This is a genomic window from Mesotoga sp. Brook.08.YT.4.2.5.2. (assembly GCF_003351125.1).
Classification (GTDB): Bacteria; Thermotogota; Thermotogae; order Petrotogales; family Kosmotogaceae; genus Mesotoga.
Window position 1 is genome coordinate 1 of the sequence record NZ_JPGZ01000053.1, and the last position, 57,671, is coordinate 57,671.

Below are 57,671 nucleotides of genomic sequence, written 5' to 3' on the forward strand. Positions count from 1 at the left end.
AGATTAAGTGATAAACTCAAGATAATAGAACCATTCTCTTACGAATGGGGAAAGGTGGCGATAGTATGGCAGAAGCAAAGAAATTTGACTGGATTTCTCTTCTTGTAGGTTTCGTTCTTGTTATTGGTGGAGTTTTCTCTTTGAGTCATCCTCTGTCGACATTCTTAACCCTTGCAATTATGCTTGGTATAGTAGTTCTTGTAAGAGGGATCATGTTGATAGTTGCATTCTTTAAGTTGGAGGACAGAACCGGTGCAAAGGTGTTTTTTGCCTTGATACTCGGGATATTGTTGGCTATTACCGGAATCATATTCCTTTTTAGGCCTCTCTTTGCAGCGAATGTATTTGCTTTTATTATTGCTATATGGTTTATAGTTGATGCTATCAACAATCTTATAAACGCCGATAGGCTAAAACCTGCTGGAAAGGGAATTTACTTTTTAAGTATAGCATTAAACGTGTTCGTTCTAATTGGCGGTGTAATTCTTGTCCTGCATCCTTTAATTGCAGGTCTTTCTGTTGCGATAATGATCGGAATTACTCTGCTGGTTTTCGGTACGAACCACATAGTGTTGGCATTTATCGGTAAGGAGTCAGAAAAATAGAGTCTGTATTTATTCTTTTTGTTCGTCCATATAAGTAGTCTATAAAGCTAGACGGGAGTGGGTTGCAAACCCCGTTTTGATTCTTATTTATCTGTTACTGTCTACAATCCTATTTCTGAGAAAAGTATGGGTATATACTGATTACGTTTGGCTCTGGAAATGTCTGAACAGTTCGCTTATCGGAAGAGCTTGTTTGTTTTGGGATTCATTTCGTAGCCTTCAATTCAACCGTCAAAGTAGGTAAACGAGTGAGAAAACTGACATTAGTTATTGTTGTGTTGGTTTTCCGTTTCGTTAGGATGTACTGAATTCCTTCTTTCGCTTGAAAAGGGCAATGGACTGGTTATTTCAGGCAGAAGCATGGAGTTTTCGCATGCACTTGATTCTAAAGTTGTTTTTTTCAACAGAGGCGACAGTTTCAGCAGTCATATGCCGGACGGCTCTGAAGCGATATCCTGGGAAAGCAAATATGGATTTGTGGGTTTGAATGCCTTTGGCCTTTTGACAGCTATCGCAGATGGAATGAATGAGAAGGGTTTGTCTTTGAGTGCCCTTTGGTTGCCTGGAACTGAGTACGAAGAGGTTGTCCCCTCTTCGGATCCTTCGAAGGTAATAGAGTTGTTCGATCTTCCTGCGTGGATTCTTCTAAATTTCGACAATCTTGATTCTTTGAAGAGAGCTCTCAGCGAGTTAACCATATGGGGAGAAGTGAATGAATTGCTCCAGGAAGTACCTCCTCTTCATTTGTCTTTATATGATAGCTCCGGTGGAAGTATGGGTTGTTGAATTCATTAATGGTGAGGTGAGTATTTACGAAAATCTAAATGGAGTTCTGACAAATTCTGCTGAACTTCTGTGGCACCTGTCTAATTTGAGGAATTATGTGAATCTAAGCCCTTATATGAAAGAAACAGAGATAAATGGAATAACGTATAAGGGAATTGGTTTTGGCAGTGGTTATGTTGGAATTCCGGGTGATGGAAGTCCTCCTTCTAGATTTGTTAGAATAAGTTTCTTAAGAGAGTTTTCTGATCCAGTTGAGACAGAAGAGGAGGGAGTAATGCTCACCCGTCATCTCCTAAACACAGTAGATATTCCCGCAGGAGTTTCGAAAAGAGAAGAAAGTAGTACAGAAGCTTTTGAAAGTACTCAATGGGTTATGATAAAAGACAATAAGAAGCTTAAACTTTATTTCAGAACCTATGATTGTGCCTCGCTATTTGTTGTCGATTTGAATGAAGTCGACTTCTATTACGGAACTAAGCATGAATCTATAGATGTAGATAAGCCGTTTTCGGCTATTGATGTCCTGTGATTCATTTTCAATCTGAAATGGTTGCATAAGCAAGAATTATGAGTTGCTCAAAGTTGCTTTGTGTCCCATGAGGAGAGTAATTTGCTTTTATCTGTATCCTAATATATCTTTATAAATAATAATAATTAGGTATGTTCAAAACTCGTTGAAAACCCTTGGAACGCTTTGATGTGGTGGAATTGACTGCGTGTTCATAACTTTCCGGCTTTGAACGAAGTGTGTAGAAAAGCCCTAGAGACCACTCCGAGAAAGAAATACAAGTTTGTTCATAATTCAACGTCTGTAACCATTTGTTTTAGCGCAAAGGGAAGAATCGTAAGGTTTTTGAATGGAATAGAGGAAGATAGCAAATGTTCAAAAGTTTTAGTGAGTGAATAGAAAATGCACAAATCATTGTCGGAACTGACCTTTGAAAATGCAGTTTTGAACCCCCGAGAGAGGCCGACTTGAGAATGGTTTCGTCGAAAAGTCGGTAGTTTTGAACATCGTGTGTTCAAAAAGCGGGTAGATTAAGAAATTGATTTCTCGAATTTGTGAAGAAAGGGAAGTCAGTTTCTAGAAGCTACAAAGAATAAACAGGGCGCCGCGGATGTAGCTAGACTTTGGCTGCGGCGCTCTGTTCTGGTACAACTCCCGTTAAGTGAGCTTAGCCCCTTCTGATTCCGGCAAGCCCTTCATAAGTCTTCCTGAGGGAACAGTACGACTCTTTGAAGAGGCTGTACAGTTTCAGGTAGCGCTCTTGCTCATCCCGGATCGGTTCAATCTTATCCACGTCTTCAATGAATCTGCGAACCGCCGAGAAATTGAAAAGACCCGAACCAACACCGGCAATTATCGCTGCTCCGATTGAGGTTGCTTCATCTACGTTTTCCGGAACGGTCAGTGTCTTTCCAAGAACGTTTGCTAGAACTTTCTTCCATATATTGCTCTTTATTCCTCCGCCGATTACCCTGATACTGGTGATTGGCAGAGACTCCTCCAGGGTATCGAGAATCCATTTGAGATTCATTGAAACGCCCTCGATAACGGCCCGGACCATATCTAGCTTCTTGTGAGAGGCAGACAAACCAATGAATGTTCCCCTGGCATTGGAGTCCCAGATTGGGCTTCTCTCACCAAGCAGATATGGAAGATAGATGATCGGTTCGCCGTGACTTGGAGAATCGAGCAGCACTCTGTCCAGATAGCTGTAAACGTCTTGTTCGTTCCGATACAGGAAGTTATCCCCATACAGCATGTCTTTAATCCAGCTGTACGAGCTGCCACCGGCTTGCATGGTTCCTGAGGGGAAGTAATGTCCTTCGATCGCATGGGCTCCAGTGAAGACTCGCATTTGCCTATCCAGTAAGGGTTCTTTCGTTATCGTTGAGATCCACGATGAAGATCCGAGATAGAGATAAGTATCGCCGACTTCAACTGCACCTGCCCCTACAGCTGCACTACAGCCATCTCCAGCCCCCAGAATCACTCTACAGGATTCAGAGAGACCAAGATCTCTGGCCACATCAGACTTCATCTTCCCAAGATCGGTAATTGAGGGGAGAACCTCTGGTAATTTCGAATTGTCGACTTTGAGGGCTGAGATCATTTCTGGAGACCACGAAAGTTTCGAGATATCAAATAGAGACGTCATAACCGCATCAGAAAAATCCGTTGCGAATTTGCCGGTGAGGCGCAGGTTTATGTAATCCTTTGCTTGAAGAAACTTGTATGTACCTTCGTATACATCCGGCTCGTTCATTCTCAGCCAGGCGATTTTCAGTCCCTGATAAGTTGGAGAGAGCCTTGAACCGGTTATTCTGTAGATATCACTCTCTGAGAAAGTCGAGAGAAGAGCTTTCACTTGCTCAGAACTTCTTGAATCTGCCCAGATTATTGCTCTCCTGAGCAATCCACCGGATTTGTCTACAGGTACAACCGCCATCATCTGACCGCTTATACTTACGGCCGAGAGATCTTCTGCGGAAATTCCGGATTTACTGACAAGATCTGAAGTAGCCCGGCAGAAGGAAGTCCACCACGCTTCGGGATCTTGTTCAACCATTCCTGGGCCGGGATAGAAAGTCTCATAGCCGAAAAAGGACGAAGCCACAAGGTTTCCAGCCTCGCTGAATAGGGTTGCCTTGTCGCCTGTCGTTCCAAGGTCGTGAGCCATTATATACTTCAAGATAGAACCTCGCTTTCGGCCGCAAATAGAACTCAGGACTTAAATGGAACCCATTCACGGTCTTTTATTGAATCCCAGTCTGCATCAAAATTATCAATGGCCTTCAGTGTTCCGCTGTGAGCAAAGAACTCACTGTACATACTTACGGGAAGCGACATACCGTATATTGGGAGTTCGGCCATTTTAGAGATTTGAGTTAGTGTCTTGAAGCTTGCTGCGATGAGCTTAGTCTCATAATCTCCGTTTGTAATAACCTTTTGCATACTCTCCACAACCGAGAGGTCAATCCCTAGATTCTCTATTCTGTTTGCGTATGGGGCAACGTAATCGGCACCTGCTTCGGCTGACATTAGTACCTGCGGCACCGAGAAAACACCAGTAATCAGGGCAGGGATCTTCAGCTGCTTGAATTCTCTTAGAACTCTAATGCCCGTTCTGGAGAAGGGAATCTTGAGTATTATCCTTTTGGGATCGAGTTTGAAGAGCTCCTTTCCTTCTCTTATCACTTCGTCGTAGTTTCTTGAGGCACACTGAACGAAGAGAGAGCCAGAGAATCTCTTCAACATCTCCTGAATGACTTCAAGAGGCCTCCTTCCAGTTCTCTTCAAAATACTCGGATTAGTGCTGATTCCGGAGAAGAATCCTAGATCGAACAATTCACTTATAGCTTCTACGTTTCCGTCATCAATGAACAGTCTCATAGATACCTCCATTTGATTCTTTGCTCTTTCACGGCAGATCGGTCTGCCCTGGGTACTTGTCGACAAATTCCTTGTAGATCTCTATGGCGCTGCTTGAACCAAAGATATCCGCTCCCGCAGCGACGAAATCCTCTACCTGAGAGAGGGTCTTCACTCCGCCGGATACCTTTATTCCCTTCTTGTCTCCAACAACGCTCTTGATTATCTTGACGTCATCGACTGTGGTTGCTCTGGAGCCATATCCAGTTCCTGTCTTCACAAAATCAACGTGCGGCAGATTAAGGAGTATAGAACAAGCCTTCTCTATCTCTTTACTTTCGAGATAAGAGACTTCAATGATCACTTTACAGGTAATACCCTTAAGCAGTCCTGAAAGATATGAGATCTCCTCTTCAAAGTAATTCCAGTCACCCGACTTCATTGCCGATATGTTTGCCGTTATGTCAATATCCCTGACTTCAGGACCTAGTGCCAGAGCTTCATTTATCATATAAGCCTTGGTTTCGGTTGAATCAAATCCGAAAGGGAAGCCCGATCCACAGGCCGCCGAGATATCTTTACCCCGAACGCTGGCTACCACTTTGTCCATCAAATACCAGGGAACTACAACCGCTCTGAAATCGCAAGCAACACTTTCTTCAATGAAAATCTCCGCCTCTCGCCTTGTTGCGGCAGCCCTCAGAAGAGTGCTGTCAAACCTTTTTTGAAAACTTTTAATTGTCTGCAAAGATGCACCTCCAAGATCAAATAAAACAAAAAGCTCCAGGAAACCCAAAGAACAATCATGAGAGCGTTCTCACTTATTCATACAATACCATTATAACCACAAAACACAAAAAACTAATAGTCAATTTAGGAGCTAATTTAATCAATGTTGGTAAACTTGACACAACTTAAGAGAATAAGCTAGAATAGATCAAAGCATATGATACCGTTATCACAAAGAGGTATTTATTTGCCGCAAGTATTCTTGGAAGGTGATTGAGTATGGCAGCGACGCTGGACGATATAGCAAGAGAGACCGGGCTTTCCCGGGCAACGGTGGCTAGAGTAATGGGAAAGTACGGATATGTCAGCAAAGAAGCAAGAGAGAAGGTCTTAGCAGTCGCCAAGAGACTCAAGTACAAGCCGAACTACATTGCGAGAAGCATGGTTACTGGAGAGACTAAGAACATAGGATTGATTGTAGGTGACATTCAGAATCCCTTCTTCTCTACAATTGCAAGAGCCATAAGCGATGTGATAGTACCTGAAGGATACAGTTTGATTGTTACGAGTACAGATGAAAGACTGGATGTTGAAATAATCTCTATAGATAAGTTCTTTCAGAAGCAAGTAGATGGATTGATTCTCGCTCCCGTTTCACGAACTAACTCCGACCATCTGAGAGAGTTGGTCAAAGCAAAGATCCCGATCGTTCTCATTGACAGGGTTATTGAAGAACTAGACGTAGACATGGTAGTCAGCGATGACATTGGGGGTAGCTTTGAGGCGACCGAATACTTGCTGAAGCTTGGCCATCGAAACATAGGATTCCTGTCGGATACTCTCGATATCAGCACCAACTACGAAAGAATTGCGGGTTATCAGAAAGCGCTTGAGGCGCACGGAATAGAACTAGACCCTTCCTGGATCAAACTCGGAGGGTTCAGAGTAGATGGCGCTTACAAGAGCGGTGTGTCGCTTTTAAGCCGCAACAAGGACCTGACGGCAGTTATTGCGACAAACAACTACATGGTTGCGGGGTTGCTTCTAGCTGCAAAGGACATGGAAGTCAGAGTTCCAGAGGATTTGTCCGTTGTGAGCTTTGACGATATAGTTTGGTTTGACCTGGCTAACCCACCAATAACGTCGGTTGCTCAGAATACGAGAGAGATAGGGAACCTGTCTGCCAGACGAATTCTGATGAGTATAAGAGGTCAGAGAAACGAAACGGAGCTTACCAGACTTCCTACAAAGCTGGTAATTAGGGAATCATGCGCAGCACCGAGAAAGTGATTAGACTTCTTGATAGATATTTGGAGGTGTTTGGATTGACACTGGATGATTTTTTGACGGATGCGAAGCAGAGCGTATTGTTTACAGCCCCATCTCTTGAGAAAGACCTTTCTGCCTTTCTCGAAGAACATGCCGGAAGGATTAAGGATCTGGCAAAGGCTGCTTTAGATAAAGGTTATAAGCAGATCTACTGGGTGGGAAGCGGCAATTCTTGGTGTAACCTCTACTCTGGGGATTATGTCCTTAACAAGATGACTGATGTGCCCTCGAAATACTACAAGAGCTACGACTTCATTTGGGAGAACCCTGCAAGGCTTGACAAGGAGGCGCTTGTGGTACTTGCTTCTTTTTCGGGGAATACCGAAGACACGGCAGCCGCGCTAAGATTTGCCAATGAAAAGGGAGCTACAACGATTGCATTCACAAGTAAACCAGACAGCATACTTGCAAGAGAAGCAGACGAGGCAATCGTGTACAACTCGAATGGCCTATTCATTCTACCTCTTGCGGGAGCTTTCATATTCAGTCTCGAAATCGCGAGACTAAAGGGAAAAGACGTATCAAAGCAGTTGGAGCAGATAGCGATGATGCCAAAACTTTTAGGCAGGATCTACAAGGAAGAGGAACCGAGGGCTTATCGACTCGCAAGAAAGTATCAGGACTGCGATCTCTTCTATGTTCTTGCAAGTGGAGCGGCCTATGCGATAGGCTACAAATTTGGACTCACGGTATTCATGGAGAACATGAGAATCAACGCTTCTTTCATGGAAACCTCTGAATTTAGACACGGCCCTGCCGAAATGCTAGACGGCCATAAGCCTGTAATGGTCTTCCTTGTTGGAACTGACGAATCGAGAGACATGAGTGAGAGAGTTATAAAGATTGCAGAATCTAATGGCGCAGAGGTTATTCGGTTCGACGCAAAGGATTATGGCGACTTCGATCCGCTGTTTGCCCCGTTCCTTCTGATGATCCCCTTGCAGTGGTTTGCAGTCTATTCTGCGTACTACAGAGGCATCTTCGATCTCGATGAAAGAGTTCTCATGGGAAGAGGAAAGATGTCCACTGGCAGTCAGATAACCTGGCCATGATAAGAAAAAAACGAGATAGTAGGTGAGGATAAATGAGATTCGAGAACGTGTTGGTTGTAGATCCAATAGACGGTGAGTTTGTTGGAAGAGTAAAGATAGAAGGAAACGTGATCTCTGAAGTAAAGCGGATTACCGGAACCATGGAGTACGAAGGGATAATTATGCCGGGATTCGTCGATCCCCATACGCACGGTTCTGTGGGAGTTGACGCGCTTTCCATGAATGAGAAAGGTCTCAGGAAGTGGGAAGAGTTTCTTTATTCGCAAGGAGTGACTTACTTCCTTCCAACCACGATGTCCTCGACTCCTTCGGCTGTCCTTTCCGCAGCCAGAACGGTTAAAGACTATCTGGACGACAATCCGGAGACTTCGGTAGGGGGAGTTCATTATGAAGGCCCCTACTTAAGTCTCAAAAGGAAGGGAGCACAGAATCCAGAACTTATAAGAAGGATAAATCTTGAGGAGATAGAAGAGACCCTTATAGAGCCGGTAAGGCTAATTACTATAGCTCCAGAACTGGAACGTTTTTCACAGGCGCAAGATCTAATACAAAAACGAAATATTACTGTGTCGCTAGGCCACACAGATGCATCTTTTGATGACATGGAAAGAGCATATAATCAAGGTTGCGATAGAATCACGCACTTTCCGAACGGAATGAATACTCTTCACCACAGGGATCTGGGCTGTGTGGGAGCTGTGCTGTCGCTTCCCTTCTCCGTAGAGATGATTATGGATGGAATCCACTCCTTGCCGGGCTTTGTGAAGCTCGTTTACGACATTAAAGGCGCTTCAAAGATCATGATAGTTACCGATACGATTGACGCCACTGCTATGCCCGATGGGGAATATGAACTCGGCGGACAGAAGGTTATACTCAAAAACGGAAGACCAAGGCTCGAGGACGGTACAATAGCCGCAGCCGTTCTTGTCTTCAGCGAAGCCGTAAGGAATTTCAAAACATTTACAAACTGTTCCCTCAAAGAGCTCGCTAGAGTATCGTCTTTCAACGCCTTGAGCTCTCTGAAGATAGAGGATAGAGGAAGACTATCGAGAGGCTATAAAGCAGATCTTGTTCTGCTGAACGAGGATCTTCAAGTAAAGCAAACTGTTCTGGGTGGGAGGACTGTTTTCAAATACTGAGTAGAGTACATTCTACCTGATTTCGGGGGAATCCAGTGAAACCGATAAAAGTCTACATTATTGACAATGGAACAGCAGAGATCAAGACTCTTTCCGAGAGGATTTCAAATCTCAGGTGGAATATCCATGTTGAAACGGTTTCTGAGGATCCTTTTCTCGGAGGAAGGGCTTCAGAAAGTAATCAGTGCTTCACGCTGAACAAGTCTCTCAGGGTTAAGTATGAAGGCTTCTCAAGCCTGATAGACGATCTGATCTTTCTCGTAAGTCTTGACGATCCTTCCAGGCCGGGAAGAATTGTTGAGGCCAATAATAGTGCAGCCGAGAAGCTTGGATATTCTTATGAGGAGCTTCAAGAGATGAGTTTTTACACGATAGCAGGTGATCTTGATTCAGAGATGAAGAAAATCAGAGCCGATCTGCAGGTTAAGGGGATGTCTACGACCGATTCATTCCTTACTATGAAAAGTGGTGATAAGCTTCAGGTGGAGGTTTGCATGAAGGTGCTCGATCTAAACGACAGCATAGTAACGATGGTCGTGGCCAGAGATACCAGTGCCTTCAGAAAGATGGCAACAGAACTTCAATGGCGAAAAAACTTCGAACGCGTGATCTCGGAGGTTTCGGGAACACTGAAGGAGTTCGAGAACATAGATGATGCGATAGATAAGGCGCTCAAACATCTCGGAGAGCTGACTTCAGCCGACAGGTCTAACGTATTCCTTCTTGATTACAGGAACGAGCTGGTTAGAAATACCCACGAATGGTGCAAAGAAAGCGTCAGAAGCGCAAAACCTTTTCTTCAGAAGATACCCTTCAAGGAGTTTCCCTGGTGGATGAAGGAGCTTCAGAAGGGCAAAGTGCTTTCCTACGTAGTTAATGAGCTCCCTGAAGAGGCAAACAGAGAGGCCGTCGTTCTGGCTCGGCAGGGCATAGTCTCGCTAGTAGTAATTCCGATCTATTCAAGGCAAAGGCTGATCGGTTTTGTTGGCCTTGAGAGGCTTTTCGGGCAGTTCGAGTGGAGTAAAGCAGATATTGAGCTCCTTGAAGTATTCGCAGGACTAATATCGGGAGTCATCGAGTACTCGAGATTCATGTGAACGTTCATCGGTATCCTGATGTTAGTCTCTTAGAACCGTTCTGGGGTCTAGGGTCTGTTAAGAGCGTTAGAAGCTGTTCAGGGAGAGCGGCTGTTTGTTCCGATGCTGCGCGTCCAGGTTCTTCGCCATTGGTCAAGATTCCGCAATGCTCAAGCCAGAGCCGTCCTTGGGCCTTCGTCTCAGAGCTTGAACCCGTCCTTAGAAAGAACAGTTGCGAGTTGCATGTTCCAAGTTGCAAGCATAAGAACCGCTGTGCGCTTAACAACAAGGACCCGCTGAACGCTGTGAAGAGCCGTCCTTAGTCCTTCGTCCCAGATCATGGACCCGTCCTTGGCGTTGGGTTGGGAAGAGCCTGAGGTCAGAGGCAAGAGGTCGGAAGAGCAGATCTGGAATCCCCAGTCTTTTCCTACTTCACGTCATCTGGCATGATTCTGGCCAAGATCTTGATCCATCGGGAGAGTGGACATAAGATCAAGATAATCAAGAGCCTGACACAGCATATCTTGTTAAGGGAGGAGGAGCATCATATGATTTCTCACCAACTCTCTGACTTATGGGAATGATGAGCTCAAGAGGGGATTAAAGAGCTCTTAAGGGCTTTTCAAGATCTCAGATCCTTATTTGGCCTGTTTGCTTTCCTTTTCCCTCTACTCTATTAATGAATGGTTTGACCAAAAGCTAAGAACAAATCCTCGCTCTGGAACGAAGAACATGTTCTCCCCGGCGAACGGAGAACCGCTCAACGGTGAACCGGTTTCTCTTGCTCTTTCGAACCCCCAACCCAGGTTCCTCCAAAGCCCAGATCCTGAACAGGAGCGCTTCAGGATGACAGAATGGTTTGTTCTGATCAGATTACTTTAATTTGCTTGCTCTTTTTCTTTGGTTTTTGCCTCCTGGTGCGTAAGCGCCAGCATCACTTCCCCGGATTCCCTTCCGGGCATCACTTCCTCGCGCCAGCGAGCCTCACTTCCTGCCGGAGGCAGCATCACTTCTGTTCTTTCTCTTACCAACCCCCGACCTCCGACCCCCAACCACGATTTTCCATAAGACCAGATCCTGAACAGGAGCACTTCAGCTGACAAAGTAAGTTCGTCCTGATCAGATTACTTTAATTTGCTTGCTCTTTTTGTTTGGTTTTTGCCTCCTGGCGCGAAAGCGTCAGCATCACTTCCCCGGATGTTCCTCCGGGCATCACTTCCTCGCGCCAGCGAGCCTCACTTCCTGCCGGAGGCAGTATCACTTCTGCATTTTGCAACTGATCTTTTGCTCTTACCAACCCCCTACCACGGGCGGCGTGCAAAAGTATCACTGGCGCGCAATTTCCATCTAGTTCGTTGTTCTTCAAACCTCTGACCACCGTCCTCTAACCTCGGCTTCGCTTCGTATTTCGTAACGAATATGTTATAAATAAATTGGTACGCATTCGAAATCATAGGAGTGAATATGAAACGAGTCAATATACTGAATGAGAAGATGATGGCCGCTCTCTTGAAATTGTCCTGGCCAGCGGTTATCACCATGTTATTTCAAACAGTCTACAACATGGTTGATGCTTACTGGCTTGGAAAACTAGGGAAGGTAGAGATCTCTGCACCGACGATTGCGTGGCCAGCGATATTTCTTCTGATTTCTATCGGTGGCGGACTTTCCGTAGCCGCGCTCGCACTTGTCTCTCAGAATATCGGAGCGGGCAGAAAAGAAGAGGCTTCTCATGTCGCCGGACAGGTAATATCGATAAGTTTCATTGTTGCCGTTGTTGTAGGTCTGCTTGGAGCGGTCTTTTCCGAAATGGTCTTGAAGCTTCTCAGCATTCCACCCGAGCTTCTCTCGGTGACAAATACGTATATGAGAACCATCTTCCTTGGAGCTCCGTTTACCTTCACAATGTTCACCTTCAACTCACTCTTCACTGCCATAGGAGACACGAAAACCCCGATGTATCTGATGGGAATTTCCGTATCGGTGAATGCAGTACTCGACCCACTTCTGATCTTCGGAATAGGCTTTCCGAGACTTGAGGTCTTTGGGGCGGCGCTTGCTACAGTTGTTTCCAGAGGACTTATAGTAATAGTTGCGACAGTCATTTTGTTCAAGGGGAAGAGAGGGTTCAAAGTCCAGTTGAAAGATCTCTGGCCAAGGTGGAAGACTCTTACTAGAGTTCTGAGAATCGGTCTGCCGTCTTCGGCCGGGCAGTCGATAACGGCACTTGCCTTTCTGATAATAACTTCGATAGTTGCCAGATTTGGCTCCGTGGCAACTGCCGCTCTCGGTGTAGGCAACAGAATAACATCGCTTGCAACGATGTTCTCATTCGGCCTATCTCAGGCAACATCATCGATGGTTGGGCAGTATCTCGGGGCCGGAAGGAAGAATGATGCTTATTCAGTTGTATGGAAAGCGACGGGAATAAATGTGCTGATTGTTGGAATAATCTGCACAGGGACATTCTTCTTCGGAAAGGAAGTCACCGCATTCTTCATAGACGACCCGCTCGTTCTTATCGAAGGCGAGAAGTACTTCAGGATAGTCTCCTTTTCGATACCCTTCTTTGCTAGTTACAACATATTTGATATGGCCTTGAGGGGATCAGGTCACACTGTGCAGTCTATGGTACTTAACATCTCAAGATTGTGGGCTATCCGTCTCCCATTGATATATATATTTGGTCTCTCTCTTGGAACCACGGGAATCTGGTACGCAATGCTCATCAGCAATCTTGTAATTGCTCTTGTGGCGGCCGTTGTTATTCTGAGTAAAAGTTGGCTGAACCCGGTAATATAGAAGTCGCAATGTCAAGTCTATTCAGAGGCGACTACATCCGCTTACACCCGATGTCTTCGATATGTTACCAAAATTCGCTTCATTGTTGCATTTGTTCATATTTCCTTATCGTCTTTAGTGGTAGTATTCGTACAACATGCAAGAGCTCGTATATCTTCGTTCGAGCTAGTTACGCGTACTTTCGGGGGAATAATTAGCTTAGAACTCTGAATTTTGCACCTGTGAGGATTTGTTGAGATCTCACGATTATTGGGTTAGTCTCATTCACTTGTAACCACTTCAGGAGGAGGTAGAAGTATGAGAAAACTCTTTGTAATTCTTTTGGTCGTAATTCTTTCCGTGTCAGCACTTGCTTCAATCAAGGTGGGAGCAATTCTTCCTATGACGGGTGGAGTCGCTGCCTTTGGCCAGATGATTTGGCAGGGTGTCGAGCTCGCTAATGAGCTCTTTCCAGAAGTACTTGGGGAAAAGATCGAAATTGTCTTGCTTGACAACAACTCCGACAAGGTTCAGGCCGTTAACACCGCCCGCCGCGCAATAGAACAGGAAAAAGTAGTTGCGATTATCGGCCAGGTGATAAGTTCGAACACGATCGCAGGAGGAACGGTTGCAGAAGAGAACGGAGTCGCGATGGTATCACCAAGTTCAACTAATCCTCTCGTAACGCAGGACAAGAAGTATGTTTCTCGTGTCTGCTTCAGCGATCCATTCCAGGGAGTCGCGGCAGCTTTGCTTGCATTCAACAACATGGGTGCAGAAAATGTTGCCGTCTTCGTAGACGTTGAGCAGGATTACGCGGTCGGATTCGCGAATTACTTCAAAGAGACTGCACTTGTGCTCGGGGGGAGCGTTTTCTATGAGTATTACAAATCTGGAGATCAGGACTTCACCGCTCAGGTCTCTGATGCTATATCCAAAGGAGCCGGTGCCTTCTTTATCCCTGGGTACTATCAGGAGATAGCCCTTATTGCTATCCAGGCAAGGCAGCTGGGTTTTTACGAACCGATAATCGCAGGTGACGGCGCGGCCGTTCCCGAGACGATTGAAATCGGAGGAGATGCCGTCAACGGTTTGTACTTCACCACTCACTACGATGCCGGAAGCCCTGCGCTGACTGAGAACGCAAAGCTCTTTGTCGAAGCGTACACTGCGAAGTACGGCGAAGCACCAGGAACATTCACTGCCCTCGGGTTTGATACTTATCTCGTTGTAAGGGACGCAATAGAACGTGCGGGGAGCACAGATAGAGAAGCCATTGCCGTGGCCGTTAGACAGACAAAGGATTTTCCTGCCGTGACGGGGATAATCACGATAGATGAAAATGGCGATGCGATAAAGTCCGTAGCGATTGTAAGGATCGAAGACGGGAAGTTCGTGTACGATACAACGATCAATCCATAGAGCAGGCGGGGCTTTAATCGGCCCCGCCCTCTTCTTTCTCTTTCCAATCGGCCGGAGGTGTGAACTTGGATCCTAAGACTCTCTTACAGAACTTTGTCAACGGTCTCAGCCTTGGTTCCCTCTACGCATTGATAGCCATAGGTTATACGATGGTGTACGGAATCTTGAGGCTGATCAACTTTGCTCATGGAGATATCTTCATGATGGCTGTCTACTTTGCGTTTTTCTTTGTTACGCTGGCGCAGTTACCGTGGTATCTGGCCGCGGTACTCGCGATCTCTTGTGCGGCACTTCTTGGATTCACGGTTGACAGGATCGCCTACAAGCCGATAAGGAATGCACCGAGAATATCTGCGCTAATAACTGCAATCGGGGTCTCTTTCTTCCTCGAAAGCCTTGCCGTCGTCATCTTTTCGGGTATTCCCAGATCCTTCAGAACCATCTTCCCTCAGTCTTTGAACGAGATGATAATAATCGGAGGCCAGGTCGAGATGAAGTACGGCAGAGAAGTGATAGTTGGAGGAATAAGATTCCCCGTCATCTCCCTCATAACGCTAATCGTTGCTGCAATAGCACTGGTCTTTCTTTGGTGGTTCATCTTCAAGACGAAAGTTGGGATGGCGATGAGAGCCGTTTCTCTCGATATCCAGACAACATCGCTAATGGGTGTGAATGTTGATAAAGTGATTGGAATGACGTTTGCTCTAGGTTCGGCGCTTGCGGGAATTGGTGGCATACTCTGGGCGATCAGGTATCCACAGGTGTGGCCTTACATGGGATTCATACCTGGAATGAAGGCGTTTGTCGCCGCCGTTTTTGGCGGGATAGGGTCGGTACCGGGAGCGGTGCTCGGTGGGCTGATACTTGGAATAACCGAAGTAATGATGGTCGGGATAATGCCTGGAGCAGCAGGTTACCGGGACGCATTTGCTTTCATCATTCTGATTGTTATCCTTTCTGTGAAGCCTTCAGGGCTCATGGGTAAACCGGAAATAGTGAAGGTGTGACTGGTATGTCGAAAAAGACCAAGACTCTACTCACGCTGTCTGCCCTGCCGGTGATAGCGCTTCTCTTGTTTCTCTCGCAGGAACTGCTGAACAGCTACTATTCAAGAATAATAACTCTAATCGGAATATATGGAATAATGGCGGTAAGCCTCACACTTGTCAATGGCATTTCTGGTGTCTTCTCCCTTGGGCATGCCGGCTTCATTGCACTTGGTGCATACACTTCGGCCCTTTTGACTCTCTCTCCCCAGCAGAAGGAGATGACTTTTCTAATCGAGAAGCTGATCTGGCCCCTAAATTCGATCCAGATCCCATTTTTCTGGGCGACGATAATTGCGGGCTTGGTTGCTGCATTGTTCGCCTTCTTCATCGGATGGCCATCTCTTAGGCTCACCGGTGACTACTTTGCTATTGCAACTCTCGGTTTCTCCGAGATAATAAGAATCTTCGCTCTCAATCTCAATTCGATCACTAACGGGGCACTCGGTTTGAAGGCACTTCCCGATTACTCAAATGTTTGGTGGGCATGGGGTTGGCTACTCGTGACAGTCGCATGTGTGATGAGTCTTTCTTACAGCTCCTTTGGAAGGGCCTTGAGAGCTATTAGAGAAGATAGAGTAGCGGCTCAGGCTATGGGTATCAACGTCTTTAAACATCAACTGATGGCATTTGTAGTAGGAGGTTTCTTTGCGGGTATCTCAGGCTCTCTGTACGGGCACTGGCTAAGCACAATAGATCCCAGAACAAACACTTTTGGCATCCTTCTCACATTCAATGTGCTGATAATGATCGTGCTTGGAGGTCTGGGGAGCATAACAGGAGCGATTATAGGGGGTGCGCTATTCGCATTCTTGAGCGAATGGCTGCGATTCCTAGAAGGTCCCATGAATCTATTTGGCTTAAAAATCGTGGGGATGAGCGGGATGAGAATGCTTGTTTTCTCCGGCCTCTTTGTAATAATAATGATCTTCTGGCCCAGAGGAATAATGGGAAGGAGCGAGTTCTCCTGGGAGGGGCTCGTCTCACTCTTCAGGAGAGGAGAAAAGAAATGAGCCTTTTGACTCTAGATAATATTACGATGAAGTTTGGAGGACTCACAGCCATAGGAGAGGTAAGTCTTGAGGTAAAGGAAAGAGAGATATTCGGGCTTATCGGACCTAACGGAGCCGGTAAGACAACAGTATTCAACATGATTACCGGCCATTACAGGCCAACAGAGGGGCGAGTTCTATTCAAGGAGAAAGAGATAACGGGACTGCCGCCGGACAGAATTACCAGAAATGGAATTGCCAGGACTTTTCAGAATATAAGATTGTTCAAGGATCTCACAGTTCTCGAGAATGTTATGGTGTCTCAGCATCATACTATTGCCAGCAATGGAGAGGCTATGAGCTGGTTCTTCAAGAGCGTTTCAAGAATCGGCTATTCGCAAAAGGAAAGTGAAATGAGATCTAAGGCGGTGGAGCTCTTGAGCGTTTTTGATCTTGACGGACATGCAGACGAGAAATCTAGCTCTCTTCCTTATGGTTCACAAAGACTTCTTGAGATTGCTAGAGCCATGGCTACTGGTGCAACTCTACTCCTTCTAGACGAACCGGCCGCCGGAATGAATCCCTCGGAGACAATTGGCCTGGTGAATACCATAAGGAGAATCCGGGACGACTTTGGCTTAACCGTATTGCTCATAGAGCATGACATGAAGCTTGTGATGGGTCTATGTGAGAGAATAATGGTTCTAGACCATGGGAGGACGATTAGTGAAGGAAATCCCGCCTTTGTTCAGAAGGATGTGAAGGTTATCGAAGCCTATCTGGGAAGGGAGTGGGTTACCGTTGGGAAGTGAAATCCTCACTGTAGAAGAACTTCAGGTTTCCTATGGAGTTATTAAAGCCGTTAAGGGTATTACCCTCTCCATAGAAGAAGGCAGTATTGTGACGATAATCGGTTCAAACGGAGCCGGCAAGAGCACAACGCTTGGAGCTATCAGCGGCTTGATAAGACCATCCGGAGGATCCGTATCGTTCAGAGGGAATAGCATAAACCGACTTGGTGCCGCTAGAACAGCAAGAAGAGGAATATCTCTCGTGCCTGAAGGAAGAAGAATATTTTCGAATCTTACGGTTAGGGAGAACCTTCTAATGGGTGCATACAACAGAAAAGACAAATCGGAAATCGAAGCGAACTTCGATACGGTTTTATCCCTCTTCCCGGTACTGAGAGAGAGACTTAAGCAACTGGGCGGGACGCTCTCAGGTGGAGAACAACAGATGCTGGCGATAGGCCGCAGTCTTATGGCAAACCCAGATCTGATTATGATGGATGAACCTTCACTTGGTCTGGCGCCGATTGTCGTCGAAGAGGTTTTTCAAGCGATTCATGAATTGAATTCGAAAGGCGTGACGATTCTACTTGTAGAACAAAACGCAGCAAAGGCGTTGGAGATATCTGAATACGCTTATGTACTGGAAACCGGCAAAATAACTCTCGAGGGGCCTGCAAAGGAGCTCCTTGAGAGTGAAGAAGTTCGAAAAGTTTACCTGGGTATTTGAGAAATGACCCTCAGGTCTCTTCTTGTATGGCCTTTTTCTTTTTTCTTATGTGCGCCCTCAGCCCCGGTTCTTCTCCACGCAAAATCCTTTGGATATTCTCGAGATTTCTGCCTATCATAATCACTGCAATGGGTATCAGCAGAAGAGATATTCCCCATCTGTATCCGAAGATTCTGAAAAGGAAGATCATTACTGAAGAGACGGCGATAACACCCGGAGCTGCGTAGTCCGTAATCGCGATAAAAGCGAGAAGTATGACCATACAGATCAGCGCGACCTGGTAATCAAGACCTACGAGGCCACCGGCCAATGTGGCAGTTCCCTTACCACCCCTGAACTTCAGAAAGATGGGATACATGTGGCCGATTGTCGCGAAACTTGCCGCAATGAAGAGCATCTGATATGTCCAATGAGCTGAGAGCCCTTTGATTATAAGAATCGTGCCCATTCCCTTCATGAAGTCAATTGCCCCTGTTAGTATGCCAATCTTCCAGCCTTTAACGGCCACCATATTTGAGGCGCCCATGTTTCCTGTGCCCTGCTTTCTTATATCAAACCCATAGAGAATCTTCCCAAAAAGAAACGCTGTTGGAATAGATCCTACTAGATAAGCGAAGATGGCGGAGTAAACAACTTCCATGTCAATCACGCTACTTCTTTCGTGGGAACCAGGGAATGAAGGCGTTGGTCTCTTTCAAGTACTCTTTGAAAGCAGGGTAATCTCTGTACTTCCTCTCCAGATAAGGTACCCCCGAGACGAATCTCAACAGTATGGTTATGGTTATCGGACTTATGATAGCCCAAAGTCCGCCATCGATAGAAAGGGCAATCACGAAAATGCCCCACCACTGCACGGCTTCTCCGAAATAGTTTGGATGCCTAGAGTACCTCCACAGCCCTCCAGTCATAACCTCTCCTGGCTTCTTGGTTTTCACAAAAGCCTTTAGCTGAGCATCGGCGATCGATTCGACAGCAAACCCGGAGGCCCATATCAAAATGCCGAGTATATCGGCAAGTCCAAATTCCCGGCCTGAATGGCTATTTATCAACATGACGGAGTACGATATTATTAACATGAAAACCCCCTGGAGCATATAAATCTGAAGGAAGGATCTTACAAGTACCTTGTCTCCCCATTTCTCCCTCATCTGTAAGTAGCGAAAATCCTCTCCCCGTCCCCAATTCCTTCTGAATATGTGGGTACTCAGCCTCGTTCCCCAGAATGTGATCAGCGTGGTTGTGATTATCTGCCTGGCGTTGAACTCACCGTACACGAAGAGCGTGAAAAAGGCCACCATAACGAACCCGGCACCCCAGCCGATGTCTACGACAGAGTTATCCTTCTTCGCTGTCCCGATTACGAAGAATGCAGACATATAGGCGACTACGACTAAAGCATTGAAAAGGATCACATATGCCATCATTGCACCTCACTTTATTCTTACATCGGGGGCCCATGTGTCGCTTTTGCAAAGTACTGAAACGCTTATAGCTCCAACTCCTGCGCTGATGCCGACAACAGGAGAGACCTCCATTATGTATTCAGGCTTCCTGCCGAGCAGTTTGGTCAGACTGTCTTCATAAGCCTTTGCCGTTTTATGAGCGTGGGCATGGGTTATATTGTATGAGACAACGTTGCACTTGCGGTTCAGCTCCTCGACGAATCCAAGTATCTTCTTCATATTGCCCAACTTGCTGAAGGCCTTTCCATAAAGCTTTGAATTGCCTTCCCTGTCGACTGAGACTATTGGCTTCAAATTCATCACCTTTCCCACAAGTCCAAGAACAGGGCTTACCCTCCCGCCTTTCACCATGTATTTGAGAGTATTGACGCTTACGAAGATCCTCGTGTTTTTTGTCAGGGACTCGATCGTCTCGACGATATCATCGTGGACACTCCCTTCTTCGATCATCCGGGCGGCCTTCAGTGCTAGCAGGCCGATCGATCCGGAAACATGGCGGGAGTTGATAACACTGATCTTCTTCTTTAGTTTTTCGGCGGCTTTGGTGCTTGCGTTCCACGTGCCGCTGAGTTTGTCTGAGACATGAATGGCGATTATTGAGTCATAGTGAGTTCCTAGAAAGTGGTAAAGGTTCTGGAGAGTGTTCATACCAGGTTGTGCTGAAACGGGGTATTCATCTGCGGAATCGAGCAAAGAATAGAACTGATCGGCCTTCATGGTTATCTTGTCCAGATACTGGCTTTGACCAAAGTTCAGATAGAGAGGAACCATCTGAATCTGGTAGTAGTCTATCACTTCCTTCGGCAAGTCGCATACCGAATCAACAACGAGAGCGATTGGGTATTTCCGTTTCTGGCTAACTCTATACTGCATCTCCATGTCGTCAACCTTCTGCTGAGTGACAGCACCGAAATCTTTAAGCTTGTAAAACAACTCAGCCGGTTCGTTTGTGTGAACATGAATTCTTACTTTGTTCTCGGTGCCGGCAACAAGAGCGGAGTCTCCAGATTCGCTAATGATTGACTTAATTCCTTCGATATTTAGTTTAGTACCTTCAATTATCGCTTCAGTACAGAATCTATTCTCAATGTTCCCTTCGTCGATGTGAACGTGACTTCTTAGCTCAACATCAGGGATTATCTCATCTTCGAGATTCACACCCTTGCCGCTTAGAAAGGTTTTGATCCCTTCGATGAAGGCAACAAAGCCCTTTGCGCCGGCATCGACTACGCCGGCCTTTTTCAGTATGGAGAGTTTCTCAGGGGTTTCTTCGAGCGACTTCTGGGCGACTGCGTGCGACTGAGTTATCACTTCGAGCAGCGATTTGTCGGAACCGTCAATAGTACTGAGAGCATCGGCCCAGTCTTTCATAACGGTCAGCATAGTTCCTTCAACTGGAGTAACCATTGCGTTATAAGCGTAGGATATTGCTTCTTGAGCCGCTCGTGCGAAAGTCTGCCTGTCTATGCTTTCACGATTTCCTATTGCAGTACTGAGCCCATGCATGTACTGGGCAAAAATCGCTCCTGAATTTCCCCTCGCACCCATTAAAGCAGCATCAGCGATTGATCTGGTCGTCTTGCCTATCGATTTGGAGACAGAGGTGAGCTCAAGTATATACTTCATCGTTGAGGCGAGATTAGTTCCGGTGTCACCGTCTGCGACCGGGAAGACGTTTATCTTGTTCAGATAGTTTTGCTCCTTGATGACAGCCGTAGCACCCGAAGAGAAGGCACTGAAGAACATGGTTCCGTCAAGTAGATTCATTGATCTGGAGTCCATCATTTCCTCCCGTTGTTTAGTTTGATTATTGATATGTTAGCACAAGGATGAATGATTAGTCAGATGATCATACGGGAGAGCGACAAAAAAATCGCCCGCTAAAAGCGGGCGATCCGGTTCCTATATGGACAATCGATTACTTCGCAATTCTAACTTTTGCTGCCTGAGGACCCTTTGGACCGTCTTCAACATCGAATTCGACTCTCTGTCCTTCGTCAAGGGTCTTGAAACCGTCCATCTCAATAGCTGAAAAGTGAACGAAAACATCCCCACCGTCATCCTTAGTAATGAATCCATAACCTTTTGTTCCGTTGAACCACTTTACTGTTCCTGTCATACCTAAATGTTCCTCCTTAAAACTACCTTGCACCACTTGCAAAGCGATAGTGTCCTTTGGACAGATTGATTATAACACAGACTTTCGAATAAAATGCAAGTTGACCGCAAGATTAATTTGATTATTTCTAATATTCAGGCATTTTGTCTTTGAAACAATCACCAAAACAAAATCCGTAAAATCTTTTACATGCCATTGATAGCCGTCTCCAGCGATTTAATTAGTTCCAAGAAAAGTCTTTCGAATTTCTCGCAGCTGGTTCTTTCCGGATCGCGATTTCCATACTTGACAGGAACATATATCGCTGTCAGTTTGGTCAACAGACTTTTTGTTATGCCCTTTGTTTGCCAGACCAGTTCATACGGAGTCAGCTGACGATAATCGCTAAAGTACATTTCTCTGAGCCATTGATAAGCTGATATTATGAACTCCTTCCCTTCTTCATATGCGGGGAGTTCGGTTACAATGCGATGCACTTCCTCCTCGATTGGTTCTTCTGCCTCAGGCGTCGAAGGATTCATCTGGCGTCTTCTAGTGATAAAGAATACCATGTAGGCAAGAGCCGCCGAGAGAAGGGCTATACCGGTGAGGGTGGCAACTCTTAGGATCAAGTAGAACGACCGCCCGGCACTGGCAGTTTCTACAAACGGAGGCTCGCCTTCCTCCTGCCGAGCAACTTCCCCTCCAGAGGAAGGCATAGAAGTTGAAAGATCGCTGGAGATACCGCCTGTTCCAAATACGATATCTTCTGAAAGCGGTAACGATCTTAGATACATGAAACCCCCGACAAGAACTACAACTACAGATACCAATATCATAAGAGGCGGAACAAGTCGTACCCACCCTTTGAATTCTCTCAGAGCCTTCCTTGCCACTGAAATCACGAGAATCAGGATGATTGTGTAGAACCCAAAGAGAAAGATAGAATCTATGAAGCCGACTTCGGGGACCTCTTCTGGAATAGCGATTTCAAAACCGCCGTCGGCTCTCTGTGCCATTGAAGATTCTGCTTCTTCAGAGAAGAATGAAGGTTGCTCCTCGTCTCTCGAAGACTCTATCTCGCTTTCTGAGACCTCAGAGACAGCGGCTCTGTTTGCTGAAGGAATCAACCCTCCTCTGTAATCGCCCAGAAGGGCTATGGCCAGCAGAGGAAGAAGGACCGCTAGAGTAAGGAAGACTCTTGGTGCCTTCGGTATTAGAAGCAGTCTTACGAATATCAATATCAGAGTGACATAGGCTCCAGTGTGGTGTAGAACGGGACTAACCGAAAGAGAAAATCCCACAATGAAGACTCCTGCAACTGAGATGTATTCGTTTCTGTCCATCGAGAGAACGATTCCTGCCATAGCTCCCAGTGCGGAAACCGACAGAGCTAAACCGCTTCTCAAAACTCCAAACAACAGAATAGTTGTTGTGAATAGCAGGATTGGAAGAAGCAAGTAGACGCTGCACCCCGTCTTTGTTCGTCCGAGGTAAAAGAGAAAGGCTACAAGTCCAGCAAGACAGACGGCAAAAACGGCTCCTCCAGCGAAGAACAACTGCACGAAGCAGATCAAAAAGACTGTAGCGGCCCCCGTCAGCGAGGTTCTATCGATTCTCAAGATCGATCAGCACCTCCTGGATCGACTGATTGTCTCCTACGACACGTACGATTATCTGTTCCTGTTCAAGAAGGGCGGCACGCCTTCTGAGCTCTTCGATAGTTCTGGGAAGCATTTGGTAAGAGATAGTACGTTTGGTCCACGGTTCTCTGGGATTGAACGGAACAATAATAACAACTACACGGCTTGAGTGTGACCTTGCTTTAAGCAGATGCGGCAGGATCTCCTCTCCGAGATAAAGCGAGACTATTACGACCGTAGTTGAGGGATCGAAGCGTTCAAGATCTCCTTCCAGAACATCTGGAAGCTGGGGGCCCTGATCACTGCCTTTACTTTCGGAGAGCGCTTCGGCGAAGTCTGTCCAGTCTCGGCCCGAATCGCTCAGCCTAAGTATCTTCTCACCGACAACTACGAGTCCTATACTTCCTCCAGTTTCATATGAGAACCTGACAAGACCAAGAGCAAGCTGGACTGCGATCTCTTCATAGTCGATTCTGATTTTCTCCCACACATCGCGGGCGAATATCTCCTTTGAAAGGTTGAGGTCGAGGTAGAGCAGGGTTTTGCTAACGGCGGTGTAGCCAAACTCCTTGCTCATGAGTTTTCCGAGCCTGGCAGATGCGTTCCAGTGGATCCTGTTAAGAGGCTCTCTTTCATACTCCTTAATACCCTTGAAATCGACCGGGTCCTCCATCAACTGGAAATCGCTCCGCTTACCTGGAAGGAGTTCCCTGAGTCTCAGGGGAAAGGAATCGAGATTCAGGACTCTTGGAAGCACAAGAACGGATTCGACTGCCGAATATGTTGCAGTATGCGAGAAAAACCTAAGCGGATCTCTTGAAATGAGAACTACACGCGATATATCTTTCTTACCTCGCTTCCTGAAAGTCAGCCTAGTTTCTACTACAGAGGTATTGTCCGAAGAAAGGATTACTGAACTCTCCTCGGATCCAAGGTATTCTCTCTCCGCTCTTATGACAGGAAATATAGTACAGTTAAGAGATACCAGAGAGCCACCTTCGATTGTGTATTCAACAGTGAGAGATTCACCGGAGAAAAGCCTTTCTCTATCCGGGGAACGACTGATAACTAGCTTTCTTATAGTCGCTCTTGTGATGCAGTAATAGAGCCATACAATTGCCGAGAGAGTGAGGAATGTTGCCGAATACGCGTTGAAGAACAATATCGACCAGCAAATGGAAACTGCCGTCATTATTATTAGCGGTTTTCCTTTTGAGTTTATCTCCTCGAGTTCAAGCCTCTTCATAGTCTATAGGGATCGGTACAGACTCGACGATGTCAAGAACGATTTCTCTGCTGGATCTCCTCATGAGACGGGCTTCTGGCTTGATCATAATTCTGTGAGAGAGAATATCTGGAGCCACTTCCTTTACATCGTCGGGAATGATGTAATCCCTGCCTCTCAGTCCGGCTAGAGCCCTGGCGGTTTCCATCAAAGCGATTGAACCTCTTGGGCTAGAGCCTAGCTGAACATCTTTGTGTCTTCTTGTTGCATTGACAATGTTGACAATATACCCGAGAAGGGAGTCCTCAATTGCGACCTCTTTGACCAGCCGAAGGACTTCGTTCAACTCCTCGCAATTGGAAACAGATCCTAACGAAGCTATCGGATGCTCCCGAAAGATTCCCTTAAGAAGACTCTTCTCGCTTTCCTCGCCTGGGTAGCCCATTGTCAAAGATATGGCAAATCTATCCAGTTGAGCTTCGGGAAGAGGGAAAGTCCCTTCAAATTCGACGGGATTTTGAGTCGCAATAACGAAGAAGGGATGCTCCATATTGAAGGTCTTGCCGTCTACTGTGACTTGTCTCTCTGCCATAGCTTCGAGTAGGGCAGATTGCGTTCTCGGAGTTGTTCTGTTCACTTCGTCGATGAGAAGAATCTGGGTGAAAACCGGCCCCCTTCTGAATGTGAACTCATTGGTCTTGAGGTTGAGAATACTGATGCCCGTAACGTCTCCTGGGAGAAGGTCGGGAGTACACTGCAGTCTGTTGAAATCGAGTCCCAGGGAAATGGCCAGACTTCTGGCCAACATCGTCTTCCCAACTCCAGGTACATCGTTTATCAAGACGTGGCCGCCGCTCAGAAGGACTGCGAGAACTCTCTCGATAATAGGTTCTTTGCCTACTATCACTTTCGATATGTTATTGGTGAGCTTGCTTCCGAAATCTTCAATGGAAATCATAAACCACCTCTTCAAATTCTATGACCTGTAGAGTCTAGCACAGGTCAACGCAAACTATCAAAGATATGTGACTCCCAAAGAAAAAGCGCATCTCTCTGAAAAGGAGATGCGCCACTTCTGTAAAGCTCAACGAATCTTCAGAGTATCCACACTAGAGACCGAAACGAATCTCGTTCCACAGAGTGTTGTAAAGTCTAAGGTCCGGCCCGAGATCTTTGATCAATTCGGTGTTTTCCATTTCTTCAAAGGTGTAGACGGGCTCTTCCTCCATAAGCTCTCTAGCAGGCACGTTTGGAGAGGGAAGAAGTAGATAGTCTGAGATCAAAGCCGCTATCTCGGGTCTCAGAATGAAGTCTATGAACAGATGAGCGTTCTCAACGTTATTCGAGCCTTTTAGAATAACGAAACTGTCGATCCACATCGTACTGCCCTCAAAGGGAATGAAGAAATCGATGTCCTTAAGCTCTTCTTCGGTTGCCTCATAGAAGATGTTTTCTCCGTATCCGTGGACTACCCAGAACTCGCCGGAGATTATTCCTTTGGCAAAGAGCTCGTTATCAAACTTGACGATATTTCTCTTCCAGTTCAGGATTAGGTTCTTTGCTTCCTGAAGCTCATTGACATCGGTCGTGTTGACCGAGTATCCGAGATACTTCAAGGCGGCCCCAAAGACCTCTCTCATGTCGTCGAGCATTGTCATCTTTCCCTGGAGTTGAGGCAGTTCGAAGATCTTCCACGACCTCGGATAACTCTTGATGTACTTCGTATTGACTGCAATTCCCGTTGTTCCTACCATATAGGGGATGCTGAAGTTGTTGTTAGGGTCGTAATACATCTTTTCTATGACATTGGGATCAATATTCGCAAGATTGGGAACCAGCGACTTGTCTATCGTGAGCAGCATCTCTTCCTTGATCATTATGCTTGTGTAATCGGCTGAAGGCATAGCAAGATCGTAGCCGCGGGCACCTGCTTTGAGCTTTGCAAACATCGTCTCATTTGAATCGTAAGTGTCATAAGTCACTCTAATGCCGTACTCCTGAGAGAAAACCTCGCTAACCTCATCTGGTATGTAATCCGACCAGCCGTAGATGATCAGATTTCCCTGACCTAGCATCAGCGCGGCAACCAGAAGCACAACAGCTGTAATGGTAAATCTCTTAATCAATAATCCCACCTCCTAGAAGATTAGCTTTCTGAATCTGCTTCCAAAGAAGGAAATAAACATAGTACCAACCAGAAGCAGTGTGGAAAGCGCGTTTATTACCGGGGAGACCCCGAACTTAATCATTGAATAGATCTTTAAAGGCAGTGTTGTAGATCCCGGGCCGGCGACGAAGAATGTTATTACGAAGTCGTCTATTGACAGAGTGAGACTGAGCAGGAAGCCGGCGATGATTCCAGGCATGATAATTGGAACGATCACTTTTCTGAAGACCTCATGGGTTTTGGCTCCAAGATCTCTTGCAGCTTCAACCACAGAATAGTCGAAGTCTTCAAGTCTGGTCATAACCGTTACGGTAACGTAAGAGACACAGAAAGTAACGTGTGCCACGAAGATCGTAAAAAGGCCAAGAGGAACGCCGACGGCGACGAAGAAGATCAGCATCGAGACTCCCATCAAAATGTCCGGGATTATCAGAGGCGTGTACACAAGAATGCCCAGATAACCTTTCAGCCTTGACTGATACCAGTAGAGAGCCATAGCTGAGAACGTTCCTATCGCTGTGGCGGCCAGAGAAGAGGTCAATGCGATTATTACTGTATTGAGAAATGCCCTCCAGACATCGGCCTGTCTGAACAACTCGGAATACCACTTCAGGGTGAAGCCCGTCCAAGTAACTCCCTGTCTTGCGCTGTTGAAAGAGAGTACAATAAGTGCCACGATCGGCAAATAGAGAAAGACGAAGGCCAGCGTTGTGATCGTCATGGAGAATCTGCGTCTTCCAATAACCTTCTTTGTCTCCATCAGATCTCTTCCTCTCTCATATAGTTTTCGCGGATCGTAAGCCGCCTCTTATTCTGTACCTTGTTTATTCTCATGTAGACCAGCAGGCCCAACGTAGATATCAGCAGGAAGATCATTGAGATCGCCGAGGAAGACGGCCAGTCTCTTGCCACAGTAAGCTGTCTTGCAATAAGGTTTCCGAGCATAGCTCCATCCGTTCCGCCGACCAGATCGGGAATCGCGTATGAGCCGAGAGCGGGAATGAAAACTAGAATGATTCCCGCAATAATGCCTCCTCTAATGGAAGGAATAAGAACCTTGAAGATGGCCTCGGTTCTCTTCGCTCCTAGATCCATTGCAGCCTCAATAAGCCGGAAGTCGAACTTCTCTATTGCACTATAAAGAGGAAGAATCATATAGGGGAGATACATATACACTATGACAAGGATCACCGCCCCTGTTGTATACATTAGAGTAAGAGGCTCTTCAAGACCGAGCAGCTGCAGAAAAGAGTTAATAACCCCGTTTCTGCCCAGAATGACCATCCAGCCGAATATCCTTACGAGGAAGTTGGTCCAGAAAGGAACGATAACAAGAGTGAGGTAGAGGTTGCTTCTCTTCGATGTCGCTATGAAGTAGGCAGTGGGCAAACCGATTCCCAGGCAAATCACGGTGGCAACCAGAGAAATCCAAACAGTCTTCCAAAGTATCTGCCAGTACCCCGCGTTACCCAGCATCCGAGTGTAGCTTTCCAAAGTGAATGGAAGCTCCACTCCACCATATATTCCCGACGTCAGGAAACTGTACAGTATGATGATGAAATATGGTATCAGAAAGAAAACCGTCAACCAGAGAACTCCAGGCATCGAAACGAGGAATCCGGCCAGATTCCGATTACTCTTCAACTGGAACACCACCCGTTTCCCTGAGAACGTAGCTATCATCTGCGAACCACCAGACAAAAACATCATCTTTCCAGGAGATGATGACTTCGTCTAGCAGATATCTAACATGCTGCTTGAACGCTTTCATATAGTATTCGCCGATAGCTACGGTGTACTTCGTCTGGTTTCCAAGATAAATGGTCTCGTCGACCACTCCCTTCAAGACGTTGAGCTTGGCTCCTTCGGGGACAACGGGTTTGTCCTTTGTAATCTTCACCTTCTCGGGCCTCAATGAGACCTGTATTTCCTGCCCCTCTCTTACTTCCATATCCTTGTAGAACCAGACTTTTCCGAATCTCTCGGTAACCAGCAGGAAGTATTCGGATTCTACTTTCTCGACGTTCCCGGTGAAGAAATTCGTCTCTCCAATGAAATTAGCAACAAAAGCATTCACCGGGCTCTCGTAGACTTCGAAGGGAGTCCCCAGCTGAATAATCTCTCCATCGTTCATCACGGCCACATGGTCGGAAATCGACATGGCTTCGCTCTGATCATGAGTCACATATATAAAGGTGATCCCCACTTCATCATGTATCGTGTCAAGCTCAACGAGCATGTGCTGTCTAAGCTTTGCGTCCAGTGCGGCGAGAGGTTCATCAAGCAGCAACACGGCAGGGTTTCCCACAAGGGCTCTTGCGATCGCCACGCGTTGTTTCTGACCTCCGGAGAGCTGTGAGGGCATCTTTTCAACGTGTCCGTTGAGGCGGGTAAGATCTATCATTTCCTTAACCTTGCGCCGGATTTCATTCTCGGGTTCCTTCCTGAGTCTCAGGCTGAAGGCTATGTTCTCAAAAACACTCAAATGAGGAAAGAGTGCGTAATTTTGAAAGACGGTATTTACTTCTCGTTCGTTGGGAGGAGTTCCAATTATGTTCTTGCCATTGAGAGTTATATTGCCAGAGGTAGGGTCCTCAAACCCGGCTATCATTCTTAGAATAGTTGTCTTTCCGCAACCGGAGGGCCCAAGAAGAGAGAAGAACTCACCCTGTTCTATCTTAAGAGAAACGTTGTCCACAGCTGTAAAGGAGTTATCGAAGACCTTCGTCACGTTCGATAGGACAACGGAGTATTCTTTCAACTATTCTCACCTCCAGTCATCTTTGAAGCAAGTAACAGTATACCCTACAAAGCTCCGGAATTGTGTTAATTCAAGTTGACTTAAGGAGTACAAAGACAACTACACTTGCCGTTATTGATAGCAAAGTGGCAACGGCAATTCTCCTCACAATTCTTGGATACTCTACCTTGAAGTATTCGCTCGTCAATACTAGGCAGAGATGGACTGGTGAAACAAGAACTCCCACAACTGCAAAAGTGTAGGCGAGAATCGTTGTAGAGAGTGTACCATAACCGTTGCCCATACTTAGAATCAGTGGAAGACTGAGTCCGACGCCGGCCTGAGTTACCCCAGTCATGAATCCCATGAGAAAGGGCAGAAGTACTACGAGAGTCAGCGGTGCAATCGACCAGGCCGTAAGTTCCGAACCCATAGATTGTGGAATCCCGACTGTCTCAACGAGGTTCTTGTAGAAGAATACTGTTAGAAGAAGAATGAAAGTCTTGTATTTCAAAGAAGAAACGAGAACCTTCTTCTTGTTTTTGTTTATAAGCATATATACTATCGAGGTTCCCAGAACTGCCAGCCACCCTGGCTGATTGAGAATTACAAGCACGATCACGGCGATAATCGGCCACGCGCTGATAATAAGCTCTCTCATCGCGAAATGGCTGTAACGGATTCTAATAGGTTTGCGAATCATAAGTAGATAGCCCGCAACAAGCGCAACGGCTCCAATGGGCATTAGCCATATTACCAGTGTGTTCAAACTGATTCTAGATATCCCCGAGGCAATTACGAGGGCTGGATAGAGCGGCCAGAAGAACTCCATCGCGTGTCTGAACCAGTAATTGAACACTAGTCCGTCTTCATTGGAAATCGTGGGATCGGCCCTTGCCAGATCTTTCACCATTGGAGCAGAAAACATCGCCCCTCCAGGCATTGGAAGAAGACCGATTATTGCCGGCATAAGGGCTATCGAGACTCTCGGCTCGGGGAAAAGCCTTTCAACGGCTTTCACAAACCTTGAAGAGTTGCCACTCTTGTCCATTGTTTCTCCCATGAGATAAATCGAGAAGACTGTAATGATAACCTTCCAGAATTCCCAGTCTGTAATCTCTTCAACGAACGCGCTAAGATAGTTTGTCGGGGAGATCATTAGCACAATACCAAGACCAATGACCGAGATCAAAAGCGACAAGGAAATGTCTTTGAGGATCTTTAGAGATACAATTAAGACAACGATAGCTACTGCAACTGCTAGAGTGTTCATTGATTCCTCCCAAGGGTACAGGTTAGCTTATCGAATTATTATATAATTTTGTTGAGGTAGAAGTAAATGGAGAATGTGGTTTTTGCAAGACGTTATTCCGATCATCCAGAAATAATAGAGAGATCCGATAGCGATAAAGGCTCGAGAATAATTCTGAAGTCCAACTATCCGAGTGGCTTTTCAGAGAACGGAGATCTCCCTCTATACCTTTACAAAGGAGGAAGAAAGGGGACTGTTCTCTTCTTTCATGGAAGGGGGGAAAAGAACCTCGATTACCTGAGGTGGTTTCCCGAAAACCTTGCGAAGACGGGTTATGCCGGTGCTATGATGATACTTCCCTATCATTTCGAAAGAACCCCCATAGGCTACAGATCGGGAGAGCTGTTTCTCGATCCTAGAACAGATGTTCTTAGGGAGCGTTTTGAAAACGCGGTTGTTGACGGTCTTACATGTTTGAATTACCTCAAATGGGAGTGCCCTCCACCTTACTTTCTGATGGGATACAGCTTCGGAGGGTTTATATCTGTCATAACGGCGGCACTCGACAGGTCGATCTGCGCACTCTCGCTCGTCGTCACGGGCGGGAATTTCTACCACATAACCTGGAAGAGCTTCGTGACAGGTGTGATGAGAGTCAAATACGAAGAGGACGGGTCCTGCAACAAGGAGAAATGCAAGAAACTGCATGGTGAAGATTATGAGAGATACATCCGTTCCTTGGAGGGCCCCGAGCTGGAAATCGGTAGTGCTCCAATATCCTGCTTTGAGTACGACCCACTGACATTCGCGAAGTTTGTCAAGTGTCCGACTCTCATAAACGGTGCCCTCTTCGACATTTTCGTCTCCAGACGCTCCACAAAGGAACTCTCAGAGAGGATACCAAATTCGACACTCCGATGGATGCCTACAGGCCATTTGACCTCAATACTCCTCAAGAAGACGATTCTGAAAAGATCAATAGATTTCTTCGAAGGAAAATGTAAAGAAAAGAATGTTCTATGAAAACCGGGGCGGGGGGTAGCGGATTAGGGGGTTGGAAAGAGCGGAATAAGATGCAAGGCTGGCTTCGCCAGGAAGTGAGGCTCGCTGGCGCGAGGAAGTGATGCCCGGAAGGGCATCCGGGGAAGTGATGCTGGCGCTTTCGCACCAGGAGGGAGAAGAAATTACCGAGGTCGGGGATTGCAGGTTGGGGGTTGGTGTGTGCCAAGAAGGCGAAGGCCGGGGTCGGAGGTTTGTGGTTGGGGTTCGAAAGAGCAAAGTGAAACTGGTTCTCCGTTGAACAGTTCACCGTTCTCCGAGGAAAATTCTTCGTTCCAGAGCGAGGATCTGTTCTTCGTTCTTGGTTTAGATCAAAAACCACGAACACGAGATTCTGAATGGAGTTCATAATGACGGATTCTTTCGCTCAGCGACCAGAGGATTTTTTCTCTTAAGCGCACAGCGGTTCTTGTGCTTGCAACTTGGAACATGCAACTCGCAACCGCTCTTTCGAACAAACAGCTGTTCTCCCAAGAACGGCTTCTAGCGATCTAACCAGACCCCGGACCCGGTTCATACCCGCGAAGAAGGCATTGCGACCTGGGACGTTCTTGCCCGGCCTTGCGTCCGGCGATGTTCTTCGGCGCCTGCCTTTAGTCTGATCTTTTGTTTTTCGCACCTAGATCTTGCAACGTGGAACTGGCAACTTGCAACTGGTCTCGGCCGCGAAGCGAAACTGGCGAAGGCGTAGCCTTCACAGGCGCGATGATTTTCGCCTTTTGACTGGACTCTGTAAGCAGACTCCTCCTCATCACACGTAATCAAAACCGTAGTCTGGAAGAGTTATAGGAAGACCCTTGAACTTGCTGCAGCATAGAATCTCCTGATTAAGTTCGGCCAAAGAGAGTCTTTCAGCACTCTCCAGAAATCTGTCGTAATCCTCCGAAAGCATTACCTCGGTGAAATAGCTTTCCATCTGATCGAAGAAGTGGCGTTTCGAAATGACCTTTGCCGTTCCCGGAAACTCGCATGGCAGGCTTTCTTCGCTTCTGAATAGTCTGTCGGCGATTATAGTGCACTCTTCAAGTCCTTCTTTTTCTATGAAGCTTTTTGTCAAGGATATTACGTCCTTGCTGCTGCCTCCATATTCCACAACGTGATTCCCCGTTTCCTTTTCCACAACGGTGATGTACGCTCTGTCGTTGATATAGGTCTTTGTCTTTCTGGCCACTGCGTATCCTGTCGAGAAGATCTTCTCAAAATCCGAAAAGCTCCTGATGTATCTGACGGGTTTCAGTCGGTACAGGTCAAGAATCCTTCCGATGTCGGTACGCTTTGCTTCCCTCATCGCGGTTGCTCTACCATGTTTCACTACAATCTTTTTGAGACCGGGGGGTTTGACCGCTCCAAAACGCTGATACATCCCTCTTCCTCCGGATATGATGAGCAGTGATAGTCCCAGATCTATAGCCAATTCCTCTGCCTTGGCAAGAGTCACGGCGCCGTAATTCTTTCCGCGGTAGTCTGGGTGAGTGCATACCGAACCAACGAGTCCAACTTTCATTCTGTGACCGAATAGAGATATTTCTCTGGGAAGGAGCCCGATCATCGCTACAGGTCTTCCAGCGTCTTTGACAACGGTTATGTTCTTAACGTTTTCCTCGGAGAAAAGCACAGGAAAGATCTTGCCCATTTCAGTATTGAAGACCAGAGATGCTAGCTCAATAGCTCCTTCGAGATCTCCGATCTCAGCTCGGACGGGGCTGCTCAAGAGAACACCTCCCAACATCATCTTAATCAGCTATATAATTGATAATCTCATAAACACGAGTTAGCTGCAAGATTATGATTAAATAGAGTTTGATAATTAAATCGAAAGGGTGATTTCGTTGTCCGAGACAGTGCACAGAATAATGCTTGATGACAAAGAATTGATAGTTATCGGTACCGCCCACGTATCAAAGAACAGCGCCGAAGAAGTGAAGACGATCATTGAGGAAGAGAAACCCGATTCCGTTGCTATAGAGTTGTGTAATTCCCGTTATCAATCGATGCAGGATCAGGATAGATGGAAGAAGACCGATATCGCAAAGGTTGTTAAGGAGAAGAAATCCTTTCTTCTTCTGGCAAATCTCATACTCTCTTCCTATCAGAAGAGAATGGCGAAGCAGATAGGAATTCAAGCTGGACAGGAGATGCTGCAGGCTATTGAGTCGGCAAAAGAGATAGGAGCGCAGCTTGTTCTCGCGGATAGAGATATTCAGGTTACTTTCGCAAGAATATGGGGAAATCTCGGCTTCTGGGGAAAGACGAAACTCTTCTTCACTCTCGTTCTGTCAATTTTCAGCGATGAGAAGATAACCGAAGAAGATCTTGAAAAGATGAAGTCGGGTGATATGCTTACATCGGCTCTTAGTGAACTTTCAAAGTCTTTTCCGCAGCTGAAGGAGACTCTTATTGACGAGAGGGACAAGTTTCTTGCCCAGAAGATCAAGACGGCTCCAGGAAAGAAAGTAGTCGCAGTCGTTGGTGCCGGACATGTCCCGGGTTTGAAAGAGGCTATAAAAGAGGATCAGGACCTTGTGGCACTCAGCAAGATCCCTCCGAAGAAGAAGACCGGTAAGATTATCGGCTGGACCATATCAATAGTCATTATTGCTCTCATGGTATCTACTATTATCGTGAACAGGGATGCCGGATTAGACCAGATACTGGCCTGGATCCTCTGGAACGGATCGCTTTCTGCTCTGGGGACTATTGCAGCTCTTGGCCACCCTCTCTCTATATTGACTGCTTTCTTCATCGCTCCGGTGAGTTCCTTGAACCCTATTCTCGCTGCCGGGTGGTTTGCCGGTCTTGTGGAGGCGCTGGTGAGAAAGCCAAAGGTCTTCGACTTTGAAAACTTGAACGAAGATGTAAGTTCATTCAAGGGGTTCTGGAAAAACAGAGTTACGAAGATCCTTCTGGTTGTAGTATTCGCGAACGTTGGAAGCAGTGTGGGGACTTTTATCGGGGGAGCCGAGGTCATTAGGATCTTTGTTAAGTCTTTCTTCGGATAAGAGGATGCCTGCGTTCTTGAATGCTTTCATTGTAGAACAAAGAGACTGACGATATTGCTGAGAGTGTACCCAAGGTTGGTTTCTAGGAGCACATAGGTTCCTGAAGGAAGGAATTTCAAACAGCCGGCTACTTCTGATCGGGAGAAGATTTGCCGATTGGGCCCTTGCAGCCTACTTTATTCTTGATGAAGATGGTTTCACAGTTGCGTAGAATGTCCTTGGCACGGTGAGCTTATCGAAGGAAAAGGGATACGTCGATAGAGAGAAGTAACAGACATCGGTTTATCCGGCAAATTCTCAGTAACTAAGGCTAGTTTGTTCCGTAATGCATCATAATTAAATCTACTCAAGAGAGAAGTTCTTCGTCTTTTGAGTCCAAATGTAATATAATAGTATCGTAAGACATTTGCTTTTTTATGAAGCGTTGATTACTTCAGTATCGATCATGGATTACACTGTTTTTTTTTGCTCTTTGATAATCTCTCTCGTTTCTTGTCATTACCTAGGGCTTCCTGAAAAACTACTACCTTCTTCCAGTTAAAGAGGTCGTCATGTTCAAGAGAGTAGTAGTTGACTCACAATATGTGGATTTTGACGTAGAACACCCTCGAAATTGCTCCGAATTCCTCCGATTTCTCCCCAGAATAGCCATCGGAAAAATGAAAAAAAATAAGCCCCTCAACCAGCGGGCAAGGTTCATTGCAATCATCGTAAAAGCGATCATGGTTTCGCTTGTTTCTTTCAGCTTTCCCCGGATAAGCCCCAGTCCATATTTCCGCTTTCCTTCTCCAATCTTGCCTTCAACTGCGTTCCTCACTCTTGCATCTTGTATCATGATCTTTCTCTCTTCTTTCTGTATCTGTGGGTTCTTCCTTCCCAGTCTCGGACCAGTAATCCTTATCCCTCTTTCCTGGCAATAACGTATGTTCTCACGGTTACGATACAGTTTGTCCACCAGCACCACTTCAGGATAGTAACCATAAGTCTGGCGGTATCGTTCTACGCTTTCTTTCATGGTTGCTCCTTCATTGAAGTTCTCCCAGCTCAGCTTTTCAATTTGAGCAAGTCCGTTGACTACACTGATTGCTATCTTGGCTCCGAACTCCGTGGGGCTTTTCTTCTTCCCTCGCTTGATAGGGCGTATATGTGGTTGGCTGATGCTGACTATTCGATGATCGATTCTGCGAATCTTTGTCTGGTACATCGTGCTTTGCTGATTGTAAAGTGTTCGGATCGTTTCCAGTTCTTTTCGTTGTTTCTGGTTCAATGTGTCTTGTGATTGTTGTCTCAACATCTCTTCGATGATTTTCAGGTCTCTTTTGACATATCTCAGTTGTTTCCCTATGGCTTTTCGCATCTGTAAAGCTCGAAACTTCGGCTTTTTTGCCACAACCAGGTATTGCATGCGGGCTTTGTTTCTGTATGTTCGTGGCTTCTTTGGCTTGTCTTCTCGTTGATCTGCCTTGTAGAGGGTGTCGATGATTCTTTCAAGTTTTTCTCTCCCCTCATTCAACAGCCTCAGATCGGTGGGATATTGTATGTCACTGGGAGCACAGGTAGCATCCAGTAACAACGTCCCTTTGTTGGGACTGGGTTTATCGTTGTGTTGCTGCGTGTTTCCCTGGTCGTTCTGTTTTGTAATGTCGCCATCGTTATCTCTGGATGAAGGCAGTTCTTCTTTTGTTGGTCTTTCAGCTCTTTGGATGTATTGTATGATCATGTCGTTGATGTCTTTTGCATTCTCAAAGTTAAAGCGCCTTCTGAAATGCACCATCATGGATGCGTCAAACAATGGAACCACCTGGTATTCTTTCATTCCCAGAAAATACTGCAAATACGGGTTCTCCGCAACCTGTGCTGCTGTCTCTTCATCGGTGTAGTTCTTCATCGCCTGTATTACCAGTGCACCAAATGCGATCCTTGCACTCTTTGCAGGTGCTCCCATTCCAGAGTCTGCAAACAACTTAGCATATCTGTCTTCAATCTCTTTCCACGGTATGATCTCACTCAGTCGAACCCATTGATTCTCTTTCGACAGTACTCTTGTCAGTGATCCTCCGAATCCAACCATTTCCATCTGGTTCTCTTTATGTCTCCTCAGAAACATCTTCGTCATCACCTCGGTGCAAGCATTTTGAGTCTATACCTTGTTTCCCCTTGCACCATTATACCACATTATTCGCCTGTACTTCACTATTCATGCGCTTTGTGTGCTTTTTCAGGAAGCCCTACCTAGTTGAAACAGCTTTATCCCAGTCAAAACTGTGTCTCTTACGAACTGGCAACTACAAAAGGAGGCGAAAAAAGTGAAGAGAAGACTAACAACTTCTGTGTTAGTGATGTTGTTGCTGCTCGGCGGGCTTGCGCTTGCAGTGCAGAAGGGGCCCTATCCTGATCTTGTCTATTTCAACGTTAGGATGTCCGAAGATATCGCTCTGAAAGATACTGCGGAAGGGATGACCGATATCTTCATGTGGGGTCTATCTGGTCCTCAGATCTTCGGACTCGATCAGGCCACCAGAGACAAGCTTGATTTGTATGCCGTTCCATCCGGTTCGTGGTCGCTACTGATGAACCCGATTCCCAACGAAGCGCCCTATGTAGTAGAAGTTGGGGGCAAGGAGTACTTCAATGCCTTTGCTATCAGGGATATCAGGTTTGCGATTAACGACTTGATTAACAGACAGTACCTAGTCGATGAGATTCTTGGAGGTGCAGGCACTCCGGCCTTCACTATGGCTACAACGGGACAGCCTGGAACGTACCGTTATAACCTTCTCGCAACGAAGTTTGGCTTTACAGCAGAGGGTAACGAGGCAAGAGCTTTGGAAGTAATAGAAAGCTCTATGCAAGCTGCGGCTAATCTTCCGGAAAATGTCGGAAGGCTTGTGAAGAGAGCCGATGGCTTCTGGTACTTTGACAATGAGCCCGTTACGATCAAAATCGCCATTAGAGTGGACGACCCTCAAGGCCGCCTAAAGGAAGGAGATTACATCGCCGATCAGCTGGAAAAGGCAGGACTGAAGGCTGAAAGGCTTTACTGGGACAGGATCAAATGCAGCAGTGTTGTTTACGGTGGAGATCCGGCGGAATTCACCTGGCAGATGTACACAGAAGGCTGGGGAGCAGGAGCAACAAGAGCCTTCTGGGAGCATATCGTCGCCCAGATGTACGCCCCGTGGTACGGGTACATGCCAGGTGGAATGACGGAAGGCTTCTGGAACTATCAACAGGATGAGATTGATGAGGTTACACTGAATGCCTATACCGGAAACTTCCTGACCGAGGAGGAGTACTGGGAACTGGCGCTGAGAGGTCTTGAGCTGGGTCTTGAGGAAGCAGTCAGGATATATGTTGTAAATCAGTTGGATTTCTTCGTTGCCAACTCGGCGAGACTGAAGCAGAGATTCGCTTATGGGCTTGGGGACGGTCTCAACACCTGGTCGATAAGAACTGCCGTTACAGATGACCGAACGCTATTCATAACGCAGTTCTCGGCTATGGGGTCGCTCTTCATGGATGCCTGGGACCCGATAGGGACGGACGGTTTTGACAGCGTATACTCGAATTACATAGCCGGAAACCTTTATGATTCGGCGATGTTCGAAAGTCCGGCATCAGCTATCTCCACACCTTTAAGAGCGGTACCGGTTGAAGTTGAAACTAGGGCAAGGCGTAACGAAGAGGGAGATGTAGTAGGCGACTTTGATGTTCCCGCAAATGCGATAAATTACTGCCCGTTCAACGAAGCCTGGCTGGAGGTTGGAGAAGGGAACAAATCGATGTCTATGGCTACGTATGAGTTCAGATTCGGCAACTTACATCATGGACAACCCATTTCGATAGTTGATTTTCTGTACGCTCAGGGCTTCCAGATGGAATGGGCCAACAAAGAGGGCGATGATGACCTTCAGTACGAGCGGGCGTATTCCTCGTCGCTTAAGAGTTCGTTGGATACTATAATCGGCTGGGTATTGAACGAGGATGATACCATAACTGTGTATTTCAACTACAACTTCCCCGCGAGCAAGGAAAGAGTTGCTGGTTGGGGAGCGCCGGGTATAAGTGTCTCTGCATCGGGCCATGCGGTCGGTTGTGCATGGGAGATCGCAGAAGCAATGTCGTTGCTTGTAACTGAAGGCAGCAAGTCCGGCACTTCTTACTCAATAACTATGGATCCTGCCTTCACCGAAGTCGATGCTATTGCTCCTGCGTGTGTGAAAGACATCAGAGCTAAACTTGTCGAGATGAAGGAAAGGAAACACATTCCAAACTACATCAAGGAGTTTGTGGATGAGCAGTATGTTCTCGAGAGATACGATGCGGCGATCAAATTCATAGACAACTACGGTCATGCTTACATCAGCAACGGTCCGTTCTATCTCTCAAAGTTCGATTCAACATCTAACTTCATGGAACTAAGAGCTTTCAGAGATCCAAGCTATCCATTTGAAGACACCTACTGGATAGAGGAACTGAAGGTGCTAAGACTGGAGATTGAGAGTATCGAAACCCCCGCCTTCATAGGGAAGGGTAGCGATCTTCCAGTAACGGTCCACGTCGCGGAAGTCACGTACCCGATTGACGAGGCGGTTCCTGCGACAGTCGGAGAAGTAACGGTTTCTTTGATTTTCGGTCAGGAAAGCGTCGAGTTCAAGGCTGTTATGGTCCAGCATGGCGTCTTCGAGTGCACGATACCGGCAAGTGTGTTTGAGAAACTCGAGTCTGGATCATACGTTATCATGGCCATTGCCGAGCTTGAAGGAGCTATCCCAGCTTCGGCTTCCACTTCGGTGGTCCTCTTCTGATAGCTTTCTGAAGAGCTATTTGAAGAGTAGTTCGCAATTTGGAGAGGTAGTGTTTCTTGCACTGCCTCTCCTTCAGTTTCTCCGTATTCACCCCCCAGGGGAATTGGACAAGTAAGTTAGGAATAGTAGACTAAGAAGGGGTGAATATGGATGAAGCATCCGAGAGGCAAGCGTTATGATCCTGAGTTCAAACTTAGATTAGCTAAGGAGTTTGCAGAGACAGACAAGACACTTGAAGAGATTGCACAAGAGAATGGAATAAGCTCCAAGGGTTCTCAAGGAAACGCGGGTTCGAGAAATGAGGTGCGATGAGAAAGATTTTGCTCTGTAAGGTAGATCTCGAGCATCTTTTGCTGTCTGCAAGACGGCAGTCACTGTTGGACAAACTCAACGTCTATCGATGAATGAGAATGGGACCAGTTCACGGCCCATTGAAGATAGCTCAAAAGATACCCCAGAAAATCTGGGGTCTTGTTACTTCATGAAGCATGGCTACAAGGAGAAGAACTCCTCTTAAGTCTCAAGAACTCTCTTTTGAACAGACCCGCAAATAGAGTATCGAAAGTCGTCTCAACATAAAAGAATCAGAAATCGCTCCAGTGAGATTAGTTTAGAACCTACGGTGCTTCTAGTATCCCCTAACTTTTCTCAAGAACCTTTCAACTTCTTCAGAAGGGATCTCCAGATGGCCGGGCCTTGCGCCTGAGAGATGGGTTATCTGCGCCAGAAATTCCAGTGTTTCGAGCTTGGCGTAAGCCTCTTCAATGCTTTTACCGGTAACGGTGACACCGTGATTCCTGAGAACAAAGGTTCTCGAACCCTGCTTCAAGCCTTCACCGAATACCTCTGCGAAATCGTCTGTGCCTGGCATTTTGTAGGGCAGATAAGTTATTGGAGCCAGCATGAGCGCGGTTTCGGGCAGGACGTTTACCGGGAACTCCTTCTGTTGAACGGCCATAGTCGTTGCATGGACAGGATGAGCGTGAAAAACGGATACAACTTCGTTACACTCTCTGTAAATCTTCAAGTGCATCCTGTATTCAGACGATGCTTCTCTTCTTCCTCTCACTTTGTTTCCCGCAAGATCGACCTCGACCAGATCCTCTTCCGTCAAAAAATGCTTCACCATTGTTGTAGGAGTTATCACAATATGATCTCCGATTCGAACGCTCATGTTTCCACCAGTGCTTTCCGTTAGTCTTCTGTCCCACGCCAGCCTTGCAAAAAGGACCAGTTCTTCTCTCAAATCCATAATGGCCTCCATTCTGTTCGATATTCTGCTCTATATATAGAATGAAATAATTATAAGTCGATTTTATTATAGCGAGTTACTTTTCGTTGCCGAGAACAGTTGCAAGTTGTCAGTTGCAGTGTGCCAAGATGACGTCAAGGACTGTCATTCGAGAGTTTAAACTTCTGAGCCTGCGCTGGAATCCACTCACTTTCTCATCCCGTAGTGGTTCTGTACGGGATCTAATCTCGACCGTCTTGAGCTGCGGCGGACGATGTAAGAGGTTTGAGGCTAGAGGTCAGAAAGGCAAGATCTAATTGCTCTTCTTACCTCTTTCCTCTTGCCTCTTACGTCTTTTTTTTTTTGCCCCTTCAAAGATCGACAATCTTCCCTGGATTGAGCACATTGTTCGGGTCAAAGGCCTTCTTTATGCCGCGTATTAGTTCAAGCTGGGATTCATCGATTATCGATGCGAGATATTTCTTTCTCTTGATTCCTATACCATGTTCTCCGCTGATACAGCCCCCCAACTCTGTGGTTTCGTCAAAGAGCTCTTTCTCGGCCAGCGGGAGATTTCTGTCCCATTGGTCTTGAGGAAGGTTCCCCTTTATGAAGGTTACGTGCACATTTCCATCTCCTGCATGACCAAAGGAGATCATCTCAAGACCATACTTCTCGGCTATCTCTTCGGATGCTTTTATCAGTTTTGGTATACTTGCCATCGGAACGGAGACGTCTTCCATGCTGTGTATTGGGCTTATTGCAGCGAGGGCTTCAGCAATCGATTTTCTTGCCTTCCATAGTTTGTCTCTTGTATTTCTGTTGTCCGCCACGAAGGCCTCAAGACCACCGGCGGCCATAGCTGCCTCGCCTAGCTTCACATAGTCATCAAAGATTGAATCCTTGCTGTTGCCTTCTACTTCAATTATCAGATGGGCTCCGGCATCTGCGTATGGGAACTCCACATTCAGGAATCTGCAGGCTGCTTTGATAGATGAGGCGTCCATGAATTCAAGAGAAGTCGGAACAACTCCGGAGCCGCTCATTAGTTTCGGCACTGCTGATATTGCAGTATCAATATCTGGATAGGGCACGAGCAGTGCGACTGAGTACTTTGGCTTCGGAAGGAGCCTTAGGATAATTTTGGTCACTATTCCAAGAGTTCCTTCCGAACCGACCAAGAGGTGGACGAAGTCAAATCCGCTGACATCTTTGAGCCTCTTCCCGCCGAAAGTTGTCACCTCTCCTGAGGGCAGGACTACCTCAAGGCCGTAAACATGGTATCCCGTCGGTCCATATTTCATGACTTTGTTTCCTCCGGCGTTTTCCGCAACGTTGCCCCCGATCGAGGAGCTCTCGCTGCTGCAGGGATCCCCCCCGTAAACGAGGTTATGTCTGTCTGCCAGTTTCTGGATCTCTCCGGTGATAACCCCCGGCTCCAAAGTAATCATCATGTTGGCTTCGTCGAATTCAAGGATCTTGTTCATCTTTTCAAAACTCATGACAATTCCCCGGAAAGACGGAACTGCACCTCCGGATAGTCCGGTTCCTGCTCCACGCGGAGTTACTGGAATCAGATGCTCGTTTGCAAATCTCATAATCTTCGAAACCTCGGCAGTGCTCACCGGGAAAGTAATTACCTCGGGTCTCACGGCTTTCACTTCTGCCGTCTCATCTCTCGAGTATCGATCCAGAGACTCTTCGTCGTACTTCACAGGGATTTGTAAAAGCCTTTGGAGCTCTTCTATTAGGTTGGCATTAAGCTGTCCGTATTTCACTTTTTCACCTCCGACTCAAGGGCTTCTACGAGATCGTTCAAGATCTCTACGGCATCTCCTACAAGCCCGATGTCTGCGAAGTTGAATATCGCTGCGTTTCTGTCTCTGTTTATTGCAACTATGAATTCAGCAGTCTGCATTCCTGCAATGTGCTGAACGGCTCCGGAAATTCCTGCAGCGATGTAGATCTTCGGCTTGACCGTGTGACCGCTTAGTCCTACCTGGGCTTCATGTCCGACCCACTTCGAATCTACTATCTTTCTGGAAGCACCTACGGTCCCATTAATCAGCTTTGTAAGTCTGTAGATCGGTTCCATGTTCTCAACTTTTCTGAGACCCATCCCTCCCGCGATTATTACCTCTGCGTCTTGAACGCCTTTCTTTCCTTCGCCTATTGGTTTGAACTGGAGAAGCGTTGCGTTTGTCTCGATCATCTCTGGAGTAACCTCGAAGGATTCCACTTCGCCGTTTCCCATGTAGGGTTCCTTCAAGGCCGAGAATGTCTTTGGCCTGACCGTTGCCATCTGGGGCCTGTGGTTAGGGGTCTTGATCGTAGCCATTATATTGCCCCCGATTGCCGGTCTGGTTTGCAGCAGATTTCCTGTGTCCTCCTCAATATCCAGTCCGGTGCAGTCGGCAGTAAGGCCGGTCTTCAACAGCGCCGCCAGTCCGGGCATGTAGGTTCTCCCCGAAGTCGTCGCCGGGGCAAGCACGATTTCCGGCGAGAGTTTCTTGACGATCGCGGCAAGAGTCTTTGTGTAGGGCTCAAAGTTGAATCTTCCAAGACTCTTATCTATAGCCATGATAATTTTGTCGGCCCCACCGGAGAAGAGCGATGCCGTTGCATCTTCATCAAGTCGATTGTCAGAGAGGACCGCTACCGAAACGTTGAAGGGACGCTTGAGTGAAAGCTCGCGAGCCTTCCCCAGTAGTTCATATGTACTCGAATGGATTTCGCTTCCTCTTCTTTCTGCGATTACCAGAAGATCACTCATGATTCACCACCAGATATGGAAGCAGTCTCTTTTTTATCTCATCTATCCCATGTTTTAGATCGCTTCCTTCGTACATCTCTACCTTTCTTGAGAGTTTTGGGGTTCCTATCCTTACTACTCTCGTAGGTGAACCAGTCAGACCGGTCTCCGATGGATCCATTGCAAGAGAATCGTTTCCGATTCTCTCAATGGGCGCATCTTTCGCCAGTTTCTTGCCACTCAGTGTCGGAAGTCTCGGCTCGTTAACGTCTTTTGTCACCGATATTAGTGAAGGCAGAGGGAGATTCCATATCTCTTTGCCGTCCTCTACTTCGCGTTCAACGGTAATCTCGTTATCCTCGAGATCGACTATGCTGGAAACATAGGTCGCTACCGGTATGCCCAGCATGGCTCCCGTCTCGGGTCCGACCTGCCCTGTCTCGCCGTCTGTTGCCTTTTCTCCAGCAAGGATCAGGTCAAACGGACCTTCTCTTTCCGCGAATCTCGCTAGAGCCATGGCTGTGGCCCATGTATCGGCTCCCGCAAATCTTCTGTCTGTAAGGAGAACCGCCCTGTCGGCTCCCATGGCAATCGCCTCTCTTACGGCCTCTTCTGCCACAGGAGGTCCCATAGAGACCACGGTGATCGAATGATCACCTGCTTCCTTCAACCTCAAAGCGGTCTCCAGCGCATGAAGGTCAAGCGGATTAATAACTGTCCCAACTCCTTCTCTTATCATCGTCCCCGTTTCGGGATTGAGCTTAACTTCATCGGTATCCGGAACTTGTTTTAGAAGAACAAGAATCTTCAAAATGAACTCCCCCTCGAACTGTCATCTCTATTCAATATTAATACACAGGTCGATCACTTTCTCGCAGGAGAGCAGCAGGTAAACAAACTCGGCTTGAGAGATTGGTTCTGTCTGATTCGGGAAGAAGAGAATCCGTGAAACCGTTACGGTTCAAGAAAACCAAACTAATGACTGAATAAAAAGAATGAAATACCAGCATTTTGTCGGAAGTGAACAAATCGATAGAGCACAATTTTGATTATATTACTCTTAAGTTAGGTGAGAACTTTCGAGATTTGCTACTTGTCATGAATATAGCTATTACAGACGATACTCAACAGACTGCTTTTCATGAAGACTTTCTTTTTTTGTAATGATCGTGATATGATATTTGGGACCGGGGTGAATCGAAAAATGAATAAAATCGTTCTTACATTGCTTGTATCGATTCTGTTGTTTACATCAGTAATTGCAGATAAGCTCACTTTTGGCGGGGATAATGCTTATCCTCCGTATGAGTTTGTTGATAAAAACGGCGAGCCCATCGGTTTCAATGTTGATTTGATGCGTGCGGTTGCAGACTCAGCCGAACTGGATATTGAGATTGAGCTTGGTGAGTGGAACAGTGTTGTCGAAAAGCTTCAGTCGGGAGAACTTAACGGTCTATTAGGGATGGCTGTTACTCCCGAGAGACAGAAGATATATAGCTTCTCGATTCCCCACAATACCCTCCATATGGGGATATTCTATAGAAAGGGTCAAAAGGAAACGACAGTTGAAGACTTGTTCGGTAAAGAAATAGTAGTTCAGCGCAACGGAGTTATGCATGATTATCTGCTCGAGAATTCAATTACAGACAAAATCATTGCCGTTGAATCTCCGATAGAGGGACTGAAGCTTCTATCCTCAGGAAGTGGCGACTTTGGTCTTTTCGAGAAGTACCAATGTCTCTACTTTGTCAAGGAGAACAAGATCGATAATCTTGAAGTTTCGAGTACCGCGGTCTTCGACAGAGACTACGCTTTCGCAACGGCAAAAGACGACTTCGTTCTTCTCAATAAACTGAATAAGGGCCTCCTGCTTGTAAGAGAGAGCGGGGAATACGGCATGATTTTCGAGAAGTGGTTTGGCTCTGCAAACTGGTTCGAAGAGAACAAGAGGCATCTGTTGGTGGCCGCAGGAATTCTCGTTTTCTTTGCCATCGGTCTGTTTTTCCTCTGGATCTGGAATCACACTCTTAAAAGACGTGTCAAGGCAAGAACCGAGGAGCTTGAGAAGAAGGCAACTGAAAACGAGCGCCTGAGGGCCAAGATAAGAAGTCTCCATGATATTGCCTTCAAGATGGAGAGCTGCACAGAAGAAGAGGAAGTCTATGATCTCATTGTTGAAGCAGCCACCGATATTCTGAGTTTCGACTATTACAGTCTGGATGTTGTTGAAGGAGACTATCTAGTTGCCAAGAGACATTCTGGTAACATTGAGGTCAACTCTCGCGTTCCGAAGTATGAGGGGATTGCTGGAGAGACTTTGAAGACGGGGAAAACAATAATAATCGATGACGTTTCGAAGGAAATCGATGCAAGACCTTCAAGCAGTAAGATCAAGGCAGTACTTAGTGTTCCTATTGGAGATTACGGTGTTTTTCAAACGGTCACCATTGAATCGGGAAGCTTCAAACAAGAAGATGCCGAGCTTGCCGAGTTGTTGATGCTTCACGCTCTTGGAGCCTTTGAAAAGATCAAGAAAAGTAAAGAAATACGTTTCCTTGCTTTCCACGATTCGCTGACTGGCCTCTACAACAGGACCTTCTTCGATGAAGAAGTGTCCAGGGTTGACACTTCGAGAAATCTTCCGATTTCAGTCATTTTTGCGGATGTCAACGGGCTGAAGGCACTAAACGATTCCTTCGGCCATTTCTACGGCGACGACTATCTGAAGACGATATCTCGCACAATTAAGGAATCCTGCAGGCACGAGGATCTCGTCGTTCGATGGGGTGGAGATGAGTTTGTTGTCCTTCTTCTGAGAACAGACACCGAAAAGGCAGAGGAAATCGTCTCAAGGATAGAGGAAAACCTGAGCAAGGTGGGATGTTTCTCTGTGGAAGCTAGCGCCTCCTTTGGAGTTGCCACTAAGAAAGATCTTGTAACTGATTTTTATGACGTACTTAGGAATGCAGAACTTGCAATGTATTCGAAGAAAAGAGAAGTGAACAGTAAGACTGATTCCAGAGGGCCAAACTTTCCAGAAGCAATCCGCGATGATCAAGAGTGATTAAAGACGATTATGTCTTCTTTCTGACTCCAAACTTCTAATTACGAAAATTTTCTCTGTTTTTCAAATTTGTTGCGAGTTCGTTCGCTTGCTATAATTATTTTGTTTGTACGTACATGTGTACGTGCGTATGTACAGAACAACCATATAAGGAGGGTTTTGCTTATGCGTAAAGTACTTATGTTACTCGTTATGGCTTCTATCCTTTTCGGAGCCACTCTAGGTTTTGCAGTTTACGAAATTGCCTTTATAGTCAAGGCAACGGATTCTGACTTCTGGCAGTACACAATTGTGGGTGGCAAGAATGCCGAACACGATCTCCAGGGACTAGTTAACGTCACGGTCTACGGACCTCCGTCCGAAGCCGATATCGATCTTCAGATATCCATACTCGAAGATGTTGTTAACAAGAAGCCTGATGCAATAGTCATCTCTTCTACAAGTTCAGAAGCTCCTTCTCTGATTCTGGACGAAGCATACAAACAGGGAATTAAGATAATTCTCATCGACAACTTCGTCTATGATACTGGTTTCAATTCATTCCTCGCAACGAACAACGCTGTTGGTGGAGCGGCGGCAGCCGACAAGCTCGTTGAGGCTCTAAAGGCTAACAACAAGCCTCTCGACGGAAAAGTTGGTTTGATTAGCGCCATGGCTGGTGTCCAGGTTCTTACCGACAGAGACACTGGTTTCATCAACAGACTGAAGGAGATCGCACCCAATCTGACAGTTCTTCCGACGATCTATGTTGACAATGACATTTCTAGAGCAGCCAACGCAGCAGAAGACCTTTTGATAGCCCATTCCGACCTGGTTGGTTTCTTCGCTGACAACAACCACACTGGTATCGGTGTTGCGAGAGTTATCGAACAGAGAGGTCTAGAGAACCAGATAATGGCCGTTGCTTACGACTCGGATCCTCTGGAAATCGAGGCACTTGACAGCGGAGCACTTAAAGCCCTTATCGTTCAGGACCCCCATGGTATGGGATATAAGGGTGTTATGTACGCCTTCATGGCAATTCACGGCGAGCCTCTTCCCGAATACTATGACACTGGTGTCTATATCATCACCAAGGACATTCTTGAAGAGTCTATGGAGATACTTGATCCATTTTCTAGAAAGAGGTATTGATTCTTAAGTTGTTTAAATGAACACGATGGGCAGCGAAAGCTGCCCATTTTCAGAATTTTTGGCCACATGGAGGTAATTACTAGATGAAAAACGAGCTGGCTTTCAATAGAAGATTTGATAATACCTTGCTTAATCCCGAGGCTAGGTGGGAAGATATCGAGAAGTTCGTTGATGAAACGCTGAAGTACAACTTCAGAAATGTCGTTGTACCTTGGTATGCTATCCCCACGTATGTAATAGACAAAGTGCAGGGAACGGAAGTTGGGATTAACGTAGGGCCGGGGGGCTTTCCGCTCGGGATGGTTCCCACAGATATGAAGATGAGGGAAGTAGAGTACTACCTTTCCCTGGGAGAAACAGTTACTGATTTCGATATTGTGATCAATGTTTCCGCTGTGAAGTCGAATAAATGGGATCTCGTTGAGAGAGAGTTTGTAGTTCTTTCTGAGAGAGTGAAGAAAGGAAACAGAATCTGCAAGTTTATAATAGAGACCAGCAGACTCACAGAAGATGAAATTGTGAAAGTCTGTGAACTTATAGTTGATGTGCCAACAATAGATTTCGTTAAGACCGGGACTGGTTTTGGCCCAAGAGCAACGTCTTATCGCGATGTTGAACTAATAAACTCTGTCGTTGCCGGCAAGAAGAAGATCAAGGTTTCCGGTGGTGTTAGAACCCTTGAGCATGTTGAGAAATTCATGGAGCTGGGAGCGACCGTTTTCGGCTCAAGTGCCAGTGTTTCAATTCTCAAAGAGTATGAGAAGAAATACGGGAGCTAAAGGAGTGCGATGGCATGCCTGATGAAAAGACTGTAATCGAGCTTGAAGGGATAAATAAGAGTTTCCCTGCTGTTAAGGCTCTTGACGACGTCTCCCTCTCCGTCAAGAGTGGTGAAGTAAGGGGTCTTGTAGGAGAGAACGGAGCAGGTAAATCAACTCTGATAAAGATAATTACAGGAGCTTACACGAAAGATTCGGGGACCATGATCTTCGAGGGAAGCGAAGTGACCAGGAACTCTCCTCTGATTTCCAAGGCACTCGGGATATATGCTGTCTACCAGGACGTTATGGTAACGCCCGATCTTACCGTTGCGGAGAATTTCTTTCTTGGACAGCAGCCCATGATCGGTCCATTTGTCAACTGGAGAAAGATGTACAAAGAATCCAAGGACTTTCTTGATGAAATAGGGTTGGATATAAACGTTCACAGAAACATCAGAGAGCTAAGTATAGCCGAGAGCGAAATGATAACTATTGCCAAGGCGCTATGGCAGAAATCGAAACTGGTCATTTTCGACGAACCCACTGCCGTTTTGACAAGGAACGAAACGAAAATTCTGTTCAGGATCATTAGAGATCTAAAAAAGAAGGGGACTGCGATTATCTACATTTCCCATAACCTTGAAGAGGTCTTCGACATCTGCGATACGGTGACGGTTTTGAAGGACGGAGCTACAGTTGGAACATATACCACAGAGGAACTTGAAGATGTTGAGAAACTAATCCCCCTAATGGTTGGAAGATCGATAGAAGAAATGTACTATAAGAAAGATACGGAACCCGGCGAAGAACTTTTGAGAGTAGAGAATCTCTCCGGCGACAGATTTGAGAGTATCTCTTTCAAAGTAAGGGCCGGCGAAGTGGTCGGACTTTTCGGTCTTGTCGGTGCAGGAAGAACGGAAATAGCGAGAGCTATTTTCGGAGTCGACAACCGAAGTGAAGGACGTATCCATGTAAGGGGTTCAGATGTTCCAATCAAGAATCCTAAAGATGCATTGGTACACGGAATCGGTTATCTGCCGGAAGACAGAAGAAAACAGGGGATATTCTTGCAGCAGGATGTTGATTTCAATATAAACATAATCAATTTTGACAACACTATGACGGGTCCTCTAATCAACTATCGGAAAGCACACATGCAAGCAAGAGATTATGTCGACAAACTCTCCATAAAGATCGGGAGCATATTCCAGAAAGTCTCTGAGCTGAGCGGTGGAAACCAACAAAAGGTTATTATCGCGAGATGGCTCTGCAAGAACACTGATGTACTGATATTCGATGAACCGACTGTCGGAATCGACGTTGGAACTAAGTCTGAAATCTACAAGTTGTTCGGAGAGATTCTGGCATCCGGAAAGGGAATTATTCTAATCTCTTCCTATCTTCCCGAACTAATGGGAATGTCTGACAGAATCTACGTAATTTCGAACGGAAAGATGGCAGCCGAGGTAGAAAAGAAAGACTTCTCAGAGGAGCATCTCTTGACACTGGCAATGAAGAACCTTGTTTCGAAAGAAAAGATAAAGGAGGCAGTCTGAAATGGCTGGAAAGAGGGATAGAAAGGCTTTTACCGAAAGAAACCTTCTGATAATCTTAGTTGTGATGTGGGTCTTTCTGGCCATCGCAACAAAAGGAAACTTCTCGTCATGGGCTAACATTACGAATTTGATCAGGCAGTCCTCGATAAACGGTGTTGTTGCGATAGGAATGACTTTGATTATCATCACTGGAGGTATAGATCTATCTGTTGGTTCTATAGTAGGTCTCAGCGGAATGGTATTCGCGATATTCACTTCCACAAGAGGAGAGTTCCAGTTTCCGACCTTTGTAGGAATACTTATCGCTCTTGGAATAAGTGCGTTGGTAGGGCTGATAAATGCCGTGGCGGTTCATGACGGAAAAGTGCCTGCCTTCATAGCAACGCTTGGTATGATGACGCTTGTAAGAGGCGTTGTTATGTACATCTCAAGCGGGAGAATGGTTACCGGTGTTCCTACTGAGTACAGGCAGTTTGCAGTTGCCGAATTTCTCGGGATACCGGCCCTGGCATGGACGTGGATCGTTCTTGCAGCTTTTATGATGTTTGTGTTGAAGTATACGAAATTCGGAAGGAATCTGTATGCCATAGGAAGTAACGAGGAGGCAGCCAGACTATCCGGTATCAATATCCGACTTAATATGTATTCCTTCTACATCGTTGCTGCGATTTTCAGTGCTATAGCCGGTTTGATGCTCGGAACGAGAATGGCTGCAGGAGTACCAACTGGAGGAAACGGCTACGAGCTGGACGCTATAGCCTCGGTCGTCATCGGCGGAGCCAGTCTTAGTGGTGGAGTCGGTACTGTTCTTGGTACGGCCATGGGTGCCCTGATAATCCAGACGATCAGAAATGGCGGTAATCTGCTAGGAGTAGATCCCTTCATAATGCAGATTGTCATCGGAGCGATTATCATACTAGCAGTATTCTTCGACCAGTTTGTGAAGAGTAGAAAGAAGGGCGAAGGTCTGAAGAAACTCTTAAAAAAGGCGTGATAGATAATGAAGATAAACAAGTTCTTTCATGTGGCAGTAGAAGTCCCCGATCTCAATGAAGCGCTGGAGTTCTATACAGGTCTTCTTGGGTTGAAACTGGTTAGCAGAGAGAAGCTTCCTGAAAAGAAACTCGAAGTCGCATTTGTTGCCGGCGAGGGTTGTGAAATCGAGCTTATGTGTTATGAAGATAGCAAAGAGAGGGAATTTGCTCCCGAATCACAGTCTCACTTTCAGCACCTCTCTTTTGTTGTGGATGACATTGAAAAGGCAATGGATTACCTGAAGAGCAACGGCATTGAACTCGAATCGCCCGATCCCATCCCGGTTTTTGACGGAAAAATCTTCTACAACACGTTCAAGGGTCCGGGCGGTGAATTGCTGGAGATCGCTGAAGAGAAGAGACCCAGATAGAATCATTAGATTGCTTGGAGGTATCAAATGAATAAAGTGACGGTATTCGGTAGTTATGTCATGGATCTCACTACCCTTTCTCCCCACATTCCCGTTGTAGGAGAGACTGTCTTTTCCGGTCCATTCAAGATGGGCCCCGGAGGCAAGGGATTCAACCAGGCTGTGGCTGCCAGAAAGGCTGGATCTGATGTCAAGTTCATGACGAAGATCGGCAAAGACTTGTTTGCTCCATTTGTCAAGAATGCATTTGACAGATTTGGAATTACTAAGGAGTATCTTCTCGAGTCGGATACTGCCGGAACCGGTGTCGCTCTGATAATAGTAGATGAGAACAACGGAAACAACGCTATTGCAGTTGCACCGGAGGCATGCAATGAGTTGACTATTGATGATGTAAAAAGGAATAGAGATATCTTCATTTCTTCCGATGTTTTTCTTACACAGTTTGAAGCAAATCTCGACGCAACTTATGAGGCGATAAAACTCGCCAGGGACTCCGGGGCAAGAGTCTTGTTAAATCCCGCACCCGTAAAGGAATTTGATCATTCGATCCTCAAATATGTCGACGTTATTATGCCAAACGAGATAGAGGCCAGCCTAATGACAGGGATCCCCCTCGACGGCATGGATTCGATAGAGGAAATAGCATCTGAATTGAAGAAGTCGGTGGACACTGTGCTCATAACTCTCGGAGGAAAGGGGGTCTACTGTCCATCGGTCAATGGAGGGCTTGTCCCCGCCTGCAAGGTGAAGACTATCGATACAACCGGAGCTGGAGATGCATTTGCCGGCGTTTTTGCGGCATATCTCTCGAGGGGAGAGGGATTGGAGAGAGCTATAGACTACGCCCGTGCCGGGGCGGCCATTTCCACTACTAGATTCGGTACGTCTCCTTCAATGCCGGAAAGGGAAGAAATCGAAGCTCTGGTGATGGAGATAACTGGGGGCTATAGGAAATGAAATACGTCATTGCATACGATCTGGGAACTACCGGGAACAAGGCGACACTCTATGGAGTGGACGGAAAACTCCTGGCGAGTTCCTTCTCAGGTTACAAGACCTATCATCCCGGTCCGAATCAGGTAGAGCAAGATCCTCTGGAATGGTGGGAGTCCGTAAAAAAAACCACCTCGGAGCTCATCGCCAGGGCTGCTGTCAATCCCGAAGAGATAGTCTCTATAAGCTTCAGCGGACAGATGATGGGAGCCATCCCCGTGGACAAGGACGGAAAGCTTCTTAGAAGAGCCATCATATGGGCCGATCAGAGAAGCGTCGAACAGTCGGAAAGGCTTGAAGACGTCGGCAACGATTTCGTCTACAGACTTACCGGATCGAGGATAACGCCTACTTACTCCGGTCCGAAGATTGCCTGGATAAAAGACAACGAACCTGAAATATACAACAAGGCACATAAATTCCTGAATGCGAAGGATTACATCGTCTCCAGATTCACCGGAGAGTTCGGGACTGACCATTCAGATGCGTCGATGACGCTTCTCTTCGATATCGAGAATCTGAAGTGGTCGGAAAAACTCGTTGAGGTTCTCGGACTTGATATGGAGAAACTTCCTGCCGTGACCTCCTCAACGAATGTCGTCTCAAAGATTCTTCCGAAAGTGGCTGAGGAACTTGGACTGTCGAAGAAGACTCTAATAGTCCGCGGCGGCGGAGACGGCGCCTGCGCCTGCCTGGGAGCAGGGATTGTCAGTCCAGACGAGGCTTATCTCTATCTCGGTTCGTCGAGCTGGGTCAGCACATGCTCCACGGAACCGCTCTTCGACGAGAAGTCGAGGACATTTAACTTCGCATATCCCATTGAGGGTTTCTATTGCCCGACTGGAACAATGCAGGCCGGGGGAGCTTCGTATCACTGGGCTAAGGACGCTCTCTGTCAGCACGAAGAAGAGAAGGCAAAGGCACTTGGGCTGAGCGCCTTCACTATTATGGACGATCTTGTTGACCAGACCAGACCCGGAGCGGGAAACCTAGTCTTCCTGCCTTATTTGCTTGGGGAGAGAAGCCCGAGGTGGAACATAAATGCTAGAGGCGCCTTTATAGGACTGTCCTCGACACATAGAAAGGCCGACATGTTGAGAGCGGTACTTGAAGGAGTTGCCTTCAACCTGAAAATAGTCCTCGATATTCTCGAGACTAAGGGGAAATTCGACAAGATTCGTCTTATCGGCGGAGGAGCAAAAGGAAGGAACTGGAAACAGATTGTGGCCGATATCTTCGGTAAGACGGTTACGGTACCTGAGTATCTTGAAGAGGCAACGTCAATGGGAGCGGCCATTATTGGGGCTGTTGGAGCCGGAGAGATGACGTTCAAGGAAGCGTCTACTTTTGTGAGGGATGTTCAGTTCATCGAGTACAACCCAGAGAATCACAGGTACTACGAAAGGCTTTTCGAAGTTTTTGATAAGGCCTACGGTTCTCTCATAGAGACCTATGAAGACCTTGCCAAACTGAGACAGTATTCGAATTAGCCTATTCGTTTCTCGAGTACCGTAAAGAAGGATGTGATTTCATCATGCTTTTCAATGCAGATAGAAGAATAGCCCTTGATAGAGCAAGTCCGGTTCCACTATACTACCAGATTTATAGAATAATTTCGGATTATATGAAGGAACCAGGCGCCGTTGGAAGGAAACTTCCAACGGAAGAAGCAATGATGAAAGTCTTTGATGTCAGTAGGGCGACCGTGAGGAGAGCCTTGCAGGCTCTGGAAAGCAGCGGTCAGATCTCCAGATCCCGCGGAAAAGGGACGATAGTCACGAACAGTGCTTCGCAGGAGCAGCTTACGACCATCAGGAGTTTTACCGAACAGATGAGGCTCGAGAACCATGTGCCGATAACGAAGGTTGTTGAGGTAAAAAAAGTCAAGGCCGGTCCGGAAATGGCAAAAATCCTCCATGTCTCGGAAGACGAAGAGTTGCTTCATGTTACCAGACTGAGGGGAAATGAGTCTTATTTTCCCCTTGCTCTATTCATATCCTTTCTCACTTCTCGCTCGAACCTCACTGGAGAAGAGAACTTCGAGGGTTCACTATATGAACTTATGAGAGAAAGGGGAACGGCCGTTGTTGAAGGAGACGCGATAATCGAGGGGAGGCTCGCAGAAGGAAGAATTGCGAAACTCCTGAAGATCGAAGAAGGGGCACCGATACTATACTACGAGAGAGTCGGTTGTGCAGCCAATGGCGAACACATGGAACTGGTGCAATGCTGGTATGAGGCTACACACTACAAGTTTCGAATACATTTGACTACTAAGATTTGAAGGGAGAGATGATCATGAAGAAAAGTGGAATTCTGAATAAGGAGATATGCAATCTAATTGGTTCGATGGGCCACACAGACCTTCTGGTAATATCTGACTCCGGATTGCCTATTGCTTCAAACAGATACAGGATAGATGTAAGTATTGTAGGCGGAAAGCCAGGGGTATTCGATGTGCTGGATCCCATTCTTGAAGAGCTGGAGATCGAGAAGGTCATCTTTTCGGAAGAGATGAAAACCGTGAGTCCCAAGTGTCTCGAAGAGACTATGAAGCATCTACCCGAAGGTATAGAAGTGGAATTCGTTCCTCATGTTGAATTCAAGGAACTGACAAATACAAAATCAAAGGGAGTAATCAGAACCGGGGAGCAGATACCTTATTCCAGCATCATTCTCGTCGGCGGGGTAACCTATTGATGATACTTCTACAGCTCGCAAACGATACCCATGTCAAGTCCGATTTCATTCGCACTGCCGAAGAAGTTGCAGATTACATAGATATCATAGAAGTCGGGACCCCTGCTATTCTTGCCCACGGCACGTCGCTGGTTCGAGAGATTAGCGATAGACTCCCCGATCATACTATTCTTGCAGATATGAAGATCGTTGACGGAGGATATGTCGAGGCGGTCATGGCTTTTGAGAATGGGGCCGATATAGTAACGGTTTTGGGATTTGCCTCTTTCAAGACGATTTCAGAGGTGAGAAGAGCGGCAGACGAATTTGGTGGAGAAATGATGCTTGATACGATCGAGATCTCCGATCTCGAATCATTTGCGGAAAAGGTATCTCCACTGTCGCCTGAGTATGTCTGCGTTCACACTTCTGCCGATCTGAGCGGTGTGGGGGAGAGCATGCATCTGCTCGAATATGCGAAAAAGATAGAAATTATAAGGAGAGTCCTTCCGGAGACAAAGATCGCCGTTGCGGGTGGGATTTCTTCCGACAATCTCTCCCATGTCTTCCCGTTGAAGCCCAATGTAGTGATCGCGGGACGATCGATCTGGGAAGCTGAGGACCCTGCAAGAGTAGCATCGGAGATAAAGAAGAGACTGGAGAAGGGCTCATGAAATTCGAAAGCACGCTTGACATTGTTATTGACGAGATAAGATCCGTCCTTTCGGGAGTTAAGGATTCATCGATCGAAGAGCTCTCCGAAAGTATTCTAAGGGCAAGAAGAGTCTTTCTCTTTGCAATGGGCAGGTCTGGTCTGGTAATCAAGGCATTTGCGATGAGACTAATGCATTTGGGATTGAAGGTCCATGTTGTGGGGGAAGTAACTACTCCTTCTTTGGGAGAGGGAGACCTCTTAATCATCGGATCCGCTTCGGGGGAGACTCCTTCAGTGGTTCTAAACTGCAAAAAGGCTCGAAAATTAGGAGCCGCAATAGCTTCTATAACTGCCAGCAAGGAATCTACAGTGGCGGGACATAGCGACATAGTCATTACAATCCCCACGAAGACACCCAAAGTGCCCGACAGGGCTGGTGTCTCTTCGGTTCAACCGATGGGGAATCTATTCGAACAATCACTGTTGATATTGACGGATATCATCGTAATGGACTTAATGGAGAGCTTGAGCATAGATTCGGAAATGATGTTCAAGAACCACGCAAATCTCGAATAAGGGAGGTTAGAAAATTGAAGTATAAAAAAGTGGAAAAGATAGAAGAGAAACTGTCGGCACTCGGTTACGGCTGTTGGGGAATTTCCGGTCCTTCTTTCTGGGATGGAACGACCGACGAAGACTCGATCAAGACGATCCAGAGGGCGATAAGCGGAGGAATAAACTTCTTTGATGTAGCGCCAGTATACGGTCTCGGACATGCAGAGGAGGTCCTCGGAAAGGCAATGAAAGGCTCTAGGGATAAGATCTTCATTGCAACCAAGTGCGGTCTTCTCTGGGACGATCAGGGAAGAACGAGAAACTGTCTCAAACCGGAGAGCATAAGAAGAGAGATCGAAGATAGTCTCCGAAGACTCGGAACGGATCATGTAGATCTCTATCAGCTACACTGGCCCGATCCAGAGGTCGAAATCGAAGAGACAATGGAGACTATGGTCGAGCTGAAGAAAGAGGGGAAGATCAGATACATAGGGCTGTCAAACTTTTCAATTCCCGAGGCAAAAAGGGCGATGACGGTTGGAGAGGTATGCAGCATGCAGGGTCTCTACAACATGCTCGAAAGGAATCCAAAGAGCTACCACAATATTCCGCTCGATTACAGAGTCGAAAAGGAAGTCCTTCCCTTTGTTCTGGAGAATGGAATGGCCTTTCTGCCATACAGTCCGCTCTTCCAGGGACTTCTGGCTGGAGCGATAAGCGACAAGAAGAAGTTCAGCGAACACGATGTACGGGCAGCAAATCCGAAGCTGAATACACCTGAGTTCAACAAGTACTTCGAAGTCGTCGTAGAACTGAACAGGCTGGCGAATGAGATAGGGAAGCCTCTGAGTCATATAGCCATCAATTGGCTTATCCGAAATGAAGCGGTGACATCGGTTATAGCCGGTGCCCAGAAAGTCGAGCAGCTCGAAGAAAACCTCGGCGCTGTCGAATGGGATATGGATGACGGATTATACGAAAGGATAGAAGAGATAATCTCTAATTCCAATTTGGAGCTCTAGGGGGTGTCTATGTGAAAGCCGCGTTTGTAAAATCACCATTCAAATTCGAGATCCGTGACGTAGATCTTCCCTCTCTGAAACCGAATGACGTGTTGCTTAAGATAAAGGCCTCAGGAATCTGCGGGACAGATCTTCACACAGCTAGAACGGAAGCCAAAGACTGGCAGACTTTCGGCCACGAGATAGTCGGCATTGTGGAACAGATCGGTTCAAATGTCGAAAATGTGGAAGTCGGCCAGAGCGTACTGGTAGAGAGCGGCTCCTTTTGCGGGACATGCGAGGACTGTAGAAACGGGCGAGTCGATCTCTGCCATGACAGAGCACCTAACGTCTTTATAAGAGCCGAGAGAGAAAATCTGACCATGGGCTTTGCCGAGCAGGTAATAATCGATAAACAGAATGCGGTGCCATTCGAAGGAGTTCCGTTCGAAGAAGCTTCTCTCGTCGAGCCAATGGGAGTAGCGCTCGATCTGACATACACTGTCGATCCAAAGTTCAACGATGATGTCCTTGTCGTTGGTCTTGGTCCCATAGGTCTCATGGCCGTTCAGAT

At 46.6% G+C, this 57,671-nt stretch carries 54 protein-coding genes (1 of these 54 running past the window's edge); 31 read left to right on the plus strand and 23 right to left on the minus strand.

Going from position 1 to position 57,671, the window contains the following annotated elements; translation table 11 throughout:
• Nucleotides 1-65: 65 nt before the first annotated feature.
• The 3 genes from Q502_RS12675 to Q502_RS12685 all read left to right on the plus strand — a co-directional run bounded on the left by Q502_RS12675 (nt 66) and on the right by Q502_RS12685 (nt 1,920).
• Nucleotides 66-605, plus strand: a complete 540-nt coding sequence (locus Q502_RS12675) for an HdeD family acid-resistance protein (protein WP_099828591.1) — start codon at nt 66-68, stop codon at nt 603-605.
• Nucleotides 606-965: 360 nt separating this feature from the next.
• On the plus strand, nt 966-1,391 hold the full coding sequence (locus Q502_RS12680) for a linear amide C-N hydrolase (protein WP_243392181.1): 426 nt from the start codon (nt 966-968) through the stop codon (nt 1,389-1,391).
• Nucleotides 1,372-1,920, plus strand: coding sequence for a linear amide C-N hydrolase (locus tag Q502_RS12685; RefSeq protein ID WP_165775316.1), 549 nt, complete (start codon nt 1,372-1,374; stop codon nt 1,918-1,920). Before Q502_RS12680 ends, Q502_RS12685 begins: the two co-directional genes overlap by 20 nt.
• A 646-nt stretch (nt 1,921-2,566) precedes the next feature.
• Here Q502_RS12685 and Q502_RS12690 read toward each other — a convergent pair.
• The 3 genes from Q502_RS12690 to deoC (Q502_RS12700) are packed head-to-tail and all read right to left on the minus strand — an operon-like array spanning nt 2,567 to nt 5,515.
• Complete coding sequence (locus Q502_RS12690; protein ID WP_099828594.1) at nt 2,567-4,087, minus strand: FGGY-family carbohydrate kinase; 1,521 nt, start codon at nt 4,085-4,087, stop codon at nt 2,567-2,569.
• Nucleotides 4,088-4,119: 32 nt separating this feature from the next.
• Entirely contained in the window at nt 4,120-4,788 is a 669-nt protein-coding gene (locus tag Q502_RS12695) for a transaldolase family protein (protein WP_099828595.1), read from the minus strand.
• Nucleotides 4,789-4,816: 28 nt separating this feature from the next.
• Nucleotides 4,817-5,515: a deoxyribose-phosphate aldolase gene (gene deoC, locus Q502_RS12700; RefSeq protein WP_099828596.1), complete on the minus strand. Its 699-nt coding sequence runs from the start codon at nt 5,513-5,515 to the stop codon at nt 4,817-4,819.
• Nucleotides 5,516-5,775: 260 nt separating this feature from the next.
• Between deoC (Q502_RS12700) and Q502_RS12705 the strand changes: the two genes are divergently transcribed.
• The 4 genes from Q502_RS12705 to Q502_RS12720 are packed head-to-tail and all read left to right on the plus strand — an operon-like array spanning nt 5,776 to nt 10,116.
• Nucleotides 5,776-6,786: a LacI family DNA-binding transcriptional regulator gene (locus Q502_RS12705; RefSeq protein ID WP_099828597.1), complete on the plus strand. Its 1,011-nt coding sequence runs from the start codon at nt 5,776-5,778 to the stop codon at nt 6,784-6,786.
• Between the two features lie 26 nt (nt 6,787-6,812).
• On the plus strand, nt 6,813-7,877 hold the full coding sequence (locus Q502_RS12710) for an SIS domain-containing protein (protein ID WP_243392187.1): 1,065 nt from the start codon (nt 6,813-6,815) through the stop codon (nt 7,875-7,877).
• Nucleotides 7,878-7,909: 32 nt separating this feature from the next.
• Entirely contained in the window at nt 7,910-9,019 is a 1,110-nt protein-coding gene (gene nagA / locus Q502_RS12715; protein WP_099828599.1) for an N-acetylglucosamine-6-phosphate deacetylase, read from the plus strand.
• A 35-nt stretch (nt 9,020-9,054) separates the two neighbouring features.
• Nucleotides 9,055-10,116, plus strand: a complete 1,062-nt coding sequence (locus Q502_RS12720) for a GAF domain-containing protein (RefSeq protein ID WP_099828600.1) — start codon at nt 9,055-9,057, stop codon at nt 10,114-10,116.
• An 857-nt stretch (nt 10,117-10,973) separates the two neighbouring features.
• On the opposite strand, the gene Q502_RS12730 is transcribed toward Q502_RS12720, so the two are convergent.
• On the minus strand, nt 10,974-11,126 hold the full coding sequence (locus Q502_RS12730) for a hydrolase-like protein (protein ID WP_243392182.1): 153 nt from the start codon (nt 11,124-11,126) through the stop codon (nt 10,974-10,976).
• A gap of 98 nt (nt 11,127-11,224) precedes the next feature.
• Nucleotides 11,225-11,461 (minus strand): hypothetical protein, encoded by a 237-nt coding sequence (locus Q502_RS14920; RefSeq protein ID WP_258001578.1) that lies wholly within the window; start codon nt 11,459-11,461, stop codon nt 11,225-11,227.
• Nucleotides 11,462-11,559: 98 nt separating this feature from the next.
• Between Q502_RS14920 and Q502_RS12740 the strand changes: the two genes are divergently transcribed.
• The 6 genes from Q502_RS12740 to Q502_RS12765 all read left to right on the plus strand — a co-directional run bounded on the left by Q502_RS12740 (nt 11,560) and on the right by Q502_RS12765 (nt 17,854).
• Nucleotides 11,560-12,897: an MATE family efflux transporter gene (locus tag Q502_RS12740; RefSeq protein WP_102818701.1), complete on the plus strand. Its 1,338-nt coding sequence runs from the start codon at nt 11,560-11,562 to the stop codon at nt 12,895-12,897.
• Between the two features lie 297 nt (nt 12,898-13,194).
• The gene (locus Q502_RS12745) at nt 13,195-14,298 is read left to right on the plus strand and encodes an ABC transporter substrate-binding protein (protein ID WP_099828603.1); all 1,104 of its coding nucleotides are present in this window, start codon (nt 13,195-13,197) and stop codon (nt 14,296-14,298) included.
• Between the two features lie 65 nt (nt 14,299-14,363).
• On the plus strand, nt 14,364-15,305 hold the full coding sequence (locus Q502_RS12750) for a branched-chain amino acid ABC transporter permease (protein WP_099828604.1): 942 nt from the start codon (nt 14,364-14,366) through the stop codon (nt 15,303-15,305).
• Between the two features lie 5 nt (nt 15,306-15,310).
• Nucleotides 15,311-16,357: a branched-chain amino acid ABC transporter permease gene (locus tag Q502_RS12755; RefSeq protein ID WP_099828605.1), complete on the plus strand. Its 1,047-nt coding sequence runs from the start codon at nt 15,311-15,313 to the stop codon at nt 16,355-16,357.
• The gene (locus Q502_RS12760) at nt 16,354-17,148 is read left to right on the plus strand and encodes an ABC transporter ATP-binding protein (RefSeq protein WP_102818702.1); all 795 of its coding nucleotides are present in this window, start codon (nt 16,354-16,356) and stop codon (nt 17,146-17,148) included. The genes Q502_RS12755 and Q502_RS12760 overlap by 4 nt, the downstream gene beginning before the upstream one ends.
• Nucleotides 17,138-17,854, plus strand: coding sequence for an ABC transporter ATP-binding protein (locus tag Q502_RS12765; RefSeq protein WP_099828607.1), 717 nt, complete (start codon nt 17,138-17,140; stop codon nt 17,852-17,854). The genes Q502_RS12760 and Q502_RS12765 overlap by 11 nt, the downstream gene beginning before the upstream one ends.
• Before the next feature lie 10 nt (nt 17,855-17,864).
• Here Q502_RS12765 and Q502_RS12770 read toward each other — a convergent pair whose 3' ends face one another.
• The 12 genes from Q502_RS12770 to Q502_RS12825 all read right to left on the minus strand — a co-directional run bounded on the left by Q502_RS12770 (nt 17,865) and on the right by Q502_RS12825 (nt 30,463).
• Nucleotides 17,865-18,494 (minus strand): glycerol-3-phosphate acyltransferase, encoded by a 630-nt coding sequence (locus Q502_RS12770; protein ID WP_099828620.1) that lies wholly within the window; start codon nt 18,492-18,494, stop codon nt 17,865-17,867.
• 10 nt (nt 18,495-18,504) lie between these two features.
• Nucleotides 18,505-19,275 (minus strand): DUF1295 domain-containing protein, encoded by a 771-nt coding sequence (locus Q502_RS12775; protein ID WP_099828608.1) that lies wholly within the window; start codon nt 19,273-19,275, stop codon nt 18,505-18,507.
• Between the two features lie 9 nt (nt 19,276-19,284).
• Complete coding sequence (locus Q502_RS12780) at nt 19,285-21,099, minus strand: DAK2 domain-containing protein (RefSeq protein WP_102818703.1); 1,815 nt, start codon at nt 21,097-21,099, stop codon at nt 19,285-19,287.
• A gap of 136 nt (nt 21,100-21,235) precedes the next feature.
• Nucleotides 21,236-21,436 (minus strand): cold-shock protein, encoded by a 201-nt coding sequence (locus tag Q502_RS12785; RefSeq protein ID WP_099828610.1) that lies wholly within the window; start codon nt 21,434-21,436, stop codon nt 21,236-21,238.
• A gap of 185 nt (nt 21,437-21,621) precedes the next feature.
• Nucleotides 21,622-23,037, minus strand: a complete 1,416-nt coding sequence (locus Q502_RS12790) for a hypothetical protein (protein ID WP_258001580.1) — start codon at nt 23,035-23,037, stop codon at nt 21,622-21,624.
• Nucleotides 23,024-24,304, minus strand: coding sequence for a DUF58 domain-containing protein (locus Q502_RS12795; RefSeq protein ID WP_112109490.1), 1,281 nt, complete (start codon nt 24,302-24,304; stop codon nt 23,024-23,026). The genes Q502_RS12790 and Q502_RS12795 overlap by 14 nt, the downstream gene beginning before the upstream one ends.
• Nucleotides 24,291-25,241, minus strand: a complete 951-nt coding sequence (locus tag Q502_RS12800; RefSeq protein WP_112109489.1) for a MoxR family ATPase — start codon at nt 25,239-25,241, stop codon at nt 24,291-24,293. The genes Q502_RS12795 and Q502_RS12800 overlap by 14 nt, the downstream gene beginning before the upstream one ends.
• A 151-nt stretch (nt 25,242-25,392) precedes the next feature.
• The gene (locus Q502_RS12805; RefSeq protein ID WP_374704125.1) at nt 25,393-26,358 is read right to left on the minus strand and encodes an extracellular solute-binding protein; all 966 of its coding nucleotides are present in this window, start codon (nt 26,356-26,358) and stop codon (nt 25,393-25,395) included.
• A gap of 63 nt (nt 26,359-26,421) precedes the next feature.
• Nucleotides 26,422-27,210 (minus strand): ABC transporter permease, encoded by a 789-nt coding sequence (locus Q502_RS12810; protein ID WP_099828613.1) that lies wholly within the window; start codon nt 27,208-27,210, stop codon nt 26,422-26,424.
• Complete coding sequence (locus tag Q502_RS12815; protein WP_099828614.1) at nt 27,210-28,094, minus strand: ABC transporter permease; 885 nt, start codon at nt 28,092-28,094, stop codon at nt 27,210-27,212. The genes Q502_RS12810 and Q502_RS12815 overlap by 1 nt, the downstream gene beginning before the upstream one ends.
• Nucleotides 28,084-29,211, minus strand: a complete 1,128-nt coding sequence (locus tag Q502_RS12820) for an ABC transporter ATP-binding protein (protein WP_099828615.1) — start codon at nt 29,209-29,211, stop codon at nt 28,084-28,086. Before Q502_RS12820 ends, Q502_RS12815 begins: the two co-directional genes overlap by 11 nt.
• 70 nt (nt 29,212-29,281) lie before the next feature.
• Nucleotides 29,282-30,463: a DUF401 family protein gene (locus tag Q502_RS12825; protein ID WP_099828616.1), complete on the minus strand. Its 1,182-nt coding sequence runs from the start codon at nt 30,461-30,463 to the stop codon at nt 29,282-29,284.
• 66 nt (nt 30,464-30,529) lie between these two features.
• Between Q502_RS12825 and Q502_RS12830 the strand changes: the two genes are divergently transcribed.
• On the plus strand, nt 30,530-31,465 hold the full coding sequence (locus Q502_RS12830) for an alpha/beta hydrolase family protein (protein ID WP_102818704.1): 936 nt from the start codon (nt 30,530-30,532) through the stop codon (nt 31,463-31,465).
• A 787-nt stretch (nt 31,466-32,252) separates the two neighbouring features.
• Here the strand turns inward: Q502_RS12830 and Q502_RS12840 are convergent.
• On the minus strand, nt 32,253-33,212 hold the full coding sequence (locus Q502_RS12840; protein WP_099830901.1) for a GNAT family N-acetyltransferase: 960 nt from the start codon (nt 33,210-33,212) through the stop codon (nt 32,253-32,255).
• 118 nt (nt 33,213-33,330) lie between these two features.
• Here Q502_RS12840 and Q502_RS12845 point away from each other — a divergent pair, with 118 nt between their 5' ends.
• Nucleotides 33,331-34,500, plus strand: coding sequence for a TraB/GumN family protein (locus tag Q502_RS12845; RefSeq protein ID WP_099830902.1), 1,170 nt, complete (start codon nt 33,331-33,333; stop codon nt 34,498-34,500).
• A 523-nt stretch (nt 34,501-35,023) separates the two neighbouring features.
• On the opposite strand, the gene Q502_RS12850 is transcribed toward Q502_RS12845, so the two are convergent.
• Nucleotides 35,024-36,607, minus strand: coding sequence for an IS5 family transposase (locus tag Q502_RS12850; RefSeq protein ID WP_165775403.1), 1,584 nt, complete (start codon nt 36,605-36,607; stop codon nt 35,024-35,026).
• A 199-nt stretch (nt 36,608-36,806) separates the two neighbouring features.
• Between Q502_RS12850 and Q502_RS12855 the strand changes: the two genes are divergently transcribed.
• Both Q502_RS12855 and Q502_RS12860 read left to right on the plus strand, forming a co-directional pair.
• Nucleotides 36,807-39,308, plus strand: coding sequence for an ABC transporter substrate-binding protein (locus Q502_RS12855; RefSeq protein WP_258394242.1), 2,502 nt, complete (start codon nt 36,807-36,809; stop codon nt 39,306-39,308).
• 150 nt (nt 39,309-39,458) lie between these two features.
• A complete protein-coding gene (locus Q502_RS12860; protein ID WP_112109488.1) occupies nt 39,459-39,620 on the plus strand; it encodes a transposase in 162 nt (53 codons plus the stop codon).
• Between the two features lie 316 nt (nt 39,621-39,936).
• On the opposite strand, the gene Q502_RS12865 is transcribed toward Q502_RS12860, so the two are convergent.
• The 4 genes from Q502_RS12865 to Q502_RS12880 all read right to left on the minus strand — a co-directional run bounded on the left by Q502_RS12865 (nt 39,937) and on the right by Q502_RS12880 (nt 44,102).
• Entirely contained in the window at nt 39,937-40,560 is a 624-nt protein-coding gene (locus tag Q502_RS12865) for a class II aldolase/adducin family protein (protein WP_102818706.1), read from the minus strand.
• Between the two features lie 350 nt (nt 40,561-40,910).
• On the minus strand, nt 40,911-42,317 hold the full coding sequence (locus tag Q502_RS12870; RefSeq protein WP_099830466.1) for an FAD-binding oxidoreductase: 1,407 nt from the start codon (nt 42,315-42,317) through the stop codon (nt 40,911-40,913).
• Nucleotides 42,314-43,312 (minus strand): electron transfer flavoprotein subunit alpha/FixB family protein, encoded by a 999-nt coding sequence (locus Q502_RS12875; protein WP_099830467.1) that lies wholly within the window; start codon nt 43,310-43,312, stop codon nt 42,314-42,316. The genes Q502_RS12870 and Q502_RS12875 overlap by 4 nt, the downstream gene beginning before the upstream one ends.
• Entirely contained in the window at nt 43,305-44,102 is a 798-nt protein-coding gene (locus Q502_RS12880; RefSeq protein WP_099830468.1) for an electron transfer flavoprotein subunit beta/FixA family protein, read from the minus strand. Before Q502_RS12880 ends, Q502_RS12875 begins: the two co-directional genes overlap by 8 nt.
• Nucleotides 44,103-44,495: 393 nt before the next feature.
• Here Q502_RS12880 and Q502_RS12885 point away from each other — a divergent pair, with 393 nt between their 5' ends.
• The 14 genes from Q502_RS12885 to Q502_RS12950 form a co-directional block, all read left to right on the plus strand.
• Nucleotides 44,496-46,355, plus strand: coding sequence for a diguanylate cyclase domain-containing protein (locus Q502_RS12885; protein WP_102818707.1), 1,860 nt, complete (start codon nt 44,496-44,498; stop codon nt 46,353-46,355).
• Between the two features lie 165 nt (nt 46,356-46,520).
• The gene (locus Q502_RS12890) at nt 46,521-47,489 is read left to right on the plus strand and encodes an ABC transporter substrate-binding protein (RefSeq protein ID WP_099830470.1); all 969 of its coding nucleotides are present in this window, start codon (nt 46,521-46,523) and stop codon (nt 47,487-47,489) included.
• A gap of 83 nt (nt 47,490-47,572) precedes the next feature.
• Entirely contained in the window at nt 47,573-48,268 is a 696-nt protein-coding gene (deoC, locus tag Q502_RS12895; RefSeq protein ID WP_099830471.1) for a deoxyribose-phosphate aldolase, read from the plus strand.
• Nucleotides 48,269-48,282: 14 nt separating this feature from the next.
• Nucleotides 48,283-49,806, plus strand: a complete 1,524-nt coding sequence (locus Q502_RS12900; protein WP_102818708.1) for a sugar ABC transporter ATP-binding protein — start codon at nt 48,283-48,285, stop codon at nt 49,804-49,806.
• A 1-nt stretch (nt 49,807) separates the two neighbouring features.
• Nucleotides 49,808-50,800, plus strand: a complete 993-nt coding sequence (locus tag Q502_RS12905) for an ABC transporter permease (RefSeq protein ID WP_103135007.1) — start codon at nt 49,808-49,810, stop codon at nt 50,798-50,800.
• A 6-nt stretch (nt 50,801-50,806) separates the two neighbouring features.
• Complete coding sequence (locus Q502_RS12910; protein WP_102818709.1) at nt 50,807-51,211, plus strand: VOC family protein; 405 nt, start codon at nt 50,807-50,809, stop codon at nt 51,209-51,211.
• A 27-nt stretch (nt 51,212-51,238) separates the two neighbouring features.
• The gene (locus tag Q502_RS12915) at nt 51,239-52,171 is read left to right on the plus strand and encodes a ribokinase (RefSeq protein ID WP_102818710.1); all 933 of its coding nucleotides are present in this window, start codon (nt 51,239-51,241) and stop codon (nt 52,169-52,171) included.
• Nucleotides 52,168-53,697 (plus strand): xylulokinase, encoded by a 1,530-nt coding sequence (gene xylB, locus Q502_RS12920; RefSeq protein WP_114794178.1) that lies wholly within the window; start codon nt 52,168-52,170, stop codon nt 53,695-53,697. The genes Q502_RS12915 and xylB overlap by 4 nt, the downstream gene beginning before the upstream one ends.
• Before the next feature lie 44 nt (nt 53,698-53,741).
• Nucleotides 53,742-54,491 (plus strand): GntR family transcriptional regulator, encoded by a 750-nt coding sequence (locus tag Q502_RS12925; protein ID WP_099830477.1) that lies wholly within the window; start codon nt 53,742-53,744, stop codon nt 54,489-54,491.
• Nucleotides 54,492-54,505: 14 nt separating this feature from the next.
• Nucleotides 54,506-54,907: a D-ribose pyranase gene (rbsD, locus tag Q502_RS12930; protein WP_102818711.1), complete on the plus strand. Its 402-nt coding sequence runs from the start codon at nt 54,506-54,508 to the stop codon at nt 54,905-54,907.
• The gene (locus Q502_RS12935) at nt 54,907-55,560 is read left to right on the plus strand and encodes an orotidine 5'-phosphate decarboxylase / HUMPS family protein (protein ID WP_258394243.1); all 654 of its coding nucleotides are present in this window, start codon (nt 54,907-54,909) and stop codon (nt 55,558-55,560) included. Before rbsD ends, Q502_RS12935 begins: the two co-directional genes overlap by 1 nt.
• The gene (hxlB, locus tag Q502_RS12940; protein ID WP_099830479.1) at nt 55,557-56,117 is read left to right on the plus strand and encodes a 6-phospho-3-hexuloisomerase; all 561 of its coding nucleotides are present in this window, start codon (nt 55,557-55,559) and stop codon (nt 56,115-56,117) included. The genes Q502_RS12935 and hxlB overlap by 4 nt, the downstream gene beginning before the upstream one ends.
• Before the next feature lie 14 nt (nt 56,118-56,131).
• Nucleotides 56,132-57,118 carry an aldo/keto reductase gene (locus Q502_RS12945; protein WP_102818713.1) on the plus strand — a complete coding sequence of 329 codons (987 nt, stop codon included), beginning with the start codon at nt 56,132-56,134 and terminating at the stop codon, nt 57,116-57,118.
• A gap of 11 nt (nt 57,119-57,129) precedes the next feature.
• Nucleotides 57,130-57,671, plus strand: the 5' portion of a protein-coding gene (locus Q502_RS12950) for a zinc-binding dehydrogenase (RefSeq protein WP_099830481.1). It continues 487 nt past the right edge of the window; 542 of the gene's 1,029 nt are visible here — the first part of the coding sequence; the start codon lies at nt 57,130-57,132; its stop codon lies off the right edge, out of view.

Coding starts and splice junctions, on each gene's coding strand:
- Q502_RS12675 (WP_099828591.1), top strand. CDS start 66: ATGGCAGAAGCAAAGAAATTTGACTGGATTTCTCTTCTTGTAGGTTTC.
- Q502_RS12680 (WP_243392181.1), top strand. CDS start 966: ATGGAGTTTTCGCATGCACTTGATTCTAAAGTTGTTTTTTTCAACAGA.
- Q502_RS12695 (WP_099828595.1), bottom strand. CDS start 4,788: ATGAGACTGTTCATTGATGACGGAAACGTAGAAGCTATAAGTGAATTG.
- Q502_RS12705 (WP_099828597.1), top strand. CDS start 5,776: ATGGCAGCGACGCTGGACGATATAGCAAGAGAGACCGGGCTTTCCCGG.
- nagA (WP_099828599.1), top strand. CDS start 7,910: ATGAGATTCGAGAACGTGTTGGTTGTAGATCCAATAGACGGTGAGTTT.
- Q502_RS12740 (WP_102818701.1), top strand. CDS start 11,560: ATGAAACGAGTCAATATACTGAATGAGAAGATGATGGCCGCTCTCTTG.
- Q502_RS12745 (WP_099828603.1), top strand. CDS start 13,195: ATGAGAAAACTCTTTGTAATTCTTTTGGTCGTAATTCTTTCCGTGTCA.
- Q502_RS12755 (WP_099828605.1), top strand. CDS start 15,311: ATGTCGAAAAAGACCAAGACTCTACTCACGCTGTCTGCCCTGCCGGTG.
- Q502_RS12760 (WP_102818702.1), top strand. CDS start 16,354: ATGAGCCTTTTGACTCTAGATAATATTACGATGAAGTTTGGAGGACTC.
- Q502_RS12770 (WP_099828620.1), bottom strand. CDS start 18,494: ATGGAAGTTGTTTACTCCGCCATCTTCGCTTATCTAGTAGGATCTATT.
- Q502_RS12775 (WP_099828608.1), bottom strand. CDS start 19,275: ATGGCATATGTGATCCTTTTCAATGCTTTAGTCGTAGTCGCCTATATG.
- Q502_RS12780 (WP_102818703.1), bottom strand. CDS start 21,099: ATGGACTCCAGATCAATGAATCTACTTGACGGAACCATGTTCTTCAGT.
- Q502_RS12785 (WP_099828610.1), bottom strand. CDS start 21,436: ATGACAGGAACAGTAAAGTGGTTCAACGGAACAAAAGGTTATGGATTC.
- Q502_RS12795 (WP_112109490.1), bottom strand. CDS start 24,304: ATGAAGAGGCTTGAACTCGAGGAGATAAACTCAAAAGGAAAACCGCTA.
- Q502_RS12800 (WP_112109489.1), bottom strand. CDS start 25,241: ATGATTTCCATTGAAGATTTCGGAAGCAAGCTCACCAATAACATATCG.
- Q502_RS12805 (WP_374704125.1), bottom strand. CDS start 26,358: ATGCTAGGTCAGGGAAATCTGATCATCTACGGCTGGTCGGATTACATA.
- Q502_RS12810 (WP_099828613.1), bottom strand. CDS start 27,210: ATGGAGACAAAGAAGGTTATTGGAAGACGCAGATTCTCCATGACGATC.
- Q502_RS12825 (WP_099828616.1), bottom strand. CDS start 30,463: ATGAACACTCTAGCAGTTGCAGTAGCTATCGTTGTCTTAATTGTATCT.
- Q502_RS12830 (WP_102818704.1), top strand. CDS start 30,530: ATGGAGAATGTGGTTTTTGCAAGACGTTATTCCGATCATCCAGAAATA.
- Q502_RS12850 (WP_165775403.1), bottom strand. CDS start 36,607: ATGTTTCTGAGGAGACATAAAGAGAACCAGATGGAAATGGTTGGATTC.
- Q502_RS12860 (WP_112109488.1), top strand. CDS start 39,459: ATGAAGCATCCGAGAGGCAAGCGTTATGATCCTGAGTTCAAACTTAGA.
- Q502_RS12865 (WP_102818706.1), bottom strand. CDS start 40,560: ATGGATTTGAGAGAAGAACTGGTCCTTTTTGCAAGGCTGGCGTGGGAC.
- Q502_RS12875 (WP_099830467.1), bottom strand. CDS start 43,312: ATGAGTGATCTTCTGGTAATCGCAGAAAGAAGAGGAAGCGAAATCCAT.
- Q502_RS12885 (WP_102818707.1), top strand. CDS start 44,496: ATGAATAAAATCGTTCTTACATTGCTTGTATCGATTCTGTTGTTTACA.
- Q502_RS12890 (WP_099830470.1), top strand. CDS start 46,521: ATGCGTAAAGTACTTATGTTACTCGTTATGGCTTCTATCCTTTTCGGA.
- deoC (WP_099830471.1), top strand. CDS start 47,573: ATGAAAAACGAGCTGGCTTTCAATAGAAGATTTGATAATACCTTGCTT.
- Q502_RS12900 (WP_102818708.1), top strand. CDS start 48,283: ATGCCTGATGAAAAGACTGTAATCGAGCTTGAAGGGATAAATAAGAGT.
- Q502_RS12905 (WP_103135007.1), top strand. CDS start 49,808: ATGGCTGGAAAGAGGGATAGAAAGGCTTTTACCGAAAGAAACCTTCTG.
- Q502_RS12910 (WP_102818709.1), top strand. CDS start 50,807: ATGAAGATAAACAAGTTCTTTCATGTGGCAGTAGAAGTCCCCGATCTC.
- Q502_RS12915 (WP_102818710.1), top strand. CDS start 51,239: ATGAATAAAGTGACGGTATTCGGTAGTTATGTCATGGATCTCACTACC.
- xylB (WP_114794178.1), top strand. CDS start 52,168: ATGAAATACGTCATTGCATACGATCTGGGAACTACCGGGAACAAGGCG.
- Q502_RS12925 (WP_099830477.1), top strand. CDS start 53,742: ATGCTTTTCAATGCAGATAGAAGAATAGCCCTTGATAGAGCAAGTCCG.
- rbsD (WP_102818711.1), top strand. CDS start 54,506: ATGAAGAAAAGTGGAATTCTGAATAAGGAGATATGCAATCTAATTGGT.
- Q502_RS12935 (WP_258394243.1), top strand. CDS start 54,907: ATGATACTTCTACAGCTCGCAAACGATACCCATGTCAAGTCCGATTTC.
- hxlB (WP_099830479.1), top strand. CDS start 55,557: ATGAAATTCGAAAGCACGCTTGACATTGTTATTGACGAGATAAGATCC.